This window comes from Priestia sp. JSM ZJ58, assembly GCF_044383985.1.
GTDB classification, from domain to species: Bacteria; Bacillota; Bacilli; order Bacillales; family Bacillaceae_H; genus Priestia; species Priestia zanthoxyli.
This window is the reverse complement of sequence record NZ_JBISEM010000001.1, coordinates 3,789,794-3,847,464: the sequence shown is the minus strand read 5'-3', so window position 1 is coordinate 3,847,464 and position 57,671 is coordinate 3,789,794. Positions and strand designations below refer to the sequence as shown.

General features: G+C 37.7%; 52 protein-coding genes and 1 riboswitch (2 of these 53 running past the window's edge). Of the genes, 41 read left to right on the top strand and 11 right to left on the bottom strand.

Annotated elements, in window-relative coordinates; translation table 11 throughout:
• The 4 genes from mngB to ACH6EI_RS19865 form a co-directional block, all read right to left on the bottom strand.
• A protein-coding gene (gene mngB, locus ACH6EI_RS19880) for a mannosylglycerate hydrolase (protein ID WP_394530547.1) crosses the window boundary here: on the bottom strand, positions 1-1,971 show its 5' portion. It extends 630 nt beyond the left edge of the window; the window shows 1,971 of its 2,601 coding nt (coding positions 1-1,971); the start codon lies at positions 1,969-1,971; its stop codon lies beyond the left edge, outside the window.
• A 69-nt stretch (positions 1,972-2,040) separates the two neighbouring features.
• The gene (gene mngA / locus ACH6EI_RS19875) at positions 2,041-3,993 is read right to left on the bottom strand and encodes a PTS 2-O-a-mannosyl-D-glycerate transporter subunit IIABC (RefSeq protein WP_108674406.1); all 1,953 of its coding nucleotides are present in this window, start codon (positions 3,991-3,993) and stop codon (positions 2,041-2,043) included.
• Positions 3,994-4,125: 132 nt separating this feature from the next.
• A complete protein-coding gene (locus tag ACH6EI_RS19870; protein ID WP_108674407.1) occupies positions 4,126-4,851 on the bottom strand; it encodes a MurR/RpiR family transcriptional regulator in 726 nt (241 codons plus the stop codon).
• Positions 4,852-5,113: 262 nt separating this feature from the next.
• Entirely contained in the window at positions 5,114-5,569 is a 456-nt protein-coding gene (locus ACH6EI_RS19865) for a MarR family winged helix-turn-helix transcriptional regulator (RefSeq protein ID WP_025749716.1), read from the bottom strand.
• 352 nt (positions 5,570-5,921) lie between these two features.
• On the opposite strand from ACH6EI_RS19865, the gene ACH6EI_RS19860 reads away from it, so the two are divergent.
• From ACH6EI_RS19860 to ACH6EI_RS19775, 18 genes are all read left to right on the top strand, one after another.
• Complete coding sequence (locus ACH6EI_RS19860; protein ID WP_028412179.1) at positions 5,922-6,560, top strand: biotin/lipoyl-containing protein; 639 nt, start codon at positions 5,922-5,924, stop codon at positions 6,558-6,560.
• Between the two features lie 42 nt (positions 6,561-6,602).
• Positions 6,603-8,228: a DHA2 family efflux MFS transporter permease subunit gene (locus ACH6EI_RS19855; protein WP_028412180.1), complete on the top strand. Its 1,626-nt coding sequence runs from the start codon at positions 6,603-6,605 to the stop codon at positions 8,226-8,228.
• An 18-nt stretch (positions 8,229-8,246) separates the two neighbouring features.
• Positions 8,247-8,777, top strand: a complete 531-nt coding sequence (locus ACH6EI_RS19850; protein ID WP_014461382.1) for an NAD(P)H-dependent oxidoreductase — start codon at positions 8,247-8,249, stop codon at positions 8,775-8,777.
• Positions 8,778-8,785: 8 nt separating this feature from the next.
• Positions 8,786-9,208, top strand: coding sequence for a hypothetical protein (locus tag ACH6EI_RS19845; RefSeq protein ID WP_108674408.1), 423 nt, complete (start codon positions 8,786-8,788; stop codon positions 9,206-9,208).
• Positions 9,209-9,370: 162 nt separating this feature from the next.
• Positions 9,371-9,796 carry a MarR family winged helix-turn-helix transcriptional regulator gene (locus tag ACH6EI_RS19840; RefSeq protein ID WP_028412182.1) on the top strand — a complete coding sequence of 142 codons (426 nt, stop codon included), beginning with the start codon at positions 9,371-9,373 and terminating at the stop codon, positions 9,794-9,796.
• A 117-nt stretch (positions 9,797-9,913) separates the two neighbouring features.
• The gene (locus ACH6EI_RS19835) at positions 9,914-10,903 is read left to right on the top strand and encodes a LacI family DNA-binding transcriptional regulator (RefSeq protein WP_049163042.1); all 990 of its coding nucleotides are present in this window, start codon (positions 9,914-9,916) and stop codon (positions 10,901-10,903) included.
• Positions 10,896-11,774, top strand: coding sequence for a ribokinase (rbsK, locus tag ACH6EI_RS19830; RefSeq protein ID WP_028412184.1), 879 nt, complete (start codon positions 10,896-10,898; stop codon positions 11,772-11,774). Before ACH6EI_RS19835 ends, rbsK begins: the two co-directional genes overlap by 8 nt.
• A complete protein-coding gene (rbsD, locus tag ACH6EI_RS19825) occupies positions 11,775-12,164 on the top strand; it encodes a D-ribose pyranase (protein ID WP_108674409.1) in 390 nt (129 codons plus the stop codon). It begins immediately after the preceding gene.
• A gap of 14 nt (positions 12,165-12,178) precedes the next feature.
• Positions 12,179-13,660, top strand: a complete 1,482-nt coding sequence (locus ACH6EI_RS19820; RefSeq protein ID WP_028412185.1) for a sugar ABC transporter ATP-binding protein — start codon at positions 12,179-12,181, stop codon at positions 13,658-13,660.
• 1 nt (position 13,661) lies between these two features.
• Entirely contained in the window at positions 13,662-14,621 is a 960-nt protein-coding gene (gene rbsC / locus ACH6EI_RS19815) for a ribose ABC transporter permease RbsC (protein ID WP_108674410.1), read from the top strand.
• Between the two features lie 11 nt (positions 14,622-14,632).
• Positions 14,633-15,553 (top strand): ribose ABC transporter substrate-binding protein RbsB, encoded by a 921-nt coding sequence (rbsB, locus tag ACH6EI_RS19810; protein ID WP_108674411.1) that lies wholly within the window; start codon positions 14,633-14,635, stop codon positions 15,551-15,553.
• A gap of 439 nt (positions 15,554-15,992) precedes the next feature.
• Positions 15,993-17,261, top strand: a complete 1,269-nt coding sequence (locus ACH6EI_RS19805) for a 3D domain-containing protein (protein WP_034269680.1) — start codon at positions 15,993-15,995, stop codon at positions 17,259-17,261.
• Positions 17,262-17,436: 175 nt separating this feature from the next.
• On the top strand, positions 17,437-18,048 hold the full coding sequence (locus tag ACH6EI_RS19800; RefSeq protein WP_028412188.1) for a flavin reductase family protein: 612 nt from the start codon (positions 17,437-17,439) through the stop codon (positions 18,046-18,048).
• 351 nt (positions 18,049-18,399) lie between these two features.
• On the top strand, positions 18,400-19,677 hold the full coding sequence (locus ACH6EI_RS19795) for an ABC transporter substrate-binding protein (protein WP_028412189.1): 1,278 nt from the start codon (positions 18,400-18,402) through the stop codon (positions 19,675-19,677).
• Positions 19,678-19,749: 72 nt separating this feature from the next.
• Positions 19,750-20,604, top strand: a complete 855-nt coding sequence (locus ACH6EI_RS19790; RefSeq protein ID WP_034269685.1) for a carbohydrate ABC transporter permease — start codon at positions 19,750-19,752, stop codon at positions 20,602-20,604.
• A gap of 68 nt (positions 20,605-20,672) precedes the next feature.
• A complete protein-coding gene (locus tag ACH6EI_RS19785) occupies positions 20,673-21,479 on the top strand; it encodes a carbohydrate ABC transporter permease (protein WP_013055640.1) in 807 nt (268 codons plus the stop codon).
• Between the two features lie 143 nt (positions 21,480-21,622).
• The gene (locus ACH6EI_RS19780; protein WP_261763707.1) at positions 21,623-21,757 is read left to right on the top strand and encodes a hypothetical protein; all 135 of its coding nucleotides are present in this window, start codon (positions 21,623-21,625) and stop codon (positions 21,755-21,757) included.
• A 93-nt stretch (positions 21,758-21,850) separates the two neighbouring features.
• Positions 21,851-22,585, top strand: a complete 735-nt coding sequence (locus ACH6EI_RS19775; protein ID WP_108674412.1) for a sugar phosphate isomerase/epimerase family protein — start codon at positions 21,851-21,853, stop codon at positions 22,583-22,585.
• A 31-nt stretch (positions 22,586-22,616) separates the two neighbouring features.
• Here the strand turns inward: ACH6EI_RS19775 and ACH6EI_RS19770 are convergent, their stop codons facing one another.
• Positions 22,617-23,132: a GNAT family protein gene (locus tag ACH6EI_RS19770; protein WP_013055642.1), complete on the bottom strand. Its 516-nt coding sequence runs from the start codon at positions 23,130-23,132 to the stop codon at positions 22,617-22,619.
• 486 nt (positions 23,133-23,618) lie between these two features.
• Here ACH6EI_RS19770 and ACH6EI_RS19765 point away from each other — a divergent pair, with 486 nt between their 5' ends.
• From ACH6EI_RS19765 to ACH6EI_RS19720, 10 genes are all read left to right on the top strand, one after another.
• The gene (locus tag ACH6EI_RS19765; RefSeq protein ID WP_028412191.1) at positions 23,619-25,226 is read left to right on the top strand and encodes a GGDEF domain-containing response regulator; all 1,608 of its coding nucleotides are present in this window, start codon (positions 23,619-23,621) and stop codon (positions 25,224-25,226) included.
• Positions 25,227-26,276 carry a HEAT repeat domain-containing protein gene (locus ACH6EI_RS19760; protein ID WP_098999780.1) on the top strand — a complete coding sequence of 350 codons (1,050 nt, stop codon included), beginning with the start codon at positions 25,227-25,229 and terminating at the stop codon, positions 26,274-26,276.
• A complete protein-coding gene (locus tag ACH6EI_RS19755; RefSeq protein ID WP_033578173.1) occupies positions 26,266-27,675 on the top strand; it encodes a glycosyltransferase family 2 protein in 1,410 nt (469 codons plus the stop codon). Before ACH6EI_RS19760 ends, ACH6EI_RS19755 begins: the two co-directional genes overlap by 11 nt.
• Positions 27,672-30,920, top strand: coding sequence for a hypothetical protein (locus ACH6EI_RS19750; RefSeq protein ID WP_108674413.1), 3,249 nt, complete (start codon positions 27,672-27,674; stop codon positions 30,918-30,920). Before ACH6EI_RS19755 ends, ACH6EI_RS19750 begins: the two co-directional genes overlap by 4 nt.
• 2 nt (positions 30,921-30,922) lie before the next feature.
• Positions 30,923-31,291, top strand: coding sequence for a response regulator transcription factor (locus ACH6EI_RS19745; RefSeq protein WP_028412195.1), 369 nt, complete (start codon positions 30,923-30,925; stop codon positions 31,289-31,291).
• Positions 31,281-34,157 carry an ATP-binding protein gene (locus tag ACH6EI_RS19740; protein WP_108674414.1) on the top strand — a complete coding sequence of 959 codons (2,877 nt, stop codon included), beginning with the start codon at positions 31,281-31,283 and terminating at the stop codon, positions 34,155-34,157. Before ACH6EI_RS19745 ends, ACH6EI_RS19740 begins: the two co-directional genes overlap by 11 nt.
• A gap of 454 nt (positions 34,158-34,611) precedes the next feature.
• Positions 34,612-34,986, top strand: coding sequence for a DnaJ family domain-containing protein (locus tag ACH6EI_RS19735; protein WP_014461362.1), 375 nt, complete (start codon positions 34,612-34,614; stop codon positions 34,984-34,986).
• Between the two features lie 36 nt (positions 34,987-35,022).
• Positions 35,023-35,829 (top strand): alpha/beta fold hydrolase, encoded by an 807-nt coding sequence (locus tag ACH6EI_RS19730; RefSeq protein ID WP_028412197.1) that lies wholly within the window; start codon positions 35,023-35,025, stop codon positions 35,827-35,829.
• Positions 35,830-35,841: 12 nt separating this feature from the next.
• The gene (locus ACH6EI_RS19725; protein ID WP_028412198.1) at positions 35,842-36,429 is read left to right on the top strand and encodes a histidine phosphatase family protein; all 588 of its coding nucleotides are present in this window, start codon (positions 35,842-35,844) and stop codon (positions 36,427-36,429) included.
• A gap of 360 nt (positions 36,430-36,789) precedes the next feature.
• On the top strand, positions 36,790-38,109 hold the full coding sequence (locus ACH6EI_RS19720; RefSeq protein ID WP_028412199.1) for an aspartate aminotransferase family protein: 1,320 nt from the start codon (positions 36,790-36,792) through the stop codon (positions 38,107-38,109).
• A gap of 169 nt (positions 38,110-38,278) precedes the next feature.
• A riboswitch (SAM riboswitch) is annotated at positions 38,279-38,378 on the top strand.
• Positions 38,379-38,621: 243 nt separating this feature from the next.
• Here the strand turns inward: ACH6EI_RS19720 and ACH6EI_RS19715 are convergent.
• Both ACH6EI_RS19715 and ACH6EI_RS19710 read right to left on the bottom strand, forming a co-directional pair.
• Positions 38,622-39,251, bottom strand: a complete 630-nt coding sequence (locus ACH6EI_RS19715; protein ID WP_108674415.1) for a hypothetical protein — start codon at positions 39,249-39,251, stop codon at positions 38,622-38,624.
• A gap of 53 nt (positions 39,252-39,304) precedes the next feature.
• Positions 39,305-39,883, bottom strand: a complete 579-nt coding sequence (locus tag ACH6EI_RS19710; protein WP_235907397.1) for a YkoF family thiamine/hydroxymethylpyrimidine-binding protein — start codon at positions 39,881-39,883, stop codon at positions 39,305-39,307.
• Between the two features lie 512 nt (positions 39,884-40,395).
• Here ACH6EI_RS19710 and ACH6EI_RS19705 point away from each other — a divergent pair.
• Positions 40,396-41,739 (top strand): 5'-deoxyadenosine deaminase, encoded by a 1,344-nt coding sequence (locus tag ACH6EI_RS19705; protein ID WP_034269732.1) that lies wholly within the window; start codon positions 40,396-40,398, stop codon positions 41,737-41,739.
• Positions 41,740-42,230: 491 nt separating this feature from the next.
• Complete coding sequence (locus ACH6EI_RS19700; protein ID WP_016763224.1) at positions 42,231-43,556, top strand: NCS2 family permease; 1,326 nt, start codon at positions 42,231-42,233, stop codon at positions 43,554-43,556.
• A 73-nt stretch (positions 43,557-43,629) separates the two neighbouring features.
• Here ACH6EI_RS19700 and ACH6EI_RS19695 read toward each other — a convergent pair whose 3' ends face one another.
• Together ACH6EI_RS19695 and ACH6EI_RS19690 are read right to left on the bottom strand one after the other, a co-directional pair.
• On the bottom strand, positions 43,630-44,181 hold the full coding sequence (locus ACH6EI_RS19695) for a shikimate kinase (protein WP_033578182.1): 552 nt from the start codon (positions 44,179-44,181) through the stop codon (positions 43,630-43,632).
• 117 nt (positions 44,182-44,298) lie between these two features.
• Positions 44,299-44,472 carry a YvzF family protein gene (locus ACH6EI_RS19690; protein WP_080754382.1) on the bottom strand — a complete coding sequence of 58 codons (174 nt, stop codon included), beginning with the start codon at positions 44,470-44,472 and terminating at the stop codon, positions 44,299-44,301.
• 199 nt (positions 44,473-44,671) lie between these two features.
• On the opposite strand from ACH6EI_RS19690, the gene treP reads away from it, so the two are divergent.
• The 7 genes from treP (at position 44,672) to ACH6EI_RS19655 (ending at position 52,670) form a co-directional block, all read left to right on the top strand.
• A complete protein-coding gene (gene treP / locus ACH6EI_RS19685) occupies positions 44,672-46,135 on the top strand; it encodes a PTS system trehalose-specific EIIBC component (RefSeq protein WP_098113732.1) in 1,464 nt (487 codons plus the stop codon).
• A gap of 15 nt (positions 46,136-46,150) precedes the next feature.
• Complete coding sequence (gene treC, locus ACH6EI_RS19680; RefSeq protein WP_098626032.1) at positions 46,151-47,836, top strand: alpha,alpha-phosphotrehalase; 1,686 nt, start codon at positions 46,151-46,153, stop codon at positions 47,834-47,836.
• An 87-nt stretch (positions 47,837-47,923) separates the two neighbouring features.
• Complete coding sequence (gene treR, locus ACH6EI_RS19675; RefSeq protein ID WP_028412210.1) at positions 47,924-48,640, top strand: trehalose operon repressor; 717 nt, start codon at positions 47,924-47,926, stop codon at positions 48,638-48,640.
• A 355-nt stretch (positions 48,641-48,995) separates the two neighbouring features.
• Positions 48,996-49,718, top strand: a complete 723-nt coding sequence (pxpB, locus tag ACH6EI_RS19670; protein ID WP_108674416.1) for a 5-oxoprolinase subunit PxpB — start codon at positions 48,996-48,998, stop codon at positions 49,716-49,718.
• Positions 49,708-50,706 carry a 5-oxoprolinase subunit C family protein gene (locus ACH6EI_RS19665; protein ID WP_108674417.1) on the top strand — a complete coding sequence of 333 codons (999 nt, stop codon included), beginning with the start codon at positions 49,708-49,710 and terminating at the stop codon, positions 50,704-50,706. Before pxpB ends, ACH6EI_RS19665 begins: the two co-directional genes overlap by 11 nt.
• An 11-nt stretch (positions 50,707-50,717) precedes the next feature.
• The gene (locus ACH6EI_RS19660) at positions 50,718-51,473 is read left to right on the top strand and encodes a LamB/YcsF family protein (protein WP_108674418.1); all 756 of its coding nucleotides are present in this window, start codon (positions 50,718-50,720) and stop codon (positions 51,471-51,473) included.
• 9 nt (positions 51,474-51,482) lie between these two features.
• On the top strand, positions 51,483-52,670 hold the full coding sequence (locus tag ACH6EI_RS19655) for an NRAMP family divalent metal transporter (RefSeq protein ID WP_108674419.1): 1,188 nt from the start codon (positions 51,483-51,485) through the stop codon (positions 52,668-52,670).
• A 42-nt stretch (positions 52,671-52,712) separates the two neighbouring features.
• Here the strand turns inward: ACH6EI_RS19655 and trhA are convergent, their stop codons facing one another.
• A complete protein-coding gene (gene trhA, locus ACH6EI_RS19650) occupies positions 52,713-53,363 on the bottom strand; it encodes a PAQR family membrane homeostasis protein TrhA (protein WP_013055671.1) in 651 nt (216 codons plus the stop codon).
• 382 nt (positions 53,364-53,745) lie between these two features.
• Between trhA and ACH6EI_RS19645 the strand changes: the two genes are divergently transcribed.
• From ACH6EI_RS19645 to ACH6EI_RS19630, 4 genes are all read left to right on the top strand, one after another.
• Positions 53,746-54,384 (top strand): DUF1643 domain-containing protein, encoded by a 639-nt coding sequence (locus ACH6EI_RS19645; RefSeq protein ID WP_217916040.1) that lies wholly within the window; start codon positions 53,746-53,748, stop codon positions 54,382-54,384.
• 101 nt (positions 54,385-54,485) lie between these two features.
• On the top strand, positions 54,486-54,905 hold the full coding sequence (locus ACH6EI_RS19640; protein WP_016763238.1) for a hypothetical protein: 420 nt from the start codon (positions 54,486-54,488) through the stop codon (positions 54,903-54,905).
• A gap of 464 nt (positions 54,906-55,369) precedes the next feature.
• Complete coding sequence (bluB, locus tag ACH6EI_RS19635) at positions 55,370-56,023, top strand: 5,6-dimethylbenzimidazole synthase (protein ID WP_013055676.1); 654 nt, start codon at positions 55,370-55,372, stop codon at positions 56,021-56,023.
• 168 nt (positions 56,024-56,191) lie between these two features.
• Positions 56,192-57,226 carry an AI-2E family transporter gene (locus ACH6EI_RS19630; RefSeq protein ID WP_028412216.1) on the top strand — a complete coding sequence of 345 codons (1,035 nt, stop codon included), beginning with the start codon at positions 56,192-56,194 and terminating at the stop codon, positions 57,224-57,226.
• Between the two features lie 43 nt (positions 57,227-57,269).
• Here ACH6EI_RS19630 and ACH6EI_RS19625 read toward each other — a convergent pair whose 3' ends face one another.
• Positions 57,270-57,671, bottom strand: partial view of a LysR family transcriptional regulator gene (locus tag ACH6EI_RS19625; protein ID WP_028412217.1) — the end only. The gene runs 474 nt beyond the window's last position; only the last 402 of its 876 coding nucleotides appear in the window; its start codon lies off the right edge, out of view — the gene reads right to left on this strand; it ends in the stop codon at positions 57,270-57,272.

Below are 57,671 nucleotides of genomic sequence, written 5' to 3'. Positions count from 1 at the left end.
ATCAGGGCGTTCATCCCAGCCTTCTTGTTGCCAAAGGTCCATCGCACTGTCGTACACATCTCGTTTGATCGTGCCAAATTGGTTATCAGATACAGAGAATGATGAAGCAATTTCTGTTGGAATCAATGCTCTTAATCGATGGTCTTCAGCTTGATTGTTTATTTCCATTTCTATTGAAATAATTTGTTTATGCATAGGAATTATTAGCTTCATACTGATATCAATTGAGCTATTGATATTTCTATATTTTCGTGCTTCTAAATTTTTAGGAACGTCGAATGTATAATGAATCTCAACGGTGGCTTCGTATTTATTTTCTGTCATTAAAACAGTTGCATTTACGTTGTTGCTATACAGTAATTGTTCATTTTCAAGAGGAGAGAAGTCATACTCGTCACCATCGTCTCCGCCATTTTCTAGAAGCAGTACGTTATTGAACAGCTGATTTAGCTGCTTATCGAATAAATTGATTGTTCCGTTTTTGTTGGCAGTAATATGGTAAAATTCTGTTTCTATTTCTTTTACTTGTTGACATTGATTTTGTATAGAATCTTGTTCACTTGGAACAACAAAATATGTTTTATAGCCCATAGATGGAAGAGTGTCTTTAAATTGAACGGTATATTTGATAAACGGATCATAGTTACCATAGTGTACAATTTGACGATCGATAAGGCCTGGATCCATAACTTCACTATTTAATACATCAAAAGGAACTTGATTGTCATCTTTGTCAGTTAATGTGAAGGTTTTTAATTTGGTAATAATAGTAGTTGTTAAAACTTCTTCACGCTTATAAGGAAGGAAGTTAAATGCTGCCAAGCGATCAAAATCATTGTCTGCCTGAACAGAGTCTACAATTTTTCTTTTGTAAAATTCAATCAGCTGATCTGTTTTTTCCTCGGCTAAAAAGAAACGATTCATAATTTCACGATGCACTTTATCAGAACAGCAGCAGCCGATGCTATCATGGGCATGATTTTTCATAATTTCTTTCCATATTAGTTCAATAAGTCCATGGTGATACTCAAAACCTAATTTATAAGCCATTGAAGCTAAAGGTTCTAGTACGTTTGTAATTTTATTTTCAATTCGTGTATTGGCGGCTTTAATGTCGGTACGCGTTGAGTAAATACTGCGATGGACGCGCATGTATTTCCCATCTAAAAATTCACCTTGTAAAAGTGGGAGATCTTCATTTTTTTCTAGCTCTTCAAATACATTTTCGTATTTGCTCAAGAAAAACTCGCGTTCAGGATAAAGGGTTTTTAGCTTATCCATGATTGTAAATATATTTTGCTGAATTGGCATTTGATCATGTCCATTTGGCAAAATAATATTTTTAGTTGTAGCGCCACGATCAAGCACAGCAAAATATTTATCGATTCGTTTTTGCAATTCACTTTCATCTTCAGGTAAATATTTACCGATTGCATAACCTAATGGGAAAAGTTGAACAAGCACCTTAGAACCGTCCTCTGTTCGCCAGTAAAACTCTGTTTTGTCTGTACCATGACGTTCTGAAGTTCCTCTCCAAAAAATAGAGTAATGGATATCAAATCCATTTAAAATTTGCGGCATTTGTGCGGATTGTCCAAATGAATCAGGCAAATAGCCAATTTTCATTGAGCTTCCGAATTCTTCGCAATCTTTCAACCCATATAAAAGGTTGCGGACGATTGATTCACCACCAACCACCATTTCATCGGTCTGGGTATACCAAGGACCGATAATAAGCTTTCCCTTTGTAACAAGAGCTTTTACTCGTTCTTTGTTTTCTGGCTTCACCGCGAAGTAATCTTCTAAAATAGAGGTTTGTCCATCTAATACGTAATAAGGGTAGTCAGGGTTGGTTTCAAGCATATGCAAAATTTCTTCCATATTATTAACAAGAAGGATGCGTGATTCTTCTGTTGAAAAGTACCATTCTCGATCCCAGTGCATATGAGGTACAATGTGAACATTCTTCATGAGTATATTCCTCCAATTATATGTAGTTTGATAGTGCCGACGGGTGGAAAGCTGCCGGCACTGCTTCTATTAAATAGCTTTGCTGTTACTTTCTGATGCTAAATTTGCTTCAGGGCTGATTTTTTTTTGCTTTTTTAGCTTTGTTTTGCGTGTTACAAGGAGCAAAATCGTTGAAATAGCTGCTCCTACAACGGCTGCACCTAACCAAATTCCCACACCTAGTAGCACAGGCTGCCCTTTTAAAAGTGCTAATGAGAAAATGCCTGCACCAGGAACATTTAATCCTATTTGAAAATAAGAAACAATGGCTCCTGTTACAGCAGAACCAGCAATGAGTGAAGGAATAACACGAAGGGGATCGTTCATCATAAAAGGAATGGCCCCTTCTGTAATACCGGCTAACCCAAGCAGCCACGTTTGTTTTCCCACCTCTTGCTCTTGTTTTGAAAAATGTTTCTTTCCAATAATAGTAGCTCCTGTAATGGAGAATGCTGAAACCATTTTGACAGATGCAAATGTAGCGTAGGGTACAAAGTTTCCGCTTGCCATCGCTCCGATACAAAATGTATATGCAGCTTTATTGATAGGCCCTCCTAAATCAAATGACACCATAGCGCCAATTAAAGCGCCTAAGATAATAGCGTTAGTGCCAGACATTCCTTGCAGCCAACTAATAAGTCCCTCGTTAAGGAAAGCAAGAGGTTTGCCGATGACAAACAGCATAATAGAACCAACAACTAAGGTACCGACAACAGGGTAAAGCCAAAAGCTAATGAATCCTGCAAAGGTGCCTTTAGGTTTAATTTTATTTTTCAATAACTTCAAGAAATAACCAGCTAAAATCCCACCTAGCATTCCACCTAGGAAACCGCTTCCGATTAAGTTGGCAGCTACACCAGCAGCAAATCCCGGTCCAAGAGCGGGTTTATCAGCAATGGAATAAGCCATGTAAGCGGCCAAAATTGGAACCATTAATGTGCCTAAAAGAGTACCTCCAAGTTGACGAAGCATCCAGAGCCAAGAACCTTCAGCATTGTACACCTCTTGAAGATTAAATGCTTGAGAAATGAGAACAGCTGCTGCCAATGTCATTCCACCTGCTACGATAATTGGAATGATGTATGAAATCCCTGTTAGAATGGAATCTTTAATTTCTTTTTTTATGGATTGTTTATCTTCTTCGTCTGAAGCAGTGCTCACATATTCCTTTTTGGTGGCGCTTTCAGATTTTTGTAAAGCATCGTTTAATAATTTTTTTGCTTGCCTTAATGGTGATGCCACCGAGGTTTTGACTTTAGGCAAATGTCGGTAGCGCTCTTCATTTTTTACAGCCACATCTGTTGCGAAAATTACTGCATCTGCTTTTTGTAAAAGAGAGTGTGTGTGGCGGTCTTCAATTCCATTAGCTCCTTGTTTCTCAACGAAAACATCAATACCGAGTTCTTTACCAGCCTTTACAAGAGCTTCCGCTGCCATATATGTATGAGCAATACCAGCTGGGCAAGCCGTAACTGCAAGTACTGTTTTATTAAGTTTGGGTACAGCTGCTATAGCTTCAGTAGTTTGTTCAGCATCTAAACGTTGAAATAAATCCTCATTTGTTGTGGCTTGTAATAAACTCTTTTTATAGTCTTCATTTGATAAACGAGTGACTAGTTCTGATAGCAAAGTTAAATGTGTGGAACCGGATTCATTTTCTGGTATAGCTAATAGGATAATAAGTTCAACTTGGTTGGCGGGATCTATACTTTCCCATGTGTGAATCGGTTTTCTTAACGTTGCAACAGCAAAGGCAGCTTCTTTTACAGCTGTTGATTTACCGTGGGGAATGGCTAATCCTCCTTCAAATCCTGTCGGAGAAAGCTCTTCACGAGCGATAACTGCTTTATAAAACTCATCTTCAGAATGAAGTTTACCAGCTTTACTCAATTGTTTAATTAAGTAGCGAATAATTTCATCTTTAGATTCAAACGGTTGTTTTGTATCAATTAACGCTGGTGATGTAAGGTTTTGCAATAACATGTTTGAACCCCCTTTGTTTGAATGATTTCCTTTGATAGTTCTATCGTAGCACAAAAAAAATAAGAAGAGATTTTCTTCTTATTTTTACACATTCGGAAATATAAAAAGGTTTTTTTTGTGTATAAATACACATTACTCATGATTCCAAAAACATTCAGAAAGTTTTCGTAACACAATCATCAGCGGGGTACGATCTGTTGCATTGTAGCCGTGTATTACTTTTTGAGGTGCGTAGCAATATAAATTATACTCTGCTATTTGCTGTAAAGGATTGCGTGTAAAGTTGGTCATAGATACAATAGGTATTTGTTTTTCATGACCTAGACAAGCTATTTCTAATACCTGAGAGGTTTCACCAGTCAAGCTGATAAGAAAAAGGACATCATCTTTTTGGAGATATTCAAGTTCATGAATCATATCATGTCTATGCATATGGAACTCACTTTGCTTCCCTGTAATTTTTAAATTTTTGACCATCATTTCACAAAAAGGGACGGTATCTCCTACGCCAAAAAAAAGAATACGCTTTGCATGATGAAGAAGCCTAGTTACGGTATGTAATCTTTCAACATCTATAATATTCAATGTTTTTTGAATATTATAAGCGAGGGAGTCTTCCTTTATAATAGGCGAACTAAGCTCGCTTTTTAAGTTGTTTTTAAAATGTGAATATCCATCATAATCAAGTTTTTTACAAAAACGAGTAATGGTATTTGGTACGGTAAATAATTGAGATGCTAGGTATTGAATAGACATGTGAACAATATCTTGTGTATGTTCTCTTATATATTCGACGATTTGATCATCGGTATCATTTAATTTGTATTCAAATTTGTGAACACGGTCTTCGAATAGCACAGTAGATGCTCACCTCAGCTTTTCCTTTATTAATGAGTATAGTTATTATAGCAGATTATTGAAGCAGAGAAGAGCGGAAGTAATGATTAAGAGAAGATTAGAGATGATATTTGTGTGTGAAAATTGTTAGGGAATTGTTACGTTATACAATGAATGGTTATAAGTGCATGTATATAATAGAAAAGAAAGGGTAAGCTTCTTTTTTGTAAAAAGATATAAAAAGCGTGTGTCCATAAAATAAATGAACACACGTTTTTTAGCATTAACGATCTACAGTTTGTCTAATTCGTTTTTCCATTTTTTCAAGCATGCGGAGGTACTCATCCTGTTCTTCAGGAGTTAGAGCAAAAAGCATGTCTTGCCAAAATAAATTTCGCTGCTCAATTACATAGTTCACTAATGTTTCGCCAGCCTCTGTTAAGGATATCCATACAATTCGGCGGTCTTTTTGGTCACGTACGCGCTTAATGAGTGCATCATCTTCTAATTGATTTAATAAAATGGTAGTAGCCCCGGAGGTTAGCTTTAGATTTGAAGAAATTTCGGCTACCATACGTTTAGAGCTGATTCCAATGAATTTTAGAATTAAAAATTTTGTAATGGTCAAATTATAGGGCTGCTCACTGATTTTATCTTCCAAGAGCTTTCGCTTGAGTTCAAATAATGAGGTTTTAACTTGGTCAAGTTTTTCTAGTTTATCTATTAACTGCTGATCCATCATAATCACCTTTTCTTTATCATTATAGGTGTTAAACAATTGCTGCTAGTTACCTATTGTGGTTTATGTATATAGGGAGTTTGTTCCAAAAAAAGGAGCTGTTTTTATGTATAACCCTATGCTTATATATCTAACTTTAAAGTAAAGTAAAGTACTTGTAAAGAAACCAAAACTTTTAAGTTGTATTTCAGTTAAAGATGTAGTAAAGTATTCAGTCGGGAAAACTTTATGAAACATAAATGTTTAGTTTTAAAAATAAATTAAAATCAAAGTTATTTACAACTAAATATCTTTGTGATAAAGTTATCTAGCGTAATACTTAACTGAATGAAATATTAAGGAGGTAAAATAAATGTCAAGAGGGCGTTTAATTTTAATGAACTTTATCGGAATTATTGTAGTATTAGCTTTAATTATTGGTGGGGGATACTATTATATTCAAAAATCTAATTATGTATCCACAGACAATGCAAAAGTGTCGGGCGATCTTTATACAGTAGTAGCGCCAGCGGCAGGTAAAGTAGCAAGCTGGAATATTGAAGAAGGTAAGGATGTTTCAAAAGACGATGAGGTAGCTAAAATCCAATCAGAAGATGGAGAAAAAACAGTTACAGTACCAGAGGATGGTAAAATCATCAAAACACAGGTAAAAGAAAATCAAATGGTTCAAGCTGGTCAACAAATTGCTAGCGAAGTAGATATGAATAACTTATTCATCATTGCAAACATTAAAGAAGACAAATTAAAAGATATTGAAGCTGGCGATGACGTTGATGTAACAGTTGACGGAGATACTAAAACAACAATCGATGGAAAAGTAGAAGAAATCGGTTATGCAACAAACTCAATTTTCTCATTAATGCCAAGCTCTAATTCAGACGGCAACTATACGAAAGTATCACAAACAGTTCCTGTTAAAATCTCTATTTCTAACTACTCTGAAAACGTACTACCAGGTATGAACGCAGAAGTTAAAATCTCTAAAAACTAAGAACGTACATGATTAAGAAGAGAAGAAAGGAGGAAGGAACTGATGTCAGCAAACACGATACAACCAGAGGAAAGCTCAGTTAAAAAGCATATCCCGCTACTAGTCGTACTTATGCTTGGATTGTTCTTAGCAATTTTAAACCAAACGCTGCTAAATGTTGCGATTCCGCATCTGATTACAGAGTTTGGCGTTACGGCTAATACCGCACAGTGGTTGCTTACAGGATATATGCTTGTAAATGGTGCACTTATTCCATTATCAGCCTATTTAATTGAACGTTTTGGCGTTCGTCGCTTATTCTTATTTGCGATGGCCTGCTTTACAATTGGAGCGCTTGTCTGCGGAATCGCGCCGACTTTCTCAATTATGCTAATTGGACGTCTGGTTCAAGCAGTCGGGGGCGGAGTGCTAGCACCTCTAGTTATGACCATTATCGTATTTATTTTCCCTCCTCATATGCGCGGAAAAGGAATGGGTATCTTTGGTTTAGCCATGATGTTCGCTCCGGCAATTGGACCGACGCTTTCAGGATGGGTTATTCAAAACTATGACTGGCACATTTTATTTACGGGAATGGTGCCACTAGGTGCACTCGTACTTATTATTGCAGCTTTTAAATTAAAAGATATTAAACCGCCTCAAAATGTAAAAGTAGACCTAATTTCTGTGTTTACATCTCTTGCAGGTATGGCTTTACTTCTATACGGCTTCAGTGAAGCTGGAAACGATGGCTGGACGGATTCAGTTGTGTTATCAACGATGATCGGCGGTATTGTCTTATTAATCATCTTTGTTGTACAGCAGCTTCGACTTAAAAGTCCATTACTTGATGTGAGAGTATTTAAATACAATATTTTCTCATTATCTAATATCATCAGTATTGCCATTACAATCAGCATGTATGCTGGTATGTTCTTATTACCGATTTATTTGCAAAACATCCGTGGCTATTCAGCGTTTGACTCAGGCTTATTAATCTTGCCTGGTGCACTTGTTATGTTAGTCATGTCACCGATTTCTGGTACGCTGTTTGATAAATTAGGACCGCGTCCACTAGGGATTGTCGGGATGTTGATTACGGTTGTGACAACATTTGAATTTACAAAATTAACGCTTGAAACACCGTTTAGTCATATTGTTATTATTTATATGATTCGTGCATTCGGTATGTCATTATTAATGATGCCAATTATGACAGCTGGTTTAAATCAGCTGCCGGCAAAATTAAGCAGCCACGGTACATCTATGTCGAACACGCTTCGTCAGGTGAGTGGTTCAATCGGTATCAGTTTAATGACTACAATCTTTACAAATCGCACAACATATCATGTGAATGAAATGAGCAGTTCAATGACTACATCTGATCCATTCTTTATGAATAACTTCCAGGTATTTGTGCAAAAGATTGCTCAAACGCTTCACCTTTCTCAAACAGAAGCGCAAAAACAAGCTTTAACAACATTAGCTGGAAAAGTTCAAGCGCAAGCAACTGTACAAGGAATTAACGACGCGTTTTACTGGACAGTTATCATTGCCATTATTGGATTGATTTTAAGTTTCTTCCTACGTGATGTTCGTAAAGATCCAGTGGTAGAAGTAGAAGAGACAGAAAAAGAAACAACAGACGATATTCGTATGTTACCGGCACCAAAAGATATGAACTCATAAGCAACGGAGGGATAAAGGATGAAAATTTGTATCGTATATGATAGTGAAGGCGGACATACAGAGGCATTAGCAAAAGCGATTGCTTCTGGCGCTGAGCTGTCTGGAGAAGCAACTGTATATGTAAAGCATGTCGAAGAAGCAGATGTACGTGAACTGCCTGAAATGGATGCTATTATTTGGGGCTGCCCAGGGCATTTTGGAACAATCAGTTCAGGGTTAAAAACGTGGATTGATAAATTAGGTTATTTATGGGCAGAAGGTAAATTAATTGATAAAGTAGGTGCGGTGTTCTGTACAACAGCTACAACGCACGGTGGCTTAGAAGCAACGCTTTTAAATTTAATTACACCAATGCTTCACCAAGGAATGGTGATCGCTGGCTTACCAGGTAACATTCCAGAAAATGCGCTGTACGGTACTTATTACGGTGTGGGAATTACTTGTCCAATCGAAGGTGACGAATTATTAACAGAGAACGACCAAGCGCTAGGTAAAGCGTTAGGAGAACGTGTTGTTCAAGTGACTAAACGAATGACACAAGGACAGTAGGTGACAGTATGTTAGGTATTTTACTGATCGTTGTAGCTGTGATTCTGGTTGTCCTAATTATTACAATGAATGCTAAAGCATCATCTTCTAAGCGCCAGCGTACAGTTCCACCTAAAAAAGAAGCGGCTGCTTCAAATGCTCCTAAAGAGCCAAAAGTAGAAGAGAAAAAAGTAGCAGAAGAAAAACCTGCAGCATCAAAAGAAACACCAAAAGAAGAGCCAAAAGAGCCGCAGGCGAAGACGGAAACAAGAACATCTAGACATAAGAGAGAAAAAGATGTCATGAACGATGATATGTATCGTCAAGTGCTGCAAAAGTTTAGAGAAGGCGAAAAAGACGACACGGTTTTTACAAAAGAAGAACGTGACGTTATGAATGATGACGCTTTTCGTAAAGCTTTAAGATCGTTTAAGAAAAACGATAATGAATGAGTTTCTTCTATTATAATAGTACGGAATAAAACAGATAGAAAATAGGTCATAAGCATTCCGCGAAACTAGCCGCTCTCCCCAGGTTAGGTTTCGCTTGGAGTGCAGCAGGGGGCTGACATGTTAGAATCGACTCCCTGATTATAAGAAAGGGGACGTCAAAACATGGAACAGCTCACATTTATTGAAGAGGTCCAGAGAATTTCGATATCCCTTAACAAAAAGGTAATGACAGAGATAAAAGAAAGGTTACTTTCACAAGGGATTACGCCTTTTCAATATCATATCTTATTAATTATCGGTAAATGCAGTCATATTGGAGTAACCAAGCTGGCAGAGGAGATGCGTGTAAAGCCTAGTGCGATCACTCCTGTTATTACTCGTTTAATAGACTTAGAGTTAGTTTCACGCTATCACTCTAAAGAGGATCGCCGTAAGGTAAACATTGAGTTAACTGCTAAAGGTGAACAAGTGATTGAAGAAGCAAATGAAATTGTGCAAAAGATGATTGCTCATTTCTTTTCTTGCTATGAGCCGAAAGATCAAGAGCAATTTTTGAAATTATTTAAGAAACTAGACGCTAATATCTAATGAAAGAAACATCACTTCTTAATGGAGTGATTTTTTTTTGATAAAAAGATTGTCAACTTCACTTTTCCATGATATCATTTGTGTAAACGGTTACATATATGGAGGGAGGGAAATAAAGTGGTAACAATTCGTGATGTAGCAAAAGAAGCAGGTGTGTCCGTTGCGACCGTTTCGCGTGTTTTAAACAGTACAGGGTATGTAAAAGAAGACACGCGTGTGCGAGTAATGAATACAATTCAAAAATTAAACTACAGCCCTAACGAAGTAGCCCGTTCGCTTTATACACGTGAATCACGTTTGATTGGTCTATTGCTTCCAGACATCACAAACCCTTTTTTCCCTCAGCTCGCACGAGGAATAGAAGATGAAGTACATAGCCATGGATTTCGTTTAATTCTTGGCAATAGTGATGAGCAGTTAGAGAAAGAATTGACATATCTCCAAACGTTTACGCAAAATCATGTAGTAGGAATGATTACGGCAACAACAAGTTTAGCTCAGAAACTATATGAAGGTCTTACATTTCCCGTCGTGTTTTTAGATAGAAGTTCTGATCAGTATCCATCCGTTTATGCTGATGGTTTTGAAGGCGGGAAAATCGCTGCAGAAGAAATAATCAAAAGAGGAAGTAAAAGAATTACTCTTATCAAAGGTCCAGTAAATGTAAAGCCTGCTCAGGAACGTTTTCAAGGCTCTCTTTCTGTCTTGAGTCAGTCTGATGCAGACTTTTACGTATTAAATACAAATTCTCTAGCATTTGACGATGCGCAGAAATGGGCAAAGGAAATCTTTCAAAAGTACCCTGAAACAGACGGGATTATCGCAAGTAATGACATTGTAGCCACAGCTGTTTTACATGAGGCGTTTCGATTAGAGAAAAGCGTGCCTGATGATCTTCAAGTGATTGGTTTTGATGATATTCCGCAAAGCCGCTTTTCGTTTCCAGCCCTGTCTACAATTCGTCAGCCTGCTTACGAAATGGGCAAGCAAGCAGCAGGTCTGTTAATGAAATGCATTAAGAAAGAACCTTTAATTCAAAAGCAAGTACAACTACCCGTTACGTTTATTGAACGAAATACGACACGAAAGGTTGAGGAACATGGCTAAAGTAACTGTGATTGGAAGTTCATCAATGGATTTAGTAGTAACATCAAATATTCGTCCTGGAGCTGGAGAAACAGTGTTAGGAGAATCATTTAAAACCGTTCCGGGAGGAAAAGGAGCGAACCAAGCTGTTGCAGCAGCCCGGCTTGGAGCGGATGTGAGTATGATTGGATGTGTGGGCGAAGATCATTACGGAAAAGCAATCCTGGAGAATTTCAAATCAAACGGTGTATCTGTGGAAAATGTGAAACCGGTTACAGATTCAGATAGCGGAACAGCTCACATTATACTCGCTGAAGGAGACAACAGCATTGTAGTTGTTAAAGGAGCAAACGATTATATTACTCCAGACTACGTAGAAAAAGCCAAAGAAAAAATTAAAGAAGCTGATATCGTACTTATTCAGCAAGAAATTCCAGAAGAAACGGTTGAATATGTTGCTCAGCTTTGTCAGGAACTTAAAGTACCGCTTTTATTAAATCCAGCGCCTGCAAGACCATTAAAAGCAGAAGTGATTGAACAAGTTTCTTACATCACTCCAAATGAACATGAAGCAGCGCTTTTATTTGAAGGAAAAGAAAAAGAAGAAGTATTAAAACAGTATCCAAATAAATTGTTTATTACAGAAGGAAAACAAGGTGTACGCTATTTTAACGGCGAGAAAGAAGTATTGGTTCCTTCTTATCAAGTAGAAACGATTGATACAACAGGAGCAGGAGATACGTTTAACGCAGCGCTTGCTGTGGCACTTGCCGAAGGAATGGGTTTTGAAAAAGGAATTCAGTTTGCTAATCGCGCAGCTTCGCTATCCGTCACTAAATTTGGTGCGCAAGGCGGTATGCCGACTCGAAAAGAAGTGGAGGAGAGTCTGTAAATGAAACGTCACGGAATGATTAACAGTCATATTACGAAAATACTAACAGATCTAGGTCATACAGACACTATTGTCATTGCAGATGCAGGGTTACCTGTTCCGAGTGACGTGCCTAAAATTGATTTATCTTTAAAGCTAGGAGTGCCTAGCTTTGAAGATGTAGTAGTAGCTGTGTTAGAAGATATGGCTACAGAAAAAATAGTGATTGCTTCTGAAATGAAAGAAAGAAATCAAAAGGCTTACGAGTTGATAGAAAAGCAAAACATCTTAGTAGAAGAAGTATCGCATGAACAATTGAAAATGTTGACAAGCAAAGCGAAAGTTGTGATTCGTACAGGAGAAGCAACTCCTTATGCAAACTGTATTTTACAAGCGGGAGTTATTTTTTAAAAGAGGTGAACAGCATGCATATTGCAATGAGAGGGATTCATAAAGCCTTTGGAGCAAACCGTGTACTAAGAGGCGTGGATTTTGAATTACATGAAGGTGAAGTTCACGCACTAATGGGGGAAAATGGAGCGGGGAAATCTACGCTGATGAATATTTTAACCGGCCTTCATAAAAAAGATGAAGGACAGATTCTGATTGATGGCAAAGAGACGTATTTTCAAAACCCAAAAGAAGCAGAACAAAACGGAATTACCTTTATTCATCAAGAGCTGAACGTTTGGCCTGAAATGACGGTGCTTGAAAACTTATTTATCGGCAAAGAATTAAAAACACCTTTAGGTTTTTTAAAAACAAAAGAAATGAAAGCGTTAGCAAAGAAGCAGTTTGAAAAATTAGCTGTCACCATTCCTCTTGATCAAGAAGCAGGACTTTGTTCTGTCGGACAGCAGCAAATGATTGAGATAGCCAAAGCGCTGATGACGAATGCAAAAGTGATTATCATGGATGAGCCGACCGCAGCGCTTACTGAAAGAGAAATTCAAAAGTTATTTGACGTAATTAATGCGTTGCGAAAACAAGGTGTATCGATTGTCTATATTTCACATCGTATGGAAGAGATTTTCGCTATTTGTGATTCCATTACGGTCATGCGTGACGGACAGACGGTAGACAAAAAGCCGATTCCAGAAACCAGCTTCGATGATGTTGTTCGCAAAATGGTAGGAAGAGAGCTAACGGATCGATTTCCTGCTAGGACATCTCCTAAGGGAGACGTTGTTTTTGAAGCAAAAGGCTTGGAGAGAAAAGGTGTGTTTCAAGACGTTCATTTTTCAGTGCGATCAGGAGAAATTGTCGGCGTTGCGGGGCTAATGGGAGCTGGAAGAACCGAGATTATGCGCGCTATCTTCGGGCTTGATCCGTTAGAAAAAGGCGAAATTATCTTAAATGGCAAACGGGTCAGTATCACAAAGCCAGACCAAGCCATTAAATTAGGTCTCGGGTTCATTACAGAAGATCGTAAAACAGAAGGGCTCGTTCTGGATTTTTCTATTCGAGAAAATATTGCACTTCCAAGTCTATTCAGCTTTTCGCCAAAAGGCTTTATTGAACAAAAAAGCGAGCAGCAATTTGTAGATTTGCTTATTAAACGTTTAACGATCAAAACCGAGTCGTCTGAGACGAGTGCGGCTAATTTATCGGGAGGAAATCAGCAAAAAGTAGTTATTGCCAAGTGGATTGGCATTGGACCAAAAGTGCTAATTTTAGATGAACCAACTCGAGGAGTTGACGTGGGGGCGAAGCGTGAAATTTATCAGCTTATGAATGAACTGACAGACAGAGGCGTGGCTATTATCATGGTGTCTTCAGAGCTTCCGGAAGTACTCGGCATGAGTGATCGCATTTTGGTTGTGCATGAAGGAAAGATAACAGGTGAACTGACAAGTGAAGAAGCAACTCAAGAAAAAATTATGACATTTGCAACAGGAGGTCAGTAAAATGAAAGCAAAAACAGCGATAAAAGAAAATCGCGTTGATAACGTGATGCAAAAGCTAGGTCCGTTACTAGGTTTATTTATTCTTATTGTCATTGTATCGATTTTAAATCCAAGCTTTTTAGAACCTTTAAATATTTTAAACTTGCTGCGTCAAGTGGCTATTAATGCTTTAATTGCATTCGGTATGACATTTGTTATTTTAACAGGGGGAATTGATTTATCCGTGGGCTCTATACTTGCTCTATCAAGTGCGTTAATGGCAGGTATGATTGTGTCAGGTGTAGATCCTATTTTAGCTATTTTAATAGGATGTGTGTTAGGAGCTGTAATGGGTATGGTTAACGGCTTACTTATTACAAAAGGAAAAATGGCGCCGTTTATTGCGACGCTAGCGACGATGACAATTTTTAGAGGATTAACGCTTGTTTATACAGATGGAAATCCGATTACGGGCTTAGGCGAAAACTATTACTTCCAGTTATTTGGCCGAGGCTATTTCCTAGGTATTCCTGTTCCAGCGATTACGATGGTACTAGCGTTTGCTGTCCTATGGGTGATTTTGCATAAAACACCGTTTGGCCGTAGAACATATGCAATCGGTGGAAATGAAAAAGCAGCATTTATTTCAGGAATCAAAGTTCCGAAAGTTAAGGTTATGATTTACTCACTAGCAGGATTATTGGCAGCGCTATCAGGAGCGATTTTGACTTCTCGCCTGAATTCTGCTCAGCCAACGGCAGGTACGTCTTACGAGTTAGATGCTATCGCCGCAGTAGTACTGGGTGGCACAAGCCTTTCCGGAGGACGTGGACGCATTGTTGGAACGTTAATTGGTGCGCTGATTATCGGAACATTAAACAACGGTTTGAACTTACTCGGCGTTTCGTCGTTTTACCAAATGGTCGTAAAAGGAATTGTTATTTTAATTGCGGTATTAATTGATCGCAAAAAGTCAGCTTAGGAGGGAAAAACATGAAGAAAATTTGGCTCGTGCTATTATCATTTTCATTATTACTGTTAGGGGCTTGTTCACTTCAGCCTCCTGAGTGGGCGAAACCATCTGAAAGTAAAAATTTAAAAGATATTAAAATTGGTTTATCCGTGTCTACATTAAACAATCCGTTCTTTGTTTCCCTAAAAGAAGGAGTACAAAAAGAAGCAAAAAAACTGGGCATGGAAGTAGTTGTAGTAGATGCTCAAAATGATTCAGCAAAACAAATTAACGATGTAGAAGATTTAATGCAGCAAGGTGTTAACATTCTGCTTATTAACCCAACGGATTCAGCCGCTATTTCAACAGCTGTACAATCGGCTAATAATGTAGGCATCCCAGTTATTACGCTAGATCGTTCAGCAGAAAAAGGAAAAGTGGAAACACTGGTAGCTTCAGATAATGTAAAAGGTGGTCAAATGGCTGCTGATTACATTGTAAAAAAAGTAGGTAAAAAAGCTCAGGTAGCAGAACTTGAAGGCGTGCCCGGAGCTTCAGCAACTCGTGAACGAGGAAAAGGGTTCCACAACGTTGCAGATCAAAAGCTAGATATTACGGCTAAACAGTCAGCTGATTTTGACCGTACAAAAGGCTTAAACGTTATGGAGAATGTTCTTCAAGGAAACCCTGGTATCAAAGCCGTATTTGCTCACAATGATGAAATGGCATTAGGAGCTATTCAAGCGATTAACAGCTCAGGAAAAGATGTATTAGTAGTAGGGTTTGATGGAAACGACGATGCAATTAAAGCAGTAAAAGAAGGGAAACTAGGCGCAACTGTAGCCCAGCAGCCTGTTTTAATTGGTAAACTTGCCGTAAAGTCTGCTAAAAATGTTCTTCAAGGCAAAAAAGTAGATAAGCAAATTCCAGTGCCTTTAAAACTAGTAACCTCTGAAAAATAATGGTTCTATACGTGTGAAGAAAAAAGACGCTCATTTGATTTATGGGCGTCTTTTTATATATATATAGTGTAAAAAAGAAGTGAAAAAGTCACAACTTTATAAATAGTGTAGGAATTATGTAGGTGGAATTTATGTAATAAAAAGTAAAAAACACAGAAAAAAGACGGTAAAACACATAATTTTCTGTGAAAAATTTGTAATATAGCTGTAATAATAAGCGTTTATTTTGATTTTTAAAGAGTAATTTTGCCCCCTTTGTGACAAAAATATATCTTTTTTAATAAACAGTAAACCTCTCTATCAAGGGATTTTGGTGGTAAATTCCCAGAAAGAGATTCTTGGTTATACAGATTATGGGAAACTTTTAACTGTATTGTAACATAAACAGCTAGTTTTTTATGGTATAACTATGTCTATGAGGAAAGGGGACTATTACTTTATGAAAATTTTTAAGCGTATGACTCTTGCAGCAGTCACAGGAATTTTCTTCATGACCGGCATTACAGAGACTCACGCCCAATCGAATGAAGAAGCGCTCCAGACTACTGAAAATAAAATTAAAGAAACAGAAAAGGCTGTTCAACAAAAAGAGAAAGAGAAACAGTCTATCAATTCAGATGTTCAAAACATACAGTCACAATTAAATTCATTACATACAGTAATCTCTAGCAATAAAAAAGAGTTAGCATCGACTGAAAAGCAGATTTCAGAAGCGAACAAAATGATTGAGAAAAAGAAAAAAGAGATCGTTTTGCTTCAGGAAAAAGTGTTAAGTCGTAAAGATATTATTGAAAATCGATTAGTTGCTTTACAGCAGGACGATAAAACAAGCGTTGTTATTGATACATTAATGAATGCTGATAACTTTGGAGATTTTGTTGCACGTATGGGTGCGGTCACAACTTTATTGTCAGCAGATAATGATATTTTAAAGCAGCATCAAAATGACTTAGATCAAATTGAAAAAGATAAAAAAGAAATTGATAAGCAAGAAAAAGTATTAGAAGCAGCAAAAAGTAGCCTAGCGGCTAAACAAGCTGAATTAGATAAAAACGTTGCGAAACAAACAGCAACGTTAACAACTATGCAAGAAAAATACAGTACGGTCGTAAATGAAATTGATGCAGCTTCTTCAGAAAAAGCAAATCTTCAGTCTGAACTAACAGGCATTCAAGATAAGATTGCAAAAGAAAAAGAAGCAGCTCAAAAGCAAGCTGAGCAAGTGGCAAAACAGCAGGCGGCTGAAAAGGCTGAGGCTGATGCAGAAGCAAAGCGTCAAGCTGAATTAGCAACAGCTAAAAAAGAAGTAAAAACAGAGCCGAAACAAGAAGTAAAAACAGCTGCGGCTACAGAGAAGAAAGCAGCCGTTTCTTCAGAAGCAAAAGAAACGAAAAAAGAAGAAAGCACACAAAAGCATTCTGGAAAAGAAATGTATGTAGAAGCAACAGCTTATACAGCTAATTGTGCAGGCTGCAGCGGCGTAACAGCCACTGGACAAAATGTAAGTTCAGGCACTCATAAAATTATTGCGGTAGATCCATCCGTTATTCCATTAGGTTCAAAAGTATATGTAGAAGGATACGGAGTGGCAACAGCAGGTGATACGGGCGGTGCGATTAAAGGATATCGAATTGACGTATTAGTACCTTCTGAGTCAGCTGCAAAAGCATTCGGACGTCGTACAGTGAAAGTAACGGTGCTAAACTAAAGAGAAGATCCGAACGATTTATCGTTCGGATCTTCTCTTTAGTTGGTTTTCAGATGAGATGGATGCAGCTATGTCTCAGCCTCTTCTTTGCATGTTTGGTGAGCAAGTTGCTAGCTAATCTATGCTCTTTTCGTTACCATACAATAAAGTAAATGGAAGAAAAGGAGTGGGTAAAATGAAGGTAGTTGATCCAGCAGTACAAAATGCAAAAGATAATTATCATTTGCTAACAGGTGTCGTCATTCCCCGGCCAATTGCGTTTATTACAAGTCAAAATGATGACGGTGTAGTGAATGCCGCGCCGTTTAGTTTTTTTAATGTAGTTGCGGCAGAGCCTCCGCTGATTGCCGTTTCGGTTTCGAGAAGTGAAGGTCAAATGACGAAAGATACGGCCAAAAATATTAGTGCATCTAAAGAATTTGTAGTTCATCTTGTAGACGAAAACTTAGTGGAACAGGTGAATCAAGCGGCATCTTCTTACCCTTCTTCCGTGAGTGAAGTCGAGGAAACAGGGTTAACACTAGCACCGAGCAAAAAAGTGCAGGTTCCCGGAATTCAAGAAGCCAGCATTCGAATGGAATGTAAACTTCACCAAATTGTTCCATTAGGAACGGATGAGGCATACAGCTCAGATTTGTTTATCGGTGAAGTTGTGATGTTTCATATTAGTGAAAAAGTAATAGAAAACGATCGCGTTTCTGCAGAACGTGTGAAGCCAGTCAGCCGGCTTGCGGGTTCTAACTATAGTAAATTGGGGCAATTATTTTCCTTAGAACGTCCCAAATAAGCAAGAAAGTGTTACTTATGTAGCAAAAAAATAGTATACATTGGATTTTTTTAAATAAGCGATTGTGTTCTGTTTCAACAATAACAGTACATTCGCTTTTTTTTATGAACGAAAAAGTTAATAGAAACCATAATAACAAAATCAATTTACAAAAAGGCAAAAATGTAAGGTTTTTGCCTTTTATATTTACCATTGAGGAAAAGGGTATTCATTCATATAATTTAGATTAAGTAAATTGTATACGCTTTCAATATACAGAATTATTTTTCAATAATTCTATCTAGAAAGAGACGTGAGCGTTTGCAAAAAAACTTGCCACACTAGGAGACGAGATCATAGGAGGGGTATTCATTGAAACGTTGGTTTAGTTTAATCAGTTTTGCACTCATTTTAACCCTAGTACTTGCAGGATGCGGAGGAAAGTCCGCTAATGAAACAAGTGGTAGCGGTGGAAAAGAAGTTGTTGCATGGGCTTGGAATATTAACGTACCGGTATTAAAGAAAGCAGCAGCAGAATATCAAAAAGAGAATCCAGGATTTAAATTAAAAGTAGTGGATATGGGACGTGAAGACGTTTATTCAAAACTAACAACAGGATTGCAGGCTGGCGGAAAAGGTCTTCCTGATATTGTATTAGTAGAAGACGATCGTTTCCAAGGATATTTGGATGCATTTCCAAAAGCATTTTTAAACCTATCTAAAAAAGGGTTCGATAAGCAAGAAGATAAATTTCCAGAGTTTAAGAAAGCTCTTTTATCAAAGGATGGGGACATGTACGGCTTCCCGTTTGATGCAGGTCCGACAGGCGTTTTCTACCGCACAGATTACTTTGAAAAAGCAGGCGTAGATCCAAACAGCATCAAAACATGGGATGATTATATTGCGGCTGGTAAAAAAATTAAAGAAAAAGTTGGCGTTGATTTACTAGGTTTAGATTTTAATAATGACGATGGCTTATTCCGAATGGCACTAACGCAGCAAGGTACATTCTATTTTAATAACAAAGGTAAGCTCAATTTAACTTCTAAAGAAGCGAAAAAAGCGATGGAGTTAAATAAGAAGTTAAAAGAAGCAGGCATTGTTAAAAATACAGTGGGCTGGGATGCTTCAATCAGTGCTTTAGCAGAAGGTAAAGTAGCAAGTTCACCATCTGGTGCTTGGCTATCTGGTTCTATTACGCAGCAGGCTCCAGATTTAAAAGGAAAATGGGGAGTATTTTTATTACCTTCGTTTGAAGAAGGAGGCAACCGTGCTTCTAACTTAGGCGGAAGCAACTATGTGATTTCAGCAAATAGCCAAAAAGCAGATGAAGCGTACAAATTTATGGAATATTTCTCAACAACAGATAAAGTTCAAGAAGAAGCGATGAAGGGCGGATTATTCCCATCATTAAATACCGTATATTCTTCAAAATTATTCACTGCACAAGATGAGTACTTTAACAATCAGACGATTTGGAAAACATTCGCAGATGAAATGAAAGATATTAAGCCGGTTAATTTTACAGGCAATTACTCAGTTGCAAACAGTGAAGCAGTCAAAGCTGTGTCAGAGGTAACAAATGGTAAGGGCGTTACAGACTCGCTTGAAGCAGCTCAAAAACGCTTAGAAAACCGAATTCAAAAATAATCAAGAAGCATAGAAGGTGATTTCTAGAAAATTGCCTTCTATCTCTTCTTCTTGCGGTACTAGGAGGTCATCATGAAGACAAATAAATCATTGCCTTACTTATTTATTGCTCCAGCACTTTTGCTGTTCGCGCTGTTTACCATCTATCCTATTTTTTCATCGTTTATTCTAAGCTTTCAGAGTATGGAAGGCGGAAAGTATGTATTTACCGGTTTATCAAACTATACACGTTTGCTCGGAGATGATATTTTCTGGAAAGCGCTTGGAAATACGGGGATTATTTTAATCGTTCAAGTACCCGTCATGATTTTATTAGCGCTTGTACTAGCTAACGCGTTAAACAGTCAGCTTTTAAGACTAAAAGGTTTTTTCCGAGTTTCATTTTTCTTGCCCGCAGTAACGTCGCTAGTTGCCTATTCTATTTTGTTTTCAATCATTCTTCAAGATGAAGGAATTATGAATACTATTTTAGGGTTTTTCGGTATCAATGCCATTCAGTGGCTGGGAGATCCTTTCTGGGCTAAAGTCTCAATCATCGTTGCGATGACTTGGAGATGGACAGGTTATAATATGGTTATTTTTCTAGCAGCTCTTCAAAGTTTATCTCATGAAGTTTACGAAGCAGCTGATTTAGACGGGGCAAATCGTATTCAAAAGTTTTTCCACGTAACGGTTCCACAATTAAAACCCGTTATCTTGTTTGCTACTATTTTATCAACAATTGGCACGCTTCAATTGTTTGACGAACCTTTTAACTTAACAAAAGGCGGCCCTGCTGATTCCACGATGACGCTAGGCTTATATATTTATCAAAATGGCTTTAAATATTTTGATTTTGGATATGCTTCAGCCATTGCGTACGTTGTTGTATTATTAGTCGGTATTTTAACGTTCTTCCAATTTAAATTTACGGGTGATAAATCATGAGTGTATTAGAGAGAGTAGAAGCAACCGCAGTAGCTACCGTGCCTAAGGTTAAAAAGAAAAGTAACATCATGCGCAAAATAGGATTATACAGCATGCTTGGGCTGTTCACGATTATCTCTATTTTTCCGTTTTACTGGATGATTATCGGCGCTACGAATGAATCGGGAAAAATGTTTACAAACCCTCCAACGCTGAAGCCTGGCGATCAATTTATGACAAATCTACAAAATTTAAATGCTTCAATTGATTTAGGGCGGGTCTTTTTTAACTCAGTATTTGTTTCAGTAGTGTATGTGATTGTAGCTTTAATGGTTTGTTCTACAGCTGCATATGCGCTATCTAAATTTGAATTTAAAGGACGAAACGCAATTTTTACAACGCTTTTATTGTCCATGATGATTCCGTATCAAGCAACGCTCATTCCGCTTTTTCAGCTGATGTCGAATTTTAATTTGCTTGATACGTATTTTGCTCTTATTGTTCCGCAGCTGTGCTTTCCGTTCGCTATCTTTTTATTACGTCAGAACTTTTTAGCTTTTCCAACGGAACTGATTGAAGCAGCACGTTTGGACGGTGCTGGAGAGATGAGAATCTTTTTAACCATTGTGCTTCCTTCTATGAAGCCTGCGATGGCTGCAGCAGCTATTTTCTTATTTATGACACAGTGGAATAACTTTATGTGGCCTTTAGTTGCGACTACATCAAACGAAATGGCTACATTGCCAGTTGCTCTTTCAAGCTTAATTGGATTATCGATTATTGATTACGGTCAAGTAATGATGGGGGTAACGATTGCCACCATTCCAATCATTGTCTTCTTCCTAGCACTTCAGCGTCATTTTATTTCAGGAATGCTTGGAAGTGCAGTAAAATAAAAAGCAGCAGATGTTGAGAAAAAAGTATGTTAGTTAAAGGAGGATCCGAAAGAATCTGATTGTTGATTGAGAATCAAATTCGTTCGGATTTTTTCCTTTCTAGGATGAACGTAGATTTAATTGTAGTTAATTGCTTCTAGGTGTTGATTGGAGGGCAAGACGAAGACTCCTGCGGGAAAAGCGGAACAGGTGAGACCCCGCAGGAGCGTAAGCGACGAGGAGGCTCACCGGCCGCCCGCGGAAAGCAAAGTCTTGCACGGAAATCAACAGCTGTGTAACAAGTAATTCATACTAGTTCAATTTGTTCGTCTTTAGATTGGGTTGATTTAGCCATAGTTCAATCACTTTCTTAATGAACAGGGGGAGAGAAGATGGGAGAAATACCTGTAGGAGTACAGCTTTATACGCTGCGTGAAGAAACGAAAAAAGATTTTAAAGGGACGCTTCAAAAAGTAGCTGCTTTAGGATACCAAGGGGTAGAATTTGCAGGGTATGAAGGATATACAGCGCAAGAAGTAAGAGCGTGGTTAATGGATTTGCAGCTGAAGCCAGCTTCTAGTCATATTCCACTTGAACAATTAGAATCTAATTTAGAGCAAGTGATTCACTTTGAGCAGCAAGTCGGAAATTCACATATTGTTTGTCCTTATTTAATGCCTGAACGTCAAACGGAAAAAGGGTATTACGAACTTATTGATTCTTTAAATGATATTGATACGTATTGTAAAAAAGAAGGCATGTCGTTTAGCTATCATCATCATGATTTTGAGCTGAAAAAATTGTCAACCGGAAAGTCAGCTCTCCAAACGATTCTAGAAGAAACTGGGGTAAATGTAGAGCTGGACATTTATTGGCTCACTAAAGCAGGCGAAGATCCAGTTGAGTGGATGAAGCACTATCGAAATCGTACGCCTTTTATCCATTTAAAAGATATGACAACAGACGGCGAGCAATTCTTTGCTCCTCTTGGTACCGGAGGGGTAAATGTAAAGGCTGTCATGAAAGAAGGCAATAAAGCAGGCGTAAAATGGTGGATCGTTGAACAAGATCAGTGCATAGAAAATCCTCTTAGCAGTATTAAAAAAAGCTTAGCATATATCAAATAAAAAAAACGAACAGACGCTGTCTGTTCGTTTTTTATTGATAAGCTGGAGTCCATTCAATTTCTCCGCACTTATTCGTATAATCAATATTTACTTCAAAGTTATGTTTTTCATAAAAATGAATTAATCTTTCGAGATGATCCCAGTCGCGCTCAGCGATATCTCCTTTAATGACATGAACATTTTGATCAACCGCTACTTCTTTTAAATAATTCATACATACAGAGCCATATCCCTTATTAGCGGGACCTTTAATATCACCAATAAAAATCGTGTGATTATCTTCATATACGCCATCGATGGCAAAATCCCAAGCCCCTCTATAGGCTTTTGTGCATTCATTTAGCATAATTTTACATGCGTTTCCGTCATTTTGTGCCGATACAATAACTAACTGATTATCTTCAGGCTGATCGACACCGATAACTTCGTACTTTTTAGCAATTTCTTTTAAATTATCCTGCATGCGAAATAGCTGAAACTCTAAATCATCAAGTGTTTCTTTTAGTTCTTCTGCATTCTGGTTTTTTTCTGTAAGCTGAGTAAACATTTTATACTCCTTTCCGTCTGTTTTCGGTCTAAACGCGCCTATGACAAAGAGAACACGGTGTATAAAGCGAAACTTTATTTAGCAAAGTATCTGCCTTAGTAAAAATATAAAAAGGAAAGAACCTGATTTGATTGATCGTTCATCAAAACGGCTGCTTTCCTTAACATTCACTTTTAAATTTTTCACAACGTGTATAAGGGTAACAAAGACTCATTAATTTTGTCAATAAGGTTGCAGGTCTATTTGTAAAGAAGATAACAGGACATTTTACTTATCTGGAAAGAAAAATAATGAGTGAAAAAAGAATCATTTTAAAGTAAAATCATTGGAGGAAAAGTATGGTTAAAAAGGAATTGCTTTTCATTTGAAAAAAACATACTTAAAATAAAAGTAAGAAAATATTTCATTTACTTACAAAATATTATAGAAAAATGGATGGAGTAATATGGGGTAAGTGTTAACTATATCGAACAAAGGGTGTATAAGATGGATAAATATCAAATTGCATTATTAGCTAATGTGCGTAAGCAGCTGCAAGAGTGGACTGATCAAAATAAAGAAATACCTCATGAAGAGGTGTACCGCTTTTTGCATTCAATTTCTGGAACGTCTGCGACTATTGGACTGCATTATTTAGGAGATCGTTCCCGCGCGTTAATGGAAGCTGTTGAAAAAAAACAGAAAAAAATCTGGGATTACGCGGAGTTGAATACTTTTTTATTAGATATTATTAAAATTTGTTATCAAGATGAAATTCAATCCGCAGAAGATATAAATAAACCGATAGAAATCAGTGAACAAACAGCTAGCATTTTACTTGTGGACGACGATCTTTCAATGCTGATGTATTTAAAAGAACAGTTTGAAAAGCAGGGATGGTACGTATTAGCAACTGCATCTAAAGAAAAAGCTATTACGGCTTTTTACGAATTAAAGCCGGATTGTTTTGTTGTTGATGTACATATGAAAGACTGTACAGGCTTTGACATTCTTTCATTTTTACGTGATAAAACAAAGCAACTGTTCGTCCCGATTGTCATGATGAGCGTTGATAATCAAAGAGAGACGCGTTTGAAGGCTTTTAAATTAGGGGCTGATGACTTCCTTGTTAAACCTTTCGATCTGGAAGAAAGTCTACTTCGAATTGGTCACCATATTGAACGAAAGCAAATGTTTAACTCCTATTTAATGTTTGATGAATTAACAGGAGCCTATAACCGAACGTATTTAAAAGAAATCTATAGTCAGCAGCTGTCGAGCTACGACCGCTTAAAAGATCCTTTTTGTTTAGCGATTTTAGATTTAGATTTCTTTAAAAGAATAAATGATCAGTATGGACATCTTATGGGAGACCGCGTACTGCAAGCATTTGTAGAGTATATGAAGCATGAAATTCGTCCAACAGATCACATTTTTAGATATGGAGGCGAAGAATTTATTCTTTTACTGCCAAAAACCAATATAAAAGAGGCAGAAACAGTATTAAATAGACTGTTGGATTCCTTTGTGAAAAAAGTGTTCACACATCAAAGCAATTCGTTTTATTGCAGCTTTTCCGGCGGAGTTGTAGAAGTTCATAACAATGAATGGCCGTTAGAAAAAGCGCTTCATCAAGCTGATGAAGCATTATATATAGCGAAGGAATCAGGACGTCAAAAAATTGTAGCTTCTTCTCAAAGCAAGCTGGTTAAAAAGCGAACGCTTCGTATGGCTATTATTGATGATGATTCTATCATTCGAACGATGCTGAAAGAGCTTTTAAGTAAGATTGATGTAGGAGATCGTTATGAAGTGAAAATAGAAGTGTTTAAAGACGGCATCGAGTTTTTTGAGTCCCAATGGATTCACTCTAGCGATCACTACTTTGTTATTTTAGATGGAATGATGCCTAAGATGGATGGCTTAGAAGTGCTGCAAAAATTAAGGCAGCAGAAACGTCACGATCAGTACACGGTTATTATGCTTACATCACGAAACAGCGAACAAGATATTCAAAGAGCATTAGAACTTGGGGCAGACGATTACATGACAAAGCCATTTAAGTTAATGGAGCTTGAAGCGCGCGTACGTCATTTAATGAAGAAGGTGAAATAAATGGGGATGTCAATTCAAGTGGTATATATCTTATTTGGCGGATTGCTATTGCTGTTGGTTTGTTTTCTAAGTTATTTACTTATTCAAAAAGCGCGTTTAAACGCTTTCCGGGCAAAAGTAGAATCCTATAAAGATAGTATAAAAGAATCTCTTTTTATTTATTTATACAGAAAAGATGAAGAACATCGGATAGAGCCTAAAAATAAAATAGAGCTGGCGGGTGTAGAGGAACTATTGAGCGGTTTTTCTGCAGCTGTGCAAGGTGATGACATTCGAAATAACATCACGCTCTATGCGGAGAAGGTTTTTACACCCAAATATAAAAAAGAGCTGCATCATTCTAGGTGGAGTGTCAGAATGAATGCCCTTTATGCTATTGAAGATTTTGGTCTTACTACGCTAACAGACCAATTAGTAGAAATGTATGAGAAAAAAAATAGTACAGCGGCTGAAAAAAATCAAATTTTAAAGATTTTAGTTAAGCTAAACCGTCCTGAGTTTGTTATATACATGACGAATGCCTCTAAACCGCTGTCTGAATTTATGTACCGCTCTTTGTTTGGAACTATGAACAGTGAGCAGTTTCAGCAATTTATTAATAAATTTGAAGACCTGCAAGAAGAAATTCAGCTACCACTTATCGATATGGTCGGTATCAATCATAAGTTAGAGTATATCGATTTCTTAAAAATGCACATGAAAAGTTCATCAGAAGAACTGCGAATTCGTTCGTTGAAATCACTTAACGCTTTATCTTTTCCATTAAAAGTAGAGGAGCTCACGAAACATCTTCAATCAGATATGTGGCAAGAGAGAATGATGGCTACCAAACTAGTAGGCAAAACGAGAGATGAGAAGGGATTGTCACTTCTCGAGCAGTCGCTGAAAGATTCTCATTTTCTTGTGCGCTCGAATGCTGCTCAGTCAATGATGAAAATCCCAACGGGTACAGAATACTTAGTTCATGTATATGAAACGACTGATGACAAGTTTTCGAAAGATATGGCAGCAGAATGGCTTGAAAAGGGAGGAATTACGGTTGTGGAATAGTGTTTGGCATCTTTTTTTGTCCGTTTGCGGATGGGCTGTATTTGCTTATATGATTTTTGTGCTTTGTTTTTATTTTATGATGTTTATCATTTCTGCTTTTCAACTGCGAAAGCAATATCAATTAAATGATGAAGAACCTTATGAAGATTTGCTTGCGGTTAGCTATACAACGCCGTTATCTATATTAGTTCCCGCTTATAACGAATCTGTCGGGATTATTGGAAGCGTGCGTTCGCTGCTTGGAATTGAATATCCGGAATATGAAGTAATTGTAGTAAATGACGGATCTTCAGATGATACGTTAGAAAAGCTCATCGAAGAGTTTTCTCTTGTGAAAATGAATCGAGTTGTGAGAAAGCAAGTGGAGACGAAAGAAGTAAAAGCTGTATATCGTTCTAAATTATACGATTATTTATATGTAGTCGATAAACAAAATGGAGGAAAGTCAGATGCATTAAATGCAGGAATTAATTTATCCAACTATCCTTATTTTTGTTCGATCGATGGTGATTCAGTGTTGGAAAGAGACGCTTTTTTAAAAGTTATGAAGCCAATTATTGATTCAGACGGAGAAGTAATTGCTTCAGGAGGAAGTATTCGAATTGCAAACGGATGTAAAATCGAAAACGGTGCGGTCGTATCGATTGGACTTGATACGCAGCCGCTTGTTGTGATGCAGATTATTGAATATTTACGTGCCTTTCTTATGGGGCGCATTGGTCTCAGTCGCCATAATTTATTACTTATTGTGTCAGGAGCATTTGGCGTATTTTCTAAACGCTGGGTGATTGAAGCTGGGGGTTATTCTCATACAGTCGGCGAAGACATGGAGCTTGTTGTTCGCCTCCACCGACTGATTAAACAGAAAAAAGCCAACAATCAAATTGTTTATATTCCAGATCCTGTATGCTGGACAGAGGCACCTGATGAAATCAAATATTTGCGAAGACAGCGAAACCGCTGGCACCGCGGTTTATTTGATAGTCTTTGGAAGCATAAAGAGATGCTGTTTAATCCGAAATACGGAAGTATCGGAATGATTTCTATGCCTTATTTTGTGTTTATTGAACTAATCGGGCCGGTCATGGAAATGTTAGGCTATTTGTTTATTGTTATTTCTCTAGTTGTAGGCGGGATTTATGTGGAATTTGCGTATTTGCTTTTTCTCTTAATGGTTGTATATGGTTCTCTTTATTCGATGGCGGCTGTTTTGCTAGAAGAGTGGAGCCTTCGCAAATATCCAAAAGTATCTGATATCGCTAAGCTGTTTGTCTTTTCCCTGACTGAATCCTTTTGGTATCGCCCTCTAACTGTTATATGGCGCTGTCATGGATTGTTGGACGTTATTCGCAATAAAAAGGGCTGGGGAGACATGCAGCGAAAAGGAGTTTCACAATGAAAAAATGGTTATTAATCGGCGGCATTATTTTGGTTATGGCAGTAACGGCTTCGCCATTTCTTATTTGGCAGCTAAAGAAACCAACTGATTTGAATATGCTTGTCATTGATAAAACAGTGCCAGATCAAACATTTCGAGAGCATCAGGGCTTAATGTGGATGCTGAATCAAGCGAAAGTACGCAAAGACGGGAAGCCTTATGAAATCTCAAAAGATTATGCAGGGTTTTATCCGAATGGAGATAAAACATACAGCATTAAATCTCTGCCAAAAACAAACTCTGCAGATATGATTTATATCACGGACACGTATGGCGTATACAAAGAAGATTTAGGCGTAAAAGCTAAAAGAGGAGATCGTTCTCAGCTGGTGTATGGCGGCATGACTTCTGAAGATGTGAGCTACGTTAAGAAAGCACTGAATGGACGTACAAAAACGCTGATTGGAGAGTTTAATACATTTGGAAGTCCTACTTCTCTAGACGTTCGCAAAGAACTGTATGAATTGTACAATGTTACGTGGTCCGGCTGGATTGGTCGCTATTTTGATGAATTCGGCAGTGAAGAAGTTCCTGCTTGGGTGAAAAGTGCTTACAAAAAGCAGTACAACAAAGAGTGGAACCTTACGGGCAAAGGCTTACTGTTTGTTAATGAATCCAATAAGCTCGTTATTATAACGGAAAAAGAATTAAAAGAAAATCCAGTATGGTTTCAATATACAAAACAAGGAAAAAAAACATTGAATTTACAGGATGAATCTGCTTATCAATATTGGTTTGACGTAATTACACCCCAGCAAAAAAGTGATGTGCAGGCTCAGTTTGTCTTTCACTTGGATTCTGAAGGAAAAAACAAGCTAAAGGAAAATGGTATTCCTTTGTCCATACCAGCAGTCGTTCATCATAATAAAGAGCGATATGATACTTATTACTTTGCAGGAGATTTTGCAGATCAAGGAGAAGTACCTTCCATTTATCAAACCTCTTTTTACCCGGTGTGGAAGAAATGGACAGAGAAAATCGGAAAAGAAGATGAGTCTTCTTTTTACTGGACTGTTTATCTGCCTCTTATGAATAAGATTATAGATCAACAGCAAAATGCATCGCAGCCTGCTTCTGTTACTTTTAATGAAAATATGGAAATCTATGAAGATGCTGACCGTAAAGTAGCAGGGAAAGTAGGAAAAGATTATTTGCAAGTTTATCAAAACGGCAAGTGGAAAGATTTGCTGATTAAAGGAGTAAATATGGGCATTAGTAAGCCAGGCCATTTCCCTGGTGAGACCGCTATTTCGAAAGAAGAATATTTACGCTGGTTTAAAGAAATTGGCAAGATGAATGCAAACTCAATCCGCGTATACACTATTCACCCTCCCGGCTTTTATGAAGCGCTTGCTGAGTATAACCAAAAAGCCAAAGAACCCATTTATCTTTTTCATGGAGTATGGGTGAATGAAGAAGTTTTCTATGATTCACAAGATGCTTTTGCAAAGGAAAATACAAAAGAATTTGAAGCTGAAATGAAAAGGATTGTAAACGTTATTCATGGAAATGCAACACTGCCAAAACGGACGGGACATGCAAGCGGAACGTATACAGCAGACGTGTCTCCTTATGTTTTAGGCTGGATTATAGGAGTTGAATGGGATCCCACGGTAGCCCTTTCGACAAATGAAAAACATAAAGGAATGAAAGATTTTAAAGGGAAGTACATCTATACGGAAAAAGGCAATCCCTTTGAAATTTGGCTTGCGCAGCTTATGGAAAAAACAATTTCCTATGAGCAGGATAAATATGATTGGCAGCGGCCTATGAGCTTTACGAACTGGGTGACGACGGATTTATTGACTCATCCATATGAGCCTTCTGAAGACGAAGATAAAGTGTCTGTTAATCCTAATTTAATTCACACAACTAAAAAATTTGAGCCGGGATTATTTGCTTCTTATCATATTTATCCTTACTATCCTGATTTCTTAAACTATGAACCTCGTTATCTCGCTTATCGCGATCATCGAGGAGAGAAAAATAACTACGCAGGTTATTTGCAAAATATGAAAGAAGTTCATCATATGCCCGTGCTTGTTGCTGAATTTGGCATTCCGGCTTCGCGAGGACTCACCCATAGAAACGTATACGGATGGGATCAAGGCTTTCATACGGAACAAGAACAAGGAAAGATTCTGTCACGCTTGTACGAAGATATTGTTGAAGAAAAAATGGCTGGCGGTATGGTCTTTACATGGCAAGATGAATGGTTTAAGCGAACGTGGAATACGATGGAGTACGACAATCCGAACCGCAGGCCATTTTGGACGAATTTGCAAACGGGAGAACAGCATTTTGGCCTGTTGAGTTTTGATCCAGGAACAAAGCTGAAAGTCAAAGTAGACGGCAAATCAGATGATTGGAAAAAGCTGAACAGCAAGTCGGTATATAAGCCGTCTAAGAAGTTAAAAGCATTGAACATTACAAGTGATGAAGGTTATCTATATCTACACGTGAGTGCAAAAGAGCTGGAAGATCAAAAGCTTTATTTCTTGTTTAACACAATTAACAATCAGGGACAGTCAAAGATTCCTCAAATTCCTTCTTTAAAAACAAAAGGAATTGATTTTGTAGCAGAATTAAACGGGAAAGAAGACAGTCACTTGTGGATAGACAGCTATTACGATACGTATTATTTTTCGTATGCCCATCAGCTTCAAATGATTCCATCTGTAAAAGGAACCGATACAAAAGATAACGGCATGTTTAATCCAATCAGGCTCGCCCTTAACAAAGAGTTAGCGATTGGAGAGGGGAAAAACAAGAGAACCATTCCTTTTGACGCCTATGAAACTGGGAAGCTCCAAGAAGGAAACAGCGATCCTAATTCTTCTTCATTTGATTCGCTAGCAGATTTTAAAGTGAATGAATCAAATGGAATTGCTGAACTTCGCATTCCTTGGGCGCTTTTAAATGTAAAAGACCCGAGTCAAAAAGAAATAATGGGAGATATTTGGTCCAAAAAAGGACTGGAATCCAGCGAGAAAATGAAAGGAATTCAAGTGGGGGTCGTAGCTGTTAATAAGAAGAGCAATGACGTGGAAGATACGTTTCCGACTCAGAAAAAAGGAGAACTTTTATTAAAAGATTTTTACTTATACAAGTGGAAAAATTGGGAGTATCCAACTTTTCACGAACGAATAAAGCCGTCCTACTTCATATTGCAAAAAACGTATGGACGACTACAAGCGGAGGAATAACAATGGCAAAAATTTTATTAGCGGAAGATGAAGAAGTGCTTCGTATGTTAGTGGTAGATACGCTTGAAGATGAAGGACATGAAGTGACGGAAGCAGAAAACGGCGAAGAAGCGTTGGAATTTATTAAAGAACGTGATTTTGACTTAATTATTTTGGATTATATGATGCCGGTGTTCACCGGGCTTGAAGTCATTCAGCAGCTAAAAGAAATGAAAGATAAGCGCCATACAAAAGTATTGATGCTTTCAGCTAAGAATCAAGCTGCTGATCAAAGCCGGGTGTTAGAAGCAGGGGCTGCGTATTTTATGTCTAAACCGTTTAGTCCCCTATTGCTAGCCGAACGTGTTGAGGAAATTTTAGATGAACAATAAACTAAAACGAAAAAGTATCTCAACCCAGTTCATCTTCTTAGCAAGTATCCTTTTACTTGCTTTTGCGGCGGGTTCAACTGTACTTGTTGTACGGCAAAAAGAAATTACAGCTGATTATGCCCAGTACAGGGCACAAGTACGGGAAAAGGCACAGCTGCTATCTACAATTGATAAATCAATGAACAGAGCTTTTTTGCAGGCTCGTGGGTTTATTGCATTTGATTCAGAGGATATGTATAACGAGGCTGCAAGTCAGCAAAAAAGTATCGAAGAAAATCTTGATCGACTTTCAGGTCTAGCGGCAGATAGACGTGAACGTACGTTTGTAAATGAAGCGACGGTGATGCTAAACACGTATTTTAATCAAACGCTTCCTTATTTTAAAGATATTTACGACAAAAAAGGCATTGAAGGAGTCCGCTCTAGTCCTGAGCGGAAGGCTGCTTCTAAATCAATAGAACAAATGCAAAAAGAACTTGATGACTACCAAAATGAATTAACTAAAGACTTAAATACACAGTACGATGACACGTCGAGTGACATGCAGAAAAGTCAAACGTTCTTTATTTTATTTTTAGCGTTTACAGTGGTCATTTTATTATTGCTTACACGGGTATTGCTAAATAAGTTTGTAAAGCCGCTGAGTCAGCTAGCATATACGGCAAGCGAAATTGCTGCGGGAAAAGAAATGCCTATGACATTTGATGAACATAGAAGAGATGAAATCGGTATGCTATCTCAGGCCTTTTACAAAATGGTATCGACTTTGCAAAATAACGAACAGGAGTTAACGGCTCAAAATGAAGAGCTGATTGCACAGCAAGATGAGTTGCACAGTCAGCAAGATGAACTTCAGCACGCATTGGAATTGACAAAGGAACGAGAAGGCGAGTTAGAATTGCGCAATTTATTTGTGCATGGACTAACAAATTCTCTTCACAAGCAAGAAGTTCTCACGAGTGCTGTCACAAACATGAGCCGGGTGATGAAAGCTGATCACGGTTTTATTATGCTAACCGATGAAAAGACACATGCTTCATTTGGTCTATCTTCATCAAGTGTTAAACAGATGATGGAAAACCTTCATAATAATTACATTGATCATGTGCAAAAGACGAAAAAATGTATGGTAGTAAAAAGAGAGTGTATAGAACATGAGCGCCTATATCATCGGCAAACGTTTTATTTGTATGATGTTATCGTACCGGTGCTGTCTTCACAGGGAGATATGCTAGCCTATATGTTTTACAGCCGCTACGCGGATGAATACACAGAACATGAATTACAGACATTTGAAATATTGGCCAAACAAATTACGATTGCTCTTGAAAAAATTTATATTTACGAAGAGTCTGAGCATGACAGACTGCTATCTCAAGATATTTTAAATTCGATTCAAGAAGGAATGCAGCTTGTAGATACAAGCGGTACGATTCTACAAGTGAATACGAAGACTAGCGAATTGTTTCAATATGAGCATCAAAGCGGGCTTCTTCAGCTTTCTCGCGATCAATGGCTAGATGCTCTCTCTCAAAAAGTCGAAAATATAGAGGAGCTAAGACAATACGTTAAAGCCATTTGTAAGGGAGAGCAAGTAGAAAAGTCTTTTGTTTATTATCTGCACACGGAAGGTAAGCGAAAAGTTATAAAAGTTTATAGCGAATACGTATATCGAAACCGTCAGATGTTTGGCGTATTGTTCGTTCATCGTGATATTACGAAAGAATTTGAAGTTGATCAGATGAAGTCGGAATTTGTAAGCACTGTGAGTCACGAGCTGCGCACACCTTTAGCAAGTGTATTAGGGTTCACTGAGCTTATGCTAAACAAAACATTAAAAGAAGAAAGACAGAAGAAGTATTTAACTACTATTTATCAGGAAGCACAGCGGTTAACTTCTTTAATCAACGATTTTTTGGATGTCCAAAGAATGGAAGCGGGGAAACAAACCTACGATAAAAAGTATCAAGACATTCTGCCGCTTATTAAGCAGGTGATTGAGGTCCAGAACATACAAACAAGTAAGCATGAATTTGATATGATTTCCGATCAAGAGCATTTTACAGTAATGGGAGATAAAGATAAGCTTCTGCAATTGTTTAATAACGTAATTAGCAATGCAGTAAAATATTCGCCCGATGGAGGGAACGTTACAGTTAAAGTGTATCAAAAGGAACACGCTGTTTATATTGATATTCAAGATGAAGGAATTGGTATACCAAGTGAAGCGCTAGGACATTTGTTTACCAAATTCTACAGAGTAGATAACTCCGATATGCGCAAAATTGGCGGAACGGGTCTAGGGTTAGCAATTGTAAAAGAAATTGTAAAAGCTCATGGTGGAGACATTACTGTACAATCAGAATGGAAAAAAGGAACAACATTCACGGTTGTTCTCCCGCTTCTACATGAAGTTCAGTACGATGAAGAAATGATGATAAGTGCGAATGATAACCGTAAAAGCGTAGTGATTGTAGAAGATGATAAAAGTTTAGCGACACTTTTACAGGTAGAATTAAAAGAAAGCGGCTTTCACGTTCGGTATTTTAATAACGGAGAAGACGCATTAAACTCTATTCATCAGCAAAAGCCTGAAGTGGTTGTTCTAGATATCATGCTAGGAGAAAATAAGTTAGACGGCTGGGATGTTTTAAGGCATCTCAAAGAAAATACAGAGACAGAAAAAATTCCTATCTTAATCTCATCTGCTTTAGACGAAAGAAGCAAAGGATTAGAGCTTGGAGTGTGTGAGTTTCTGATTAAACCCTATCAGCCTAGTAAATTATCTAAAACGATTCTCCAGCTTCTTTTGAAAAAACAAGAGCATGAAGGAGAAATTATGATTCCATCAGATAAAGAAGAGTAGAAATTTGGTGAGGCTTCGTTATATGTACGGAGTCTCATTAAACGAAAAGAAAATTAGTAAAGTAATAAAAAAACATTGAAAACGCTATCAAAATGTGGTTTTATAGAAAGTAGGCATAACATGATGACCTTAGAATTACCTTTTTCCACCTCCTTACATGCGTAAGGAGGCTTTTTTGTATAAATATAGTAAGATAAGATAACAAAACCTCATGCAGAATCGTTTATTGAATTTCAGCTCGTTAACAAACTGCTCAAGAAAGTTCGTTAGTGAAAGGAGTGAAGCTCTAGAAACGATTTCACAAAGGGAGGATAGTCTCTCCAAGAAGTGAAGGTAGTTCAATTTTTATAATCATAGTATAATAAAAAATACGGTTATAAAAGCTGTGTTTTTTATACATCTTTTATATAGAAGGCAAGATTGAATTTTATATTTTCTTAAAGGAGGTCTTTCCTTGGATATTGCGTATATAATTGCTGAAGAAAGAATTAGACAAGCAATAAAAGACGGTGACTTTGATAAGCTGCCTGGGGAAGGAAAACCATTAAAGTTAGAAGATTTATCACATATACCTGAAGAACTGCGCCAAGCGTATAGGATGTTAAAAAATGCAAATATGATAAGTGATGAACAAGAGCTAAAACGAGATATGGCTACAATAGAAGAATTGATTTCTATATGCACGGATGCTAATGAAGAACAAAGGCTAACAGAGATGCTTACGGAAAAGCGTTTGCGCTTTGAGCAGCTCGTTGACAAGAAAAAGATGACAAGTTCTGCAGCTTACAGGACGTATCAGAATAAAATTTACTCCAAATTTTTTTATTAATGAGTGTAATAGACGAGACGATCGGAGGGTGAGAACTTGCGGCTGTTAATTTTATTGATTAGTATCATATTATTTATTTCGCTTTGTTTTTATATTTTTGCCCCACAAATAAAACGAGGCGCCCAATCGAAAAATGTGCCGGTTTTATTTATTCATGGCTATTTAGGCAGTCAAAAAAGCTTAGGGAAAATGATTAAACGATTTGAACAAAACGGATGGGGAACTAAAGTAGCTTACTGCGTCGTTCAAAAAGATGGAGCTATTCAGTGGAAGCACATTATGAAAGCAAAAGAGGGAAAACTCCCGCTTATTCATATCGTCTTTAAAAAGCCAGATGCCAGTATTGCACAGCAGCAAAAATGGATTGAAGCTATTATGCAAGATGTACGTGATACATATAAAGCATCTTCTGTTGATTTAGTTGGACATAGTATGGGAGGAGTAACAGCAGCAGCAGTTAGTTTGGCTAACCCTCAATATATTCAAAAGTTAGTTACGTTAGGATCGCCGATTCAAGGATTAGATTATCAGGAATTAATGGAGATGTATCCTCATGCACGCAATCATATTGAATCTATGGGGGCTCGTGATTTAGCTTTTCACTCTATGGCGTTAAACAAGCTATACGAAAGTCGTCAAGATTTCTCAAAAGAGATCGACGTTTTTTCAGGAGCAGGAGATGTGGGAGATAAGACAGATGGAGTGGTAACAGTAGAAAGTGCATACGGACTGCAAGAGTTTACCGAACACATTCATCTCCAAACGTTTCATGAAGCACATTCGGATTTACATGAAAGCTCAGAGGTTGATAAAGCTGTTTATCAATTTTTAAAACGAGATTAAAGGGGGATTACGATGCTTTACTTAATTAGACACGGCCAAACAGATTGGAATAAAAACAAACTTATTCAAGGGCATGCTGATATTCCGCTCAACGAAACAGGAAAGCAACAAGCCAAACGCGTAGCGGAACGTTTTAAAGATATCCATATTGATGTAGTCTACACAAGCGATTTGCTTCGTGCGCAGGAGACGGCTAGGAAAATTGCAGCAGCTGCTAAAGTAGAGAAAGTCGAGGTTTGTGAGCAGCTGCGCGAGCGCTCTTTTGGAGAATTAGAATCAAAGAACGTAGAAGTTCTGCATGATCTTTTGCCAAACTATGCGACAAATTGGGGAGAAGAACCTTTATATAATATTGAAACACTCGAAGCCGCTCAAGAACGGATGGTTCGGCGTTTAACGGAAATTATGAAGGAGTCTATTGGAAAGAAAGTAGCAGTTGTTAGTCACGGGGCGGCAATTAATACATTCATTCATCATGTAACAAGCGGAGAACAAGGAACAGGGACTACTATTTTACAAAATACATCGATTACAACTTTTGCTTATGAAAGTGGAAAATGGCGTCTTGAAACAATCAATGATGCCAAACATCTTGAATAAATATACTTAAAGAGGCTGTGACAGTAGTATTTTAGTTGAGGGAGGATCCGAACGATTAATCGTTCGGATTTTTTTATGGTGATGGTGAACGCAGGTTTCATATATGTAAGTACTTCTGGCTGTTGATTGGAGGGAAAGGCGAAGACTCCTATGGGAAAAGCGGAAGGGGTGAGACTCCGCATATTAATTTTATATATAAATATTTATACAATTGATTTTAATAAAAATGCATAGTAAAATAAGTTTTATTACTATTCTATTAAAGCGTTTAGTATAACTGGATTTCCTAATATTGTTTAATAAGTAACTATATTTCGGAATAAGATTAATTGATTTGTATAATTTCAAGGAGGATGTAGTATGTCTAAAGATTGGAGTCACTTATTTGAAAGAATGCCTGAATTGCTAGCACCGACAATGGCTAAAGATCATCCGAATTTGCCCGTTGTGAAAGAAGAAGGATGCTATTATTATGGATTGGATGGTAAAGAATATCTCGATTTTACTTCCGGAATCGCTACGACAAATGTAGGACACAGACATCCGAAAGTAGTAAAAGCAATCAAAGACGGAGCAGATCAATTATTGCACGGTCCCTCAGGTGTCATTATGTACGAATCGATATTAAAGTTAGCCGATGAGTTAGGAAAAGTAACGCCGGGCAATTTAGACTGCTTTTTCTTTGGAAATAGTGGCACCGAAGCAATTGAAGGAGCCTTGAAATTAGCGAGGCATGTTACAAAGCGTCCGTATGTTATTTCTTTTTTAGGGTGTTTTCATGGCCGCTCGATGGGAGCTTTAAGTGTTACAACATCGAAAAGCAAATATAGACAATTTCAGCAGCCTTCGGGACTGACATATCAAATTCCATATGCCAATCCAAAAGAGTGCCCTGCGGAGCTAGACAGCGATGTATACTTTACTGAAAAGCTTGAAAAAGATTTTGAAATACTGTTTAAGCACCAAGTCACGCCTGAAGAAGTGGCGGCCGTTATTTTGGAACCAGTATTAGGCGAAGGCGGCTATATTATCCCTCCGAAAAGTTGGATGAAGAAGTTAAGAGAGATTTGTGATCGTCACGGAATATTACTTATTTTCGATGAAGTGCAAACAGGGTTTGGCCGTACCGGTGAATGGTTTGCTGGCCAAACGTTTGATGTTGTACCAGATATCATGGCTATAGCAAAAGGAATTGCTTCTGGAATTCCGCTTAGCGCAACGGTAGCTTCTCAAGAATTAATGAAGCAGTGGCCTCTTGGCACACATAGTACAACATTTGGAGGGAATCCTATCGGATGTTCAGCAGCTCTTGCAACTCTTGAAGTGATGAAAGAAGAACAGCTGCTGGATAACACGAAAAAAATGGGCGCTTATGCATTAGAAAAGCTGCATCTTTTAAAGGAAAAACATTCAGTTATTGGAGATATCCGTGGTTTAGGACTTATGATTGGAATTGAAATTGTTAATCCGCATACGGGAGAAGGAGATGGAGACGCTTTATTCGAGATTTTGGACTTAGCTTTAGAAAAAGGCGTGTTATTTTATTTTTGCGGAAATGCAAGTGAAGTTATTCGCATGGTACCTCCGCTTACTGTGACAAAAGAACAGATAGATGACGGCATTCGTATGCTAGATGAGGCTATTACTTCTTTTGAGAAAAAGTCAGCTGTAAAAGCGTAATAAAAAAATATAAAAAATTTATATATTTGTAACCTAGTTGTCATAGTAATGGTAGCGATATCATAGTTTTAGAGGGAAAACAATTTTCTGAAAAGTAGTTGACATCTGTTTGTGCAGCATGTAACATAATATTTATCTTATCAACAATTATCAACAAAATTCGACAAACTTCTTATCAAGAGAGGCGGAGGGATAGGCCCTGTGAAACCTCGGCAACGGACTTTATAGAACCGTGCCAACTCCCACAAGCAGTGCTTGAAAGATGAGAAGAGACCAGGCTTACTAACAATTGTGATCCCAACCTCTTCTTACAGGCACTTAGACACTGTAAGTGGAGGTTTTAATTTTATGACAAGAATATGACATTTAGATAAAAAACAGCAGGTGAAATTACCTGCTGTTTTTATATGCTGTAAAATGATAAATAACCTACCAGAATTCCTAGTAAAAGCACCCCGGCCGTAATACCAATAATCCACCACATCATTTTTTTCATCGTTTATTCCTCATTATCAATTGACTGTAGCTGTAGATCCGCCAGAAGCGCCGGAAGCCGTACCATAAGCGGTTTGTCTTTTGATTCCAGCATTTTTAGCTGCAACTTTCCACTGCCAGTCAATTCGTCCGTAGGCTCGATTGTTTTGTACCCAAGATTTTGAGCTCTTTTTTGAAATAGACACAAGGGGGTTTACGTTTTTTGTGACCACACCTCGTACACTTTTGACTGAAGTTACTGAGGAGCTTTTTGTGTAATAATCTACATACACCGTTAGTTTTGTTGTTGTAAATCCAGCCGCTTTATAAGAAGCCGTATAAGCTGCTGTTTTGAATAAAGGTGAAGCCGTTTTTGCTCCGTATGCTGCTGTACTTGCAGCTTCGACCGTGCCGCTGCTCTCTTCAATATCCATTTTGAACAGAGATGGATCCCTTAGTGATTGTACAACTTTTTGTTTTTGTTGACGCGACAGTTTTGAAAATTCATACAGTGAACTTTTATCACCTTGCCTTTTCAAGAACTGCGTGTAAGAAGCAACCGTTAAATGAGCAGGTTTTTCACTAGCCATAACAGAGTTTGGTACGACTAATAGACATAATAATGCACCTATCAGGGAAAAAGCAAAAAACGTTCTTTTTGTAGCCATATTCATATAAATCCTTTCTAGTACTCTATCTTTATAAATAGATAAGAAGTAATTTATCGTTTTGAAGAAGGGCTGTGTGCTGACATATTAACTGTCATCACTACACGAGCTTGCTGTACAGATTTCATAAAGCATTCGTATAGAGAAGCGAATACTTTGTCCACATCTCCTTCTAAAGCTGTTGCAAAAGGCACGGTTTCGGCAAATACTCCCTGTTGTTTAACTGCGCCAATTCCGCTTTTGATGATGTCTACATAATGCGGCGTATCTAATGGATACAAAGAAAATTGAGTGGATACAGGGAACGAAGCACAAAGCTGTTGGTTTAAAGGCATGTTTTCTTTTGAGTTTATTTTTCTTTCTTCGAAATATTCTTCGTGACGCCCTGTTGAAAACGTGGCATTCAGCACAATATGCTTTTCTGATTTTCCAGCACTTTTATAAATGGCCTGTACAACTTCAAATACGTCTTTGGCAGTTCCTTCAATAAACGTACTAACACGGTCCGTTTTTCGCTGAACTTTAGACATATCCACTTCGTTTAGTGCGCTTAAAATAATATCGATGAAGTTATCGCTCATAACGGAAAGCGTAAAACGACAGCCAACATTTATTTTTTCCAAGTTAATCACCCCTAAAATATAGATTTGTAGTTTTTTAATCATACAAATCATAAAATAACTTTTCTGTTTTGTATAGAAACAGAAGATAGATTCTTTATTTTTAGTAAATATTACATAGAAGAAACGAGAATAAATTGCATAACATGAAAATTAAGGGTGTTAAGAAAAGTCACATAGTAAAAAAGAATAAAAAACAATGTTAGAACTTCTGACAAAAAGCTGGTATATAGACTGAAAACACCATATTATAAATACAAGATCACATTATTCTCCTGCGATTTCGTATAACCTCTTGAAAAAGGGACTTGGGATTTTATCATAAATCCAACCTCCTAGCTGTATAATCAGCTAGGAATTTTTTTTACCCAAAGTCTCTATCGCCCATGAGGTTACCTGCACTTATTCAACTCAGAGCATGCACCATATATATTTAAGACCAGTGTAAGAAAGATTGCTTGAAGATGTTAGTGTTCGGTTTGAGCTAGAAATAGATAGATGTTACGAAAGAGGGGAAAGAAGGTATGACGCACACATTAATTAAAAATGCAGAGATTATTACGATGAATGAGAAGAATGATATTATTTACGGTGACCTTTATATTGTTGGCAATCGTATTGCAGCCATCGGGAAAAATCTGCATCCGGAAAAGGTAGATAAAGTCATTGACGCAGCAAATAAAACGATTGTGCCGGGCTTTATACATACTCATATTCATTTATGTCAAACGCTTTTTAGAGGGCAAGCAGATGATTTAGAGCTGCTAGACTGGCTAAAGAAGAAAATATGGCCGCTTGAAGCTTCGCATGATGAAGAATCTATCTATTATTCAGCACTGTTAGGGATCGGTGAACTCATTCAAAGCGGGACTACAACAATTGTCGATATGGAAACTGTTCATCATACGGACTCTGCTTTTCAAGCTATATCTAAGAGTGGAATCCGAGCTCTTGCTGGAAAAGTAATGATGGATAAAAAAGGCGACGATCTGCCAAAAGCTCTGCAGGAGACAACGGCTGACTCGATTAAAGAAAGCGTAGAGCTGCTTGAAAAATGGCATAATTCAAATAACGGTCGTATTCGATACGCATTCTCCCCAAGATTTGTGCTGTCGTGTACGGAAGATTTGCTGCGTGAAGTGAGCCATTTATCAGCTGCCTATAATGTTCATGTCCATACTCATGCTTCTGAGAATCAAGAAGAAATTCGCATTGTAGAAGCTGAAACGGGTATGAGAAATATCATGTACTTAGACCATTTAGGATTAGCCAATGAGCGCCTTATTTTAGCGCACTGTGTGTGGCTAAACGATCAAGAAAAGCAAATTATTAAGAATCAAGGAGTAAAAGTCAGTCATTGCCCAGGCTCAAACTTAAAACTTGCATCGGGAATCGCAGATGTGCCCAGTTTATTAGAGCAAGGTGTATTTTTAAGCCTTGGCGCTGATGGTGCTCCTTGTAATAATAATTTGGATATGTTCAACGAAATGAGGCTGGCCGCTACGATTCATAAACCCTCTTACGGACCAACAGCCATGAATGCAAAACACGTGCTCGAAATGGCTACAATCGGAGGAGCGAAAGCAGTTGGGCTTGAAAAAGAAATTGGAAGTTTAGAGGTTGGGAAAAAAGCAGATCTTGCCATTTTAAATTTAAATCAGCTTCATACTTTTCCATCTTACGGCGTAGACCCTATTTCCAGAGTTGTGTATTCAGCAACGCGAGGAGATGTAGAACTAACAATGGTTGACGGTGAAATTGTGATGGAGAATCGCGTGCTAAAAACAATTGACCAGGGAATTGTGCTGAAAGAGGCAAATCATTCGATAGATCGTCTTTTAAAAAGAATTCCACTTTTAATTTCGTAAGATGTAAAACGAAGAAGAGGCTGGGATAAAAGTATTTTAACAAAAGTAAAACTCGAATTATTAATCGGAGTTATTGATTAATAATTTGAGTTTTTTGTTGTCAAGGTGAACGTAGGTTTCATCTGTTTAGTTGCTTCTAGCTGTTGATTGGAGGACAAGGCGTAGACTTCTGCGGTTATTCCATTTATTTGTCTTTAGAATGGATTTATTTAGTTATGTCTCAATCTCTTTTTTGTATAAATGAGTAAAAAGAGTACTCTTGCAACAGACTAAAAAGATAAGAGAAATAAATTTTAAAAATTCCAAACTAACGGAAGATAAAAATTTTTATAATGATAGCGTTTTCCACCTTTGCATATCTACAAATTAAGACTATAATAGGACAAAAGATTTTACTTTGAAACGTAAAATCCTCCTAAATCGTGTCCTTTTTAGGACATTTGAATAGGTAGGATTTTTTATTTTTTTTTAGAAGTAGGGAGGCGCGCGTGTTGGAGCGTAACGGAATATTAGAGCGCTTGTTTAAACTATCAGAGCGCAACACAACACCAAAACAAGAAATACTAGCAGGACTTACAACTTTTATGACGGTCAGTTATATGGTAATCGTCAATCCCATTATCATGTCTGACGCGGGTATCCCTCGAGAAGCGGCTCTTGCAGCTACCATTTATGCCATTGTATTTAGTACGTTACTGATGGCTCTATGGGCAAACTTCCCGATTGTAACCGGTCCAGGGATGGGTTTAAATGCGTTTTTTACGTATTCAGTAGTATTAGGACAAGGATTGTCATGGCAAACGGCACTTGGAGCAGTTTTTATATCCGGGGTCTTATTTTTTGTTTTAACGGTAACAGGAATACGCGGAAAGATTATTGATGCCATTCCGAACGTATTAAAGTCTTCAATAGCAGTTGGAATTGGTCTTTTTGTTGCGTTTATCGGTTTGAAAAACGCTGGATTAGTTGTGGCAAACGAGTCTACTTTTGTAGGGCTTGGAAATGTCATGGACAAAGGCCCGTTACTTGCTATTTTTGGGCTGATATTAGCAGCTGTACTGATGGCTAAAAATGTAAAAGGTGCTCTTATTATAAGTATTTTTGCTACGACAATATTAGCAATGATTGTAGGAGTACAAGCAGTTCCTCATTCTCTGAAAGACGTCTTTTCAGCTACGCCGCCAAGCGTTGGAGAAACATTCTTTCAAATGGATTTAAAGGGTGCAGTTGCCTACGGCATTTTTTCAGTTGTATTTTCTTTCACCATCGTAGAATTATTTGATACGCTAGCGACATTGATTGGACTATCTAAAAAAGCAAACTTAGTAGATAAAAACGGTAAAATTCCAGGTTTAAATCGCGCGCTTGCAGCAGATTCAATTGGTACAATGGCGAGTGCTATTTTTGGAAGCACTGCGTTAAATACGTATATTGAAAATGCAACAGGTATTGCAGAAGGAGGGCGTACCGGCTTAAAGGCATTAACGGTTGCCATCTTATTTATATTTACCTTGTTTTTTGCACCGCTTATTCAATTTATCCCAAGCGTTGCTACTGCTCCAGCACTCATTATTATTGGTTCGCTTATGCTAAGTGACATTCGAAACGTTAACTTCGACGATTTCACTGAAGTTGTTCCCGCTTTCTTAACAATTGTCATGATGCCGTTAACCTACAGCATTGCAGAAGGGTTAGCATTCGGCTTCATTTCATACACAGCGATTAAACTGTTTACAGGACGCCATCGCGAAATTCATTGGATGATGTATGTAATCACCATTGCCTTTTTTATCAATTTTTATATGAGTTCCCATTAGGGATGAAAAAAGACGTAGCATTAAGCTACGTCTTTTTTGTAAAGGCTTGTTGAGGGAACAAACCTTTATTTCATTAAGGTTGATAAATATCCCAAGCTGTTTTTAATGAATCAACGATGTAGTTAGCTACTTCTTCGATATCTAAATTATCAGTTTCAACTTTTGAATGGTGGTTTGAATAGATAGCTTGACGGTCGTAAAATAGCTTTTCAATATCTTCTAAGCTTCTTCCTTGTAAAACAGGACGGCTATCAATAATCAAACTGATGCGTTCTTTCCAAGAATCCCAAGACAAATCTAAAAAGAATACGATGCAGTTAGATAAACAAATCTCTTGAATTTCTTCTTGTAAAAAAGCGCCTCCCCCTAAAGAAATGATTTTTAAGCGCTGCTGTGAAAGTCGACTTATTACTTCTTTTTCTTTTTGTCTGAAGAAAGTTTCACCGTGCTCTTTAAAAATCTGAGAAGTAGGCATATTAAATTCTTTTTCGATTTCTTGATCTATATCAACAAAATCTCTATACAATTTTTTGGCAACCATTTCTCCAATAGTTGTTTTTCCTACCCCCATAAAGCCGATAAACACAATACTTTTCTCTCTAAGAGATATGTCGTTATATGCCATTTTTAAGCCTCTTTCTGATTTTTAAATACAAATCGGATGTTATAGTAAATACTGAAATTATAATATAAATCCTTTAGTTTGTAAAAGCTACTATTCTTCTCTGAAATAAAGAAGAAATTATTTTTTAGGATGCATAGAAAGATACACCCGAGTATCTTTTTTGTGCTCATATTTTGGATTAGCGCTTCGCGTATATTCTTTTGACTGATGTTCTATATGGTAGTTCTGTTCAAATTGTTTGATTGCTTCATTAATTTCTTCTTGTGTTCCCATTAATCTTACTTGCAGCATTGTAATATCTCCTTCCATACACTTTGCTTTTTGACTATATCATGAAATGAAAAAGAAGTAATTTTATTTTTGTTGACGAACTTGTATATACAGGTTAGAATAAAAATATAAAACTTGTATATACAGGTTTGTGGTGAGATTTATATGGGGGATAGGAGATATAGGAGTGAAATGAAAGCGGAAACAAGGGGGAAAAGACATGAATCGAGAATCTGTTGAACGCATTGTAGAAGCCGTTGGCGGAAAAGAAAATATCTCTGCTGCAACGCACTGTGTAACGCGCCTTCGACTTGTTTTAAAAGATGAAGGTAAAGTCAATCAACGTATGCTAGATGAGCACGAATTAGTAAAAGGATCTTTTTCTACAAACGGCCAGTTTCAAGTTGTCATTGGTCAAGGCACGGTGGATAAAGTATATAAAGAAATGGTGGCGCTTACAGGTATAGGCGAGCTATCAAAAGAAGAAGTGAAAAACGAAGCGGCTAAAAACTTAAATCCGCTGCAGCGCGCAATAAAAACATTAGCTGACATTTTTATTCCTATTTTACCGGCCATCGTAACCGCGGGTTTATTGATGGGAATCAATAATGTACTAACAGGAGCCGGAATTTTTTACGATGATAAATCAATCGTAGATGTTCATACACAGTGGAAAGACTTCGCAAGCATGATTAATTTAATTGCGAATACGGCTTTTGCCTTTTTGCCAGCTCTTATTGGGTGGTCAGCTGTTACGCGTTTTGGAGGAAGTCCTTTATTTGGAATTGTCCTTGGGCTCATGCTTGTACATCCTGACTTGCTAAATGCTTGGTCTTACGGAGAAGCATTAAAAAAAGGAAGTATCGATACGTGGAATTTATTTGGCCTGCATGTTGAGAAAGTAGGCTATCAAGGACAGGTTTTACCCGTACTAGTCGCTTCATTCGTCTTGGCAAAAATCGAATTATTCTTACGAAAACGCATACCGGATGGATTTCAACTTTTGATTGTAGCACCTGTAGCTCTTTTAGTAACAGGGTTTCTCGCTTTTATTGTAATTGGTCCAATTACATTTGCAATAGGAAATGTTATTACAGATGCAGTTGTATGGCTGTTTAAAACGGCTCCATTTATTGGAGGGCTTGTATATGGAGGTTTATACGCTCCTCTTGTTATTACAGGGATGCACCATACATTTTTGGCCGTAGATTTACAGCTGATTGGAAGCGTAGGGAGTACGTTCTTATGGCCAATGGTAGCATTATCGAATATTGCACAGGGCTCTGCGGCTTTCGCGATAATGGTTCTTTCAAAAGATGATGAGAAATTAAAAGGATTATCTTTAACGTCAGGGATTTCAGCGTGGCTTGGCATTACGGAACCTGCAATGTTTGGTGTGAATTTGCGTTTTAGATTTGCTTTTATTTCTGCAGTGATTGGTTCAGCTATTGCCGGTGTTGTCATATCTGTAGCCGGAGTGAAAGCAGCGTCGGTAGGAATTGGGGGTATACCAGCTCCGTTATCAATTGTTCCACAGAGCTGGCCGCCTTTTATTATTGGAATGGTCATCGTAATCGTTGTGCCGTTTCTTTTAACGTTAACGCTCGGAAAGCTTCAGAAAAAATCAACCGTTACATCAACGGTCGCGGGTACAGACTCATTTCAACATAATTCTAAGAATTAAATGGTGGTGTTAAAGATGCAAGAACCTTGGTGGAAAAAATCGGTTGTTTATCAAATTTATCCAAAAAGTTTTTATGATACGACTGGAAACGGCGTGGGTGATATAGCTGGCATTATTGAAAAGCTAGATTATTTGAAAAAGCTCGGGGTAGATGTTCTGTGGCTAACGCCAATTTATAAATCACCGCAGCGGGATAATGGATATGATATAAGTGATTATTTTGTTATTCAAGAAGAATACGGAACAATGGAGGATTTTGATCTTTTAGTAACAGAAGCGCATAAGCGGGGTCTTAAAGTCATCATGGATATTGTCGTTAATCATACATCAACTGAACATGAATGGTTTCAAGAAGCTAAAAAATCGAAAGATAACCCGTACCGAGATTTTTATATTTGGAAAGATCAAAAAGAAGATGGAAGTGCTCCGACGAATTGGGTTTCAAAATTTGGGGGATCCGCGTGGGAGCATGATAACCTCACAGAACAATCGTATCTGCATTTGTTTGATGTTACGCAAGCGGATTTGAACTGGGAAAACGAGCGTGTGCGCCGCAGCGTGTATGATATGATGACGTTTTGGTTTGAAAAAGGAGTAGATGGATTTCGTCTGGACGTTATTAATTTAATTTCAAAAGATCAGCGTTTTTTAGATGATGACGGTTCCGTTGCACCAGGAGATGGCCGGAAATTCTACACCGACGGTCCTCGCGTGCACGAATATATGCGGGAAATGAATCAAGAAGTTTTTTCAAAATATGATAGTATGACCGTTGGAGAAATGTCGTCCACAACCGTTGACCACTGTATTCAGTACTCTCATCCGGACCGACGCGAGCTTAGTATGACGTTTAATTTTCATCATTTGAAAGTCGATTACCCGAATGGAGAAAAGTGGGCCCTAGCAGATTTTGATTTTATTAAATTAAAAGAGATTCTATCAACTTGGCAAACGGAAATGAATAAAGGTGGGGGATGGAATGCATTATTTTGGTGCAACCATGATCAGCCTCGCGTTGTTTCACGCTATGGAGACGACGAACTCTATCATAATAAATCTGCTAAAATGCTCGCTACAACGATTCATTTGATGCAGGGAACGCCTTATATTTATCAAGGCGAAGAAATAGGTATGACAAACCCGAAGTTTTCCTCTATTGATGAATATAGAGATGTGGAGTCATTAAATGTGTATGAAATAAAACGTGCACAAGGAATGGACGAAAATGAAATTTTGGAAATTTTAAAACATAAATCAAGAGATAATTCCCGTACACCGGTGCAATGGAACGATAAGCCGAATGCAGGTTTTACAAAAGGAAAGCCATGGATTCATCCGGCCGATAACTACCGTAAAATTAATGTAGAAAAAGCGTTAGAGGATAAAGATTCAATCTTTTATTTTTATCAAAAGCTTATTGCACTGCGCAAGCAGTACGAGATTATCACCTATGGAAACTATGAATTGATTCTTGGAGAAGACGAGCAGATTTTCGCTTATATCCGAAATGGAGCAGATGAAAAGCTGCTCGTGATAAACAATTTCTACGGCAGCGAAACAGCCTTTGAACTGCCAGAAAATCTAACTTTTGAAGGATATCATAGTGAAATATTGCTGTCTAACTACGAAGATTCACCAAAGGAATTCAAGCGAGTCTTACTTCGGCCGTATGAATCAATCGTGTATCATTTAAAAAAATAGAGAAAAAGTGAAAAGAACGATGGGTGACAATCTATCGTTCTTTTTATACAATTGGGTATATATAGAAAGTAAAATAGGTGATGGCAATTGAAAGAAAATAAATTTATCAGCATTTACGAACAGTTAGTCGATAAAATTAAACGCGGTGACTGGCGTCCTAATACAAAACTTCCTTCTGAAAATGAGCTTGTTGAACAGTATCAAACGTCTCGTGAAACGATACGGAAAGCGTTAAATTTACTCTCGCAAAATGGGTACATTCAAAAAATGAAAGGAAAAGGTTCTTTTGTATTAGACGTATCACGCTTTGATTTTCCAGTATCAGGACTTGTTAGCTTCAAAGAAGTCGCGGAAAAGCTAGGACATACGTCGACTACTATTGTAAAAGAGTTTGAATTAATCAAGGCTGATCAAGATTTGTGCACACAGCTTGGCGCAACGAAAAAAGATCTCATATGGAAAGTAGTTCGAGCACGTGAAATCGATGGAGAAAAAATTATTTTAGATAAAGATTTTTTTCATAAAAAATATGTTCCTCACCTCACAAAAGACATATGCAAAGGCTCTATTTATGAATACTTAGAAAAAGATCTTGGGCTGAAAATCAGCTTTGCTAAAAAAGAAATTTCCGTTGACGAGCTGACGGACGAAGATAAATGTTACTTAGATTTGAAAGATTATGAACATATTGTGGTAGTAAGAAACTATGTGTATCTAGAAGATGCAAGCCTTTTTCAGTATACGGAATCACGTCATCGTCTTGATAAGTTTCGTTTTGTGGATTTTGCTCGCAGAGGTATATAATGGTTCACTGCCCATGAGTTTTTCCTTTTTGTAGATGTTTACAAAAAACTGCTTTGGTATAAAAAACAAAGCAGTTTTCTTATGGGGAAAACTGAAAAAACGTGATCCTTTTGACGATAAAATTCTAAAAAGGTTGAATTTTTATTTAGAGTTTGTTTTAGTAGAACATAAGATTATTTTATATTTGTATAATGTTATTCATACGGTATACAGATTTATTGATCTTTTTTTTATTAGATATATAAGAAAATGTTATTTGAAAATGATAACTTCATTAGTAATTCTAATAAAACTGTCTAACTACAGCATTAAAGGGAGCTGCTCAAACAATACTAAGTAAAAAGGAGGAGACGGAATGAGTAACGATTATCGACTTTATCCTCTTGGTGATAGCGGCATTGTCGTTTCATTTGGAGACGAAATTAATTTCGGTATACATAAACGTATTCAGCAATTTACTGAAGTGCTAGAGCAATCATTATGTAAGGGAATGATTGAATATGTGCCGGCTTTTACGACGGTTACAATCTATTATGATCCTTGGATAATGAGTGAAAAAGGAAGAAGAAATCCTTACACAGCAATATCTACATATATTGAAGAACTGCTTTTCCACCAGGAAGAAAAATCTGAAGCGGTCGCTAGACAAATTGACATTCCGGTGTGTTACGGAGGAAAGTACGGCCCGGACTTAGAGAGAGTAGCTGCTTTTCATTCATTAACGCCTGATGAAGTTATCTCCATTCATACAAACGGAGAATATTTGGTGTATATGATAGGCTTTGCTCCTGGTTTTCCTTATTTAGGAGGGATGAGTGAAAAAATTGCGACTCCAAGGAAAGAATCACCGAGAAACAGCATCCCAAAAGGGTCAGTTGGCATCGCAGGAATGCAAACCGGCGTGTACCCAATTGAAACACCTGGAGGATGGCAGTTAATCGGGCGTACTCCTCTTACACTATTTAACCCAGAAAAAGGCTCGCCAAGCTTACTTCAAGCAGGTGATCGTATCCGATTTGTTTCCATTTCTGAAACGGAATATGAAGCACAAAAGGAGGTGGATGAAGATGAGTATTAAAGTGATGCGTCCTGGTTTATTAACAACGATTCAAGATATCGGCAGACATGGATATCAAAAGGACGGCATGATTGTCAGCGGGGCAATGGACAAAGTTGCTTTAAGGATTGCCAACTTATTAGTAGGAAATCAAGAAAATCAGCCGGTTATTGAAATTACGTTAATGGGACCAAAAATTGAATTTCAGCAAGATGCTTTAATTGCCCTGACAGGAGGGAATTTATCGCCAACTGTTAATGATGAAGCCGTAAAGATGTGGCGGCCTTTATATGTGAAAAAAGGGAGCGTGCTGCAGTTTGGTGTTCCGACTTTAGGTTGCCGTTCTTATTTATCGGTTTCCGGTGCCTTTAACGTTCCTGCAGTTATGGGAAGTACATCTACTTCGCTTCGCGCTCGGATAGGAGGGCTACACGGTAAAGCATTACAGTCAGGAGACGAAGTATTAAGCCATCCTCCTACAGAAATAGGGGAAGCAATTATAAAGAAACTGGTGAAAAAGCAAACGGACCGCTCTTTTCAGCAGGCTTTTTGGACCATTCATCCTAAACTTCTTCCTTCATACGAGACGCCTATTATCCGCACAATGAAAGGTGCGGAATTTGATTGGTTTACGAAAGAAAGTCAACAACATTTCTTTAATCAAGAATTTGACGTTACGCCGCAATCTGACCGAATGGGCTATAGGCTAAAAGGGAAGAAACTAGTCCTTCAGCAGGAAAAGGAACTGCTTTCTAGCGCTGTGACGTTTGGTACAATTCAAGTACCAAAAGAAGGACAGCCCATTGTTTTATTAGCAGATCATCAAACGACAGGAGGATACCCTAGAATCGGGCAGGTAGCAACTGCCGATTTTTCGGCGCTGGCACAAGTTTCTCCAGGGCAAAAGGTTTCTTTTCAATTCGTTTCACTGGATGAAGCGCAGCATTTATATATGGAGCAGGAAAAGAAAATCAATCATATTAAAAGAGCACTTCGAATGAAAATATAAGGGGGAAGAAAATGGCTACCGTTGATTTGAACTGTGACTTAGGGGAGAGCTTTGGGAACTATAGCTTAGGAAATGATAAAGAAATTTTACGCTATGTAACGTCAGCAAACATTGCCTGTGGCTTTCATGCCGGAGATCCTTCTGTTATGAGAGAAACAGTAAAGCTGGCTTTGAGTGAAAATGTGGCGATCGGCGCGCACCCCGGATTGCAAGATTTAGCTGGATTTGGACGTAGATATATGAAAATTACGCCTCGAGAAGCTTATGATTTGATGGTGTATCAAATGGGGGCTCTTTCAGCTTTTATACGTGCAGAAGGAGGGGCCCTTCATCATGTGAAACCTCATGGCGCTTTATATAATATGGCTGCAGGGGATCGAGATATAGCTAAAGCTATTGCTGAAGCTGTTTATAATGTTAGTGAGGAAGCTATTCTATATGGTCTTGCTGGAAGTGAATCGATTAAAGCTGGAAACGAAATCGGCTTGCTTACGTCTCAGGAAGTATTTGCAGATCGAACCTATCAACAGAACGGCATGCTGACGCCGAGAAACGTTGAAAACGCCGTGATTCAAGATGAGGAAGCAGCTATTTCTCAAGTAATTAAAATGGTCAAAGAAAAGAAAGTATTCACTGTGCAAAATGAAGAGATTCCGATTCAGGCAGATACCGTCTGTATTCATGGAGACGGTGCACATGCTGTTGAATTTGCCAAAGCTATTTGTGACAAGCTAAAAGAAGAACAAATCATTATTCAACCACAATGAGGTGACATCATGAAAAAAGAACGCAACTGGAGCGTGCTCCTCGGAGCAGCATTTTTAATGGCTACTTCAGCAGTGGGTCCAGGTTTTTTAACTCAAACAACGGTCTTTACACAAGCTCTCGCCGCAAGTTTTGGTTTTGTCATTTTACTGTCGATTTTATTAGACATTGGCGTTCAGCTAAACGTATGGCGTATTATTGCCGTCTCAGAAAAAAGAGCACAGGATATTGCTAACAGTGTTTTCCCAGGTCTCGGTTTATTTATTGCTATTTTAATTGTAATCGGAGGCTTAGCATTTAATATTGGAAATGTAGGAGGAGCGGGTCTTGGCTTCAATGCGCTATTTGGTATTTCTCCTAAAGTTGGTGCAGTCATTACAGCCATTGTTTCTATTGCCATCTTTTTAGTCAAAGAAGCCGGAAAATTAATGGATCGTTTTGCTCAATTAATGGGCGGAATATTAATTATTTTAATGGTGTATGTTGCGGTTTCTTCCGCTCCGCCAGTAGGAGAAGCGGTATCTAAAACATTTTGGCCGGATCACATTGACGTAATGGCGATTGTTACTCTTGTAGGAGGAACGGTAGGAGGATATATTACATTTGCAGGAGGTCACCGTTTATTAGATGCAGGAATCAAAGGAAAAGCCGCGATTCCGGAAGTAACAAGAGGAGCAGTATCCGGCATTACGATCGCTTCGATCATTCGGATTTTTCTATTTTTGGCGACATTAGGTGTGTTGAGTCAAGGGTTAAAACTGAATCCCGATAATCCACCAGCCTCTGTTTTTCAGTTAGCCGCAGGGGATATTGGCTATAAATTATTCGGTGTCGTCATGGCAGCAGCGGCTATCACTTCAGTTATTGGTTCGGCATATACATCGGTTTCCTTTATTAAATCCTTCAGCAAAAGGATTGAGAAATATGAAAACTGGATTATCATTGCATTTATTACGATTTCAACCCTGGTTTTCTTAACGATTGGTCAGCCGGTCACGCTGCTCATTTTAGCTGGAGCATTAAATGGGTTAATCTTACCTATTACACTCGGTACAATGCTTATAGCGGCGTATAAAAAGAAGATAGTAGGGGATTACAAGCATCCGACTTGGCTTACCGTTTTTGGCGGTTTTGTGGTCGTTATTATGGCTGTGCTAGGAGTCTATACGCTTGTGACTCAAATGGCAAAACTGTGGTAAGAAATTCTATAACCAATTAAAAAAGGGCCTTCTGGCCCTTTTTTAATTGGTTATAGGCAATACATATAAAATGATTGCTAAAAAGTGAAGTACGGTTCCGCCAAGAACAAACATATGCCAAATCATATGGTGAAAACGAAATCCTCGCCATACGTAAAAAACGGCTCCGATTGTATACAACACGCCTCCAACTACAAGAAGGACAATTCCTTGATGGGCAATGTTTTGAGTTAACGAATCCCACGCAAACACAATCATCCATCCCATAAATACGTAAAGAATGGTGGAAATAAAAAGGAATTTCTTCACAAAAAAAGCTTTGAATACAATTCCTGCAAGAGCGATGCCCCATACAATTCCAAAAAGTGTCCAGCCGGTGGTTCCTTTTACTGCGATAAATAAAAATGGAGTGTACGTACCGGCAATAAACAAGTAAATAGAAGAGTGGTCAAATATCTCAAAAAGATCTTTTACCTTACCTTCCGGAAAGCTATGGACAAGCGTAGAGGAGACATAGAGAAGCAGCATGGTTACTCCGTAAATAGTAAAACTGATAACATGCCAAGGCGTTCCTTCTAACGAAGAAAGTACGATTAAAAGCGTTAATCCCACAATGCTGAGTACGGCTCCAACGCCGTGTGTAATCGCATTTGCAATTTCTTCTCCTCTTGTAAATGTGTGTGTAGTAGCCATTTACAAAATCCTTTCTTTACACAAATTTATCTTCTATTTTCTCAGAGGATCAGTTTTGAACATACCTGCTGAGAAAAAATCCGTAACGGTCAAAAACATGAGTGAAAAGTTCATTGGTTATTTCTTTATTATAGACCATTCTTTTGATTTTATCTATTTTGACTGGAGGTCCGAAAAGAGGAAAGATGTATATGTGAATGTTCACTAGCTGTAAAAAGCATGTATAGAAGAAAAAAATGCTTTTTGAAAAAATGGCAGAAAAGTTGTCATGAAGGCATGATTTTGAAATACATATAAAATAAAACTTTTAACAGTCAAGGTTACGATTACTGCTTAGCTCATTTGCAATAGATAAGTAACAAGATTGTAAGAAGGCAGGGGGATGGAAGCAGTGAAAAAAGAAGTTATTTTTGATGAAACAGGCACATACAAATATTCTCTATTATGCAAATGGAGTGAAGTAAACGAACGTAAACTTACGTTTATCTTGTCCTTTCCAGAAAATACGTATGAATACAGCGATGATACAGCTGTATCCAAATGCATAGAACTGGCGCAAAAGTGGGGATTTGGAGTTTTAGAAATCGTTTATTTATTCAGCTATCAAACCGATCATGTTTCGTTTTTACGCATGCTTTCAAAAGAAGAAGCTGTTGGAACAAGAACAGGTGAATATATTCAAAAGGCTGTGGAAGATGCTGAACTAGTTGTGGTAGCTTGGGGTGATCATGGAAGCATTTATAACCGGCAAGAGGAAGTAGAACGCTTTTTGAAACACAAGCCGGTATACTGTTTTGGAAAAACGAAGCAGCAATTTCCTCGCCATATTTTATCCGTCGTGCACCGTACAGAATTACAGAAATACGAAGTGCCGGCTAATCGTGAAGAGTCAGAAGAAGTTTCTTCGTTTATTGAAGACATAGATCAAAGTTTTGGTGGAGAGGATTATTCTCCAATTAAACAACTAACAGAAGAAGAACCGCTTATGTTTATTGAAGACATTGCCAGTATGTATCGATAAAAAGGAAAAGCGAGGTTTATATTCCTCGCTTTTTCGTTAGTATAAAACACCAAGTTTTGTCATATGGTTGTATCAAGAAGCGTGTGTGAAGGGGGAACTTTATGAAGTTGAATGAAGTACTGCACCGCATCACAACTATTTACAATGAGTTAGAAGAAGAGTGCTTTCAATATATAGGGACTGTGATCAATGAAAATGCAGAGCTGGATATTTCTCGTCTAGAAGAATTAAGTACGCTGTTAAACTTCGTATATGAATGCTCGCAGGATGTATTAGTAGGTTCTATTTTAACAAAATTGGATTATGGACAACCCATTTATCAATTTGCTATGTTAAAGCCTATTTCCCTTGAAGGAAATGAAGATAAGTTAGATATTTTATATGAAGAAAAGGTAAAAGTAGAAAGAGCGATTCTAGATGTGTATACAGCTCAGCGAAAGAAGTTATTGACTCAAGCAGCTGAAGACTTAAAAGAACTGCACTACGAGCTGCAGACCTACGTGTATGCTTGCAACATATAAGTGAATCTGTTGAAATAGCAAGGCATATATACAAATAAAAAGGAACATGTTAGGATAAGTAAAAAGAACTCCTAATCAAAGAGTTCTTTTTATTGTAAAATATATGATTTTGAACTAGTCAAGCATAAAGACGGTGGTAATGGCAGTTACCCTTTTCTTTGTGCTTTTTTTATCCGATTGTGTTGATGATGCTGCTTACTGCGTTAAAAAAGTTCATAAGTACCTCGTTTAGCATGTAATATGCCTCCTCTCTTACTCAATATGTACAATCAAATTATCCAATTGTGTTAATGATGCTGCTTACCGCGTTAAATAAGTTCATTAAAACGTCGTTGAACATGTTTGCAACCTCCTTTATGATAGATTCATATAGTAATACGAGAAAACATAAAGTTTGGATCACATTTTTTTAATGTTTTTTTAGAAAAATAGTTAAAAAAAGAGTTTAATGGAGGTTGAAAAAGATGAATTCGTTTACAAACGACGAAAAGCAAGCGGTATACAAAGCGATTTACGGAAGAAGAGATGTACGCACATTTTTGTCTGATGAGATTCCGAATGAAACGGTTTATAACATTCTACAGGCTGCTCACAGCGGACCTTCCGTCGGGTTTATGCAGCCTTGGAATTTTATATTAGTATCTGATACAGAAGTGAAAAATAAACTTGCCTGGGCAGCAGATAAAGAGAGAAGAGCACTGGCTATTCATTATGAAGGTGAAAAGAAAGAAGATTTTTTAGAGCTAAAGATTCAAGGATTAAAAGAAGCGCCGTTAACTATTTGCGTAACGTGTGATCCAACAAGAGGGGGCTCTCATGTTCTCGGAAGAAACTCAATTCCAGAAACTGATATGATGTCAACTGCGTGTGCGATTCAAAATATGTGGCTTGCTTCATATGCAGAAGGACTGGCAATGGGATGGGTAAGTTTTTATAAAAAAAATGATGTACGTGACATTTTACATATTCCTCCTCATATTGATCCTGTAGCGCTCATGTCAATTGGCTATACAGATAAATACCCTGAGAAACCAATCTTAGAACAAGCTAACTGGGAAAAAAGAAGGGATTTAGACAAGCTAATTTATCATAATGTATGGGAAAATGAAAAAGAATAGCGGAGAGAAAATAAAGACATACTAAAAAGCACCGAAATATAGTAAAATTTGAATATTAAATGATACACTATATATAGCGAAAGCGGATATGAGCGTCTAGCGTATCCGTTTTATTTATATGTATACAAATGACTTGGGAAAAAGAGAGATAGGAGAATTGAAGGTTTCATGAATATTGCAAGAAGTTGGCTTCACAACAAACTTACTGTTCGCATCATTACGCTTATTATTATTACAGTTTTACTTGTCAGCATTAGAAGTATGCTTCAGCTGCTGTTATTTACGTTTATTTTTACCTTTTTAATTGGTCGTCTTCAACAAACGTTAAGAAGAAAGCTTCCGCTTAATTCAACGCTTATACTCATCGTCATCTATATCGCACTGATTGGTGCTCTCGGTATTGTAGGATATGTATATATCCCGGTTATTATGACGCAAGTTACTGAGCTTGTACAGAAGCTGATGTATTTTTACAAGCACCCCCCTGATAATACATTCGTCACCTATATTATCGATAATCTAAAGAGATTTAAATCACCAGAAAATATTCAGCAGAATATTGATTTAGTATACAGCTATTTATCTAATATTGGAAAAGTAAGTGCACAAGTTTTCTTAGCACTCTTGTTAAGCCTATTCTTTTTACTTGAAAAGTCGCGGATTCACCGATTATTTGTCCAACTGGAACAATCTAGGCTGGGCTGGTTTTTCAAAGAAGCTGGCTATTTGGGGAGAAAATTTGTTAATTCCTTCGGCAAGGTAATAGAAGTTCAGTTTATTATCGCTTTTGTGAACAGCATTTTATCCGTTATTGCCCTGTGGGTGTTAGGGTTTCCTAATTTGCTTGCGCTTGGCGTTATGGTCTTTCTACTAGGGCTAGTGCCGGTTCTTGGGGTATTTGTTTCACTCATTCCGCTTTGTACAATCGCTTACAGTTTAGGAGGCGGTGTAAAAGTACTATCTGTGTTAATTATGGTGGTAGTACTTCACGCACTTGAAAGCTATGTATTAAATCCAAAGCTTATGTCATCTAAAACAAACTTGCCAACATTCATTACGTTTATCATTTTAGTATTTGGTGAACATTTCTTGGGCGTATGGGGGCTGATTCTTGGTATTCCTATTTTTATTTTCTTTTTAGATCTCGTAGGAGTAGATTCAGCACAGCAGCTGTCAAAAAAAGAAGAGACTGGGACAAAATGATTTTAGACGAGGTGAAAAACGAACCATTAATCAAGATGTTTGATTAGTGGTTCGTTTCTTTTTTTAACGAGCGTATCGTTTTTTGAATGACTGGATGATCTCGATGCTTAAGTTTATAAGCAAGAAAGATCTGATTTTTTACCGCTAAATGTTCAAGTTCGATTTTCACCTTTTTTTCTTGGAGCGCTTCTTGAATCAAATAGCGGGGAAGCAGGCTGATTCCCATGTGATGCTGAATGGCTTTTAACACCGTTTGAAGATTTGGAATCACATGATGAGGCTGAATTTCAGGCCGTTTTTTAAAATGCTGTCGCCAAAAACGCCTGATAATAGGAAGTTCAAGGCCATAGCTAATCCACCGCTGATTGTATAAAAAATCCTCTATGTCTTCATTGGGTGTCATTTCAAAAGAAGGAGGGACGGTTAAGACAAACTCTTCTTCTTC

Coding starts and splice junctions, on each gene's coding strand:
- mngA (WP_108674406.1), bottom strand. CDS start 3,993: ATGTTATTGCAAAACCTTACATCACCAGCGTTAATTGATACAAAACAA.
- ACH6EI_RS19865 (WP_025749716.1), bottom strand. CDS start 5,569: ATGGATCAGCAGTTAATAGATAAACTAGAAAAACTTGACCAAGTTAAA.
- ACH6EI_RS19860 (WP_028412179.1), top strand. CDS start 5,922: ATGTCAAGAGGGCGTTTAATTTTAATGAACTTTATCGGAATTATTGTA.
- ACH6EI_RS19855 (WP_028412180.1), top strand. CDS start 6,603: ATGTCAGCAAACACGATACAACCAGAGGAAAGCTCAGTTAAAAAGCAT.
- ACH6EI_RS19850 (WP_014461382.1), top strand. CDS start 8,247: ATGAAAATTTGTATCGTATATGATAGTGAAGGCGGACATACAGAGGCA.
- ACH6EI_RS19845 (WP_108674408.1), top strand. CDS start 8,786: ATGTTAGGTATTTTACTGATCGTTGTAGCTGTGATTCTGGTTGTCCTA.
- ACH6EI_RS19840 (WP_028412182.1), top strand. CDS start 9,371: ATGGAACAGCTCACATTTATTGAAGAGGTCCAGAGAATTTCGATATCC.
- rbsK (WP_028412184.1), top strand. CDS start 10,896: ATGGCTAAAGTAACTGTGATTGGAAGTTCATCAATGGATTTAGTAGTA.
- rbsD (WP_108674409.1), top strand. CDS start 11,775: ATGAAACGTCACGGAATGATTAACAGTCATATTACGAAAATACTAACA.
- ACH6EI_RS19820 (WP_028412185.1), top strand. CDS start 12,179: ATGCATATTGCAATGAGAGGGATTCATAAAGCCTTTGGAGCAAACCGT.
- rbsC (WP_108674410.1), top strand. CDS start 13,662: ATGAAAGCAAAAACAGCGATAAAAGAAAATCGCGTTGATAACGTGATG.
- rbsB (WP_108674411.1), top strand. CDS start 14,633: ATGAAGAAAATTTGGCTCGTGCTATTATCATTTTCATTATTACTGTTA.
- ACH6EI_RS19805 (WP_034269680.1), top strand. CDS start 15,993: ATGAAAATTTTTAAGCGTATGACTCTTGCAGCAGTCACAGGAATTTTC.
- ACH6EI_RS19800 (WP_028412188.1), top strand. CDS start 17,437: ATGAAGGTAGTTGATCCAGCAGTACAAAATGCAAAAGATAATTATCAT.
- ACH6EI_RS19790 (WP_034269685.1), top strand. CDS start 19,750: ATGAAGACAAATAAATCATTGCCTTACTTATTTATTGCTCCAGCACTT.
- ACH6EI_RS19785 (WP_013055640.1), top strand. CDS start 20,673: ATGCGCAAAATAGGATTATACAGCATGCTTGGGCTGTTCACGATTATC.
- ACH6EI_RS19775 (WP_108674412.1), top strand. CDS start 21,851: ATGGGAGAAATACCTGTAGGAGTACAGCTTTATACGCTGCGTGAAGAA.
- ACH6EI_RS19770 (WP_013055642.1), bottom strand. CDS start 23,132: ATGTTTACTCAGCTTACAGAAAAAAACCAGAATGCAGAAGAACTAAAA.
- ACH6EI_RS19765 (WP_028412191.1), top strand. CDS start 23,619: ATGGATAAATATCAAATTGCATTATTAGCTAATGTGCGTAAGCAGCTG.
- ACH6EI_RS19760 (WP_098999780.1), top strand. CDS start 25,227: ATGGGGATGTCAATTCAAGTGGTATATATCTTATTTGGCGGATTGCTA.
- ACH6EI_RS19750 (WP_108674413.1), top strand. CDS start 27,672: ATGAAAAAATGGTTATTAATCGGCGGCATTATTTTGGTTATGGCAGTA.
- ACH6EI_RS19745 (WP_028412195.1), top strand. CDS start 30,923: ATGGCAAAAATTTTATTAGCGGAAGATGAAGAAGTGCTTCGTATGTTA.
- ACH6EI_RS19740 (WP_108674414.1), top strand. CDS start 31,281: ATGAACAATAAACTAAAACGAAAAAGTATCTCAACCCAGTTCATCTTC.
- ACH6EI_RS19725 (WP_028412198.1), top strand. CDS start 35,842: ATGCTTTACTTAATTAGACACGGCCAAACAGATTGGAATAAAAACAAA.
- ACH6EI_RS19720 (WP_028412199.1), top strand. CDS start 36,790: ATGTCTAAAGATTGGAGTCACTTATTTGAAAGAATGCCTGAATTGCTA.
- ACH6EI_RS19715 (WP_108674415.1), bottom strand. CDS start 39,251: ATGGCTACAAAAAGAACGTTTTTTGCTTTTTCCCTGATAGGTGCATTA.
- ACH6EI_RS19705 (WP_034269732.1), top strand. CDS start 40,396: ATGACGCACACATTAATTAAAAATGCAGAGATTATTACGATGAATGAG.
- ACH6EI_RS19695 (WP_033578182.1), bottom strand. CDS start 44,181: ATGGCATATAACGACATATCTCTTAGAGAGAAAAGTATTGTGTTTATC.
- ACH6EI_RS19690 (WP_080754382.1), bottom strand. CDS start 44,472: ATGCTGCAAGTAAGATTAATGGGAACACAAGAAGAAATTAATGAAGCA.
- treP (WP_098113732.1), top strand. CDS start 44,672: ATGAATCGAGAATCTGTTGAACGCATTGTAGAAGCCGTTGGCGGAAAA.
- treC (WP_098626032.1), top strand. CDS start 46,151: ATGCAAGAACCTTGGTGGAAAAAATCGGTTGTTTATCAAATTTATCCA.
- pxpB (WP_108674416.1), top strand. CDS start 48,996: ATGAGTAACGATTATCGACTTTATCCTCTTGGTGATAGCGGCATTGTC.
- ACH6EI_RS19665 (WP_108674417.1), top strand. CDS start 49,708: ATGAGTATTAAAGTGATGCGTCCTGGTTTATTAACAACGATTCAAGAT.
- ACH6EI_RS19660 (WP_108674418.1), top strand. CDS start 50,718: ATGGCTACCGTTGATTTGAACTGTGACTTAGGGGAGAGCTTTGGGAAC.
- ACH6EI_RS19655 (WP_108674419.1), top strand. CDS start 51,483: ATGAAAAAAGAACGCAACTGGAGCGTGCTCCTCGGAGCAGCATTTTTA.
- trhA (WP_013055671.1), bottom strand. CDS start 53,363: ATGGCTACTACACACACATTTACAAGAGGAGAAGAAATTGCAAATGCG.
- ACH6EI_RS19645 (WP_217916040.1), top strand. CDS start 53,746: ATGGAAGCAGTGAAAAAAGAAGTTATTTTTGATGAAACAGGCACATAC.
- ACH6EI_RS19640 (WP_016763238.1), top strand. CDS start 54,486: ATGAAGTTGAATGAAGTACTGCACCGCATCACAACTATTTACAATGAG.
- bluB (WP_013055676.1), top strand. CDS start 55,370: ATGAATTCGTTTACAAACGACGAAAAGCAAGCGGTATACAAAGCGATT.
- ACH6EI_RS19630 (WP_028412216.1), top strand. CDS start 56,192: ATGAATATTGCAAGAAGTTGGCTTCACAACAAACTTACTGTTCGCATC.